Here is a 57671-nt window from a genome sequence, read left to right on the forward strand (position 1 = left end):
AAACAAACAATATCAAAATCATCTCAAGGAAAAAGGGTTGCAACAAAGTATGTCTAGAAAAGGAAATTGTTTAGATAATGCGGTTGCTGAGAACTTCTTCGGCATATTGAAGAGTGAGATGTACCACAACGAAACGTTTAAAGACGTGAATGAGCTTATTGAAAACATCAAAGAATATATCCACTATTACAACAACGAGCGTATTAAGCTGAAACTAAAAGGCCTGAGTCCGATACAGTATCGAAATCAGGCCTTGGCAGCCGCTTAAAAATGAGTCCAACTTTATGGGGTCACTTCACTCGTTGCGGTTTTTTTATGTCTGTGAATAATATCAATTCAAAATCATACTAATACCTATCTGCATTAATTCTTACTCATTTTGAGTGATTACACCAGTCGCTAGCTGCGTTAAAAATTTCTGATTTACGACTGCATGGATGCCGGAGGGAGAGTAATACCATTTTGCAAAAATATTTAATCATTTTGAGTGATTAAACCAGTCGCTACCTGCGTTAAAAATTTCTTATTTAGAACAACTAAATAACTAAATTTTTGCCTTGTTATCAACGCGGTTTTATTGCCTCAAAATAGACCTCTTAATTAAGCGCAGTGATATGAATGGGGATCATTGAATGAGCTGAAGGGGGAATAAAAAAACCGTGTTTGCGATGCTAAACACGGTTTTTCTATTTAGGTATAGCGAAGGCTATTTAAACTTTAAAGGCATCCACCGACAGTCGTAACTCTTCAGCTAATTTAGCGACTTCTGAGCTTGAAATGTTCGTCTGGTTAGCCCCTTCAGCTGTTTGTTCAGCAATAGCAACGATTGACTCTAAGCGCTCACTGATCTCTTGCGAGACTTGTTGTTGTTCGTGCGCAGCTGTCGATATTTCTTCACTTACGTTATGTGCTTGGGCAACGGCTGCGGTGATTGAGTCAAGTGCAGTGTTGGCTTGGTCTGATTGCTCAACACATGATTCAGCTTGTTGCTTACCTTTAGACATTGCGGCAACAGCGGCTTCAGCACCAATTTGCAGTGATTCAATCATTGCTTGGATTTCCTGCGTAGACTCTTGAGTTTTGCTCGCAAGAGAGCGTACTTCGTCTGCTACAACAGCAAAGCCACGGCCTTGTTCACCTGCGCGTGCTGCCTCAATAGCGGCATTAAGTGCAAGAAGATTTGTTTGCTCTGCAATGCCACGTATCACATCTAAGATACCGCCAATTGATGCACTGTCTTTATGCAGCTTATTAATGACTTGAGACGCGTCATCGACTTCACGAGCAAGCTGTTCAATCGTCGCTTTGTTTTGCGATGAGATACCTTTAACACGCTCGGCTTCTTTATCTGCGTTTTTAATTTCACTCAGCGCTTGTTGAGCACTGCTGCTAACCGCTTGAGAGGTACTGCTCATTTCTGTCGTCGCCGTTGCTGCTTGTTCTACTTGTGCTTGCTGGTTACGAATGGCTTGGCTTGACTCTTCGGTAATCGCCGATGTTTCCTCAGACGCAGCGGCAAGTTGCGTAGAACGAGAAATAATACCTTGGATTAGCGTACGTAAGCTTTCTATTAATGTATTACAGCTACGTGAAAGCTCACCAAATTCATCTTTTGCAGTGTCATCTAAACGTTGTGTCATATCACCACTGGCAACGATATCTAGAATACGGTTTACTTCAGAAAGTGGCTTAGTGATACGGTTTACAGTCATGGCTGCAACAACGATTGCAATGAGCGTTGCAATAATCATAGCGACCCAAGTCCAAAGTGTCGCTGTCGTCACGTTACCACTGACGTCTTGCTGTAAATCAAAGGCAAGCACTGTGGCATGATCAACGAGTTCACGCAGTTGTGTTAATGCTTCTGTTGTCGAGTTTTCGGCATTAGCAAGCTCCGCTTCAGTTTGAGCAATGGCATCAATTAAACGTTTTTTGTTGGCCGACAAGCTATTTGAACCTTTTACATTGTTGGCAAGTGTTTCAAAGTAGCCGTTTAAATCATTGTATAGGCTTGCATTCGACTCAATAACAGCGGGGCGAATTAAGCTTAAGCTGCGCTCAATTTCTTCAAGGTAATATATTTGCTCTTTTTTTATGATTTCTAGCGTATTCAGTGTTTTCACTGTGAGCATATCAGTGCTGTTAGTCACTAATGATTGAAAATGATTTTCTAAGTTATTTGCCGCTTGATAAGCACGTGAGTGATTCTCTTCTAAGCCATCAATATCAATAATATCGAGTACCACAGAGTTTGCATCTTCAGCGCTAAGCTCAATACTTTCAAGTTGAGTACTGAGAGTTTTGTTAAGTTCAAGCTGCGTTTTTTTATCTTTAAACAGGTTATCAACCGATTTAGCAAAACGTTTATAGGTTTGTTCTACTTGTTGACTACTTTGTTTTAGTTTTGGGTCATCACTAACCACGTTTTGTAAATCTTGATAAGAATTATCATAACGTTTTTTCTGTTCATTAAAGCCGCTACGTGTCGCTGCTAGCTCATCTTGTGATGCTGTGTAAAAGCTCGCTTGTGCGGATTTACTCATTAAGATGAATTCGACCTGTAGCTCATAGCTTTTATCGAGAGCAGGGAGTGACAGCTGATTAACTCGCTGTGTAGATTGATCAATATTGGTAATTCTGATCAATGAGTTACCACCAATAAATAGCAAGAGTAGGGTAATGACAATAAAGCCGCCCCAAATACGCTGTCTAACGGTCAAGTTCATATGTAATTCCACTAATAGTACTAATCAGTATTTATCGGCAGGGTTGCTGATAAGTTAAGTATTTAAATTAAATTGGCTTTTATTTAAATTTACTTTAATTGATATAAATCTAACAGATGTTCAGTTATTTTTCAGTTAATTTAGATAAAAGAGTGAGAACTTTCGACAAAACGCTCTTTTTTACTGAGTTCCATGAGAGTCATTTCTCCTCCCCACACACAGCCTGTATCAAGGCCATGTATATTTGCTCGTTGGGTTTTTCCTTCAATTGCCGCCCAGTGACCAAAAACAATCTGCTGCGTTAATTGCGTTATATTCGGGTGTTCAAACCACGGTATTGTTGAGCTATTTGCACTGGTACTGGTTTTGTTTGTGAGGTCTAAATGGGCCTCTTTGTCTACAAAACGCATGCGTGTGAAGTAATTTACAATGTAGCGAAACTTAGCTTCATTACTGAGTGTTGACTGCCATTTAGGCGGATGAGTATCGTACATATGGCTAAAAAAATGTCGAGCATCAGCACCTTGATAGCAATTCTTTGCAAAGCGAGCGCGTTTCAATGCTTTCTTAATCGACCAATTGGGGTTTAAACCGGCATGACTTATGAACATGTCATACTTTTCAAGCCATAGAGCAAGTGGTTGTTGCTGTAAAAATTGAATATAGTCAGTGAGTTTAGAGCTGCTAAAAACAGCACTGAGCTTATCTTTTGGGTTGTGTGGTTTATTTAAATGATAACACGCGATCATGTGCAGGTCATGATTGCCAAGCGTAATGCTGACACTGCCTTGCATTGCATAGAGTCGCTCAAGGCACCCAAGAGAATCTGGGCCTCGAGCAACTATGTCACCAACTAGGTATAGGTGGTCTTTGCTAGGATTAAAATTAACGCGCTTGAGTAGTGCGTCAAATTCACTGTAGCACCCTTGCAAATCCCCTATCGCGTAGTCAGCCATCGATACTTAATGCAGTATGTTAGGACGTGCTAGACGAAACACGTCTATCGGGGCTTCAAATTCAGTGCCGAATTCGTTACGCATGGTGTAATAACCTTGCATTGTCCCTACAGGGGTGTCGAGCACTGCGCCGCTGGTGTATTTATAACTTTCACCTGGGGCAATAGTGGGGGTTTCACCAACGACACCTTCGCCTTGAACTTCGACTTCCTTGCCATTGGCATCGGTAATTAACCAGTAGCGACTTAATAGCTTAGCACTGCACAAACTATGATTTTTAATCGTGATAGAGTAAGCAAAAACGTATTTATCTTGTTCAGGCTCCGATTGACCTTCAACGTAGAAGGTCTCAACAGAGACCTTAATTGGCGAACCTAAATTACTGCTTGTTGTCATAAATCCAATTAGCTATATCAATAAATTGTTGTAAAGACAGACTTTCTGCACGAAGTGTAATATCAATACCAATGCCTGTAAGCTCTTCAGCAGTCAGTAGGTTTGATAAACTGTTGCGCAGTGTTTTACGACGTTGGTTAAACGCTTCTAAGCACACAGTGTTTAAAAGCTTGGTACATTTAGCTGTACGTTGCTCAGGCTTCTTAGGGATCAAACGAATGACCGCTGAATCAACTTTAGGTGCAGGTTTAAAGCACTCTGGGGGCACATCAATCACTGGCATTGCATGGCAGTAATACTGTGTCATGACAGTTAAGCGGCCAAAAGCTTTGCTACCAGGGCTTGCTACCATGCGCTTAACAACCTCTTTTTGAAGCATAAAGTGCATATGCTCAACGTTGTCAGCAAATTCAAATAAATGAAACAGCAGAGGAGTCGAAACATTGTATGGCAAGTTACCAAAAATCTTTAGTTTTTCGTCTTCTTTAATCAGGGTGCTAAAATCAAACTTCATTGCATCACCTTGATGCACTGTTAGTTTTGGCCCTAAAAAAGGATGACTTACTAAACGCTCTGCTAAGTCTTTATCTAGCTCAACAACAGTTAGATGGCCACTTAAGTCTGCAACGGGTTCGGTGATAGCACCAAGACCAGGGCCGATTTCTACTAAATTGTCTTCGGGTTTAGGATCGATAGCCGTTACAATTTTATCGATGATCATGTCATCATTTAAAAAGTTTTGGCCAAAACGCTTTCTGGCGCGGTGTCCTAAATGTACTTTATCAGTCATTAATTTTGTGCTTTTTCATGGGCGAGCTTAATTGCTTCGCGGATCGCTAATTCAAAACTACCCACATCGGCGGTTCCTGTACCGGCTAAATCAAGTGCCGTACCGTGATCCACTGATGTGCGAATAAATGGCAAGCCAAGGGTGATGTTCACCGAGTTGCCGAAACCTTTGTATTTTAGCACAGGTAATCCCTGATCGTGATACATAGCAAGCACGGCGTCGGCCTGTGACAGGTATTTATCTTGAAATAATGTATCAGCGGGCAGCGGACCAATTAAATTCATACCCTGATTATTTAATAATTCGAGGGTGGGGGCTATCGTATCTATTTCTTCGCGGCCTAAATGACCATCTTCACCAGCATGTGGGTTTAAACCACACACCAAAATACGGGGTTTTTCGATACCAAATTTAGTCTGTAGATCGTGGTTTAAAATCGTTGCCACCTTGCTTAGGCGCTCAACGGTGATAGCACGTGACACATAAGCTAATGGAATATGTGTAGTGACAAGGGCAACACGTAATCCCTCGGTTGCAAGCAGCATCACTACATCTGCTGTATTAGATTGCTGCGCAAAGTACTCGGTATGACCGCTAAACGAAATACCCGCTTTGTTGATAATGCCTTTGTGCACAGGGCCTGTGACTACTGCCGCAAAGGTGCCATCCATATTTTTTTCACTGGCGATACGAAGCGTATCTAAGACATATTGACCGTTTGCATCATTTAAGACACCCACTTCAACTTCTTCAGCTAGGTCAACCTGATGCAAATAGACACTGCCTGCCGGTGCAATTGCTGGAGCTTGGTCTTCATCAAATTTGATCAGGTCGATGTTTAAACCAAGCTGTTTGGCGCGTTGTTTTAATAACGCACCATCAGCAATTACGACAAGTTGGGCATCCCACGCGTGTTGCGCTAACTTAATTAATAAATCAGGGCCTATACCTGCGGGTTCACCTGGGGTGATTGCTACTCTTATTGTCATAATGATTATTCTACAGGGAAGATATCAACATGAGCTTGCTCACGCATTTCTTGCTGCCAGTTGAAGCTTTCTTCTTTAAACTTACGATTAAACAGCAGTTGATGCGCACGGTTACGTTTAGCAAGTTCAGTCTTATCTGCGACACGTTTATCAAGCAACTGCACAATATGCCAGCCAAATTGCGTTCTGAATGGCTCACTGATCTCGTTTTTATCAAGTGACAACAAGGTGTTTTTGAACTCAGGCACATAGGTGCTTGGGTCTGTCCAATCGTATTCGCCGCCTTTTAGCGCAGAACCTGGATCTTCAGAGTACTCTTTTGCAAGTTCAGCAAAGTCGGCGTTACCTTCACGCAAGTCTTTCGCAAAGCCTTTAAGCATCTCGCGCGCTTTTTCTTCGCTTAAAATGATAGACGGTTTAATAAGGATGTGACGAGAGCGAACTTCTGTGGTTTCAACTACTTGGCGACCACGTACATCTTGTACTTTAATAATGTGGAAACCTGCGCCTGAGCGAAGTGGACCAACGATATCGTCTTTTTTCTGACCTTTTACAGCCTCTGCAAAGAGTGAAGGCATTTCATTAATACCCATCCAGCCTAACTGACCACCTTCAAGCGCTTTTGAGCCACTTGATGATGAAATTGCAATGCGCTTGAACTCTTTACCTTCTTTTAAAAATTCAATGACTTTGTCAGCACGTGTTTTAGCGCTGGCAATTTCGTCGGGTGTTGCATCACTTGGAATATCAATCAAGATATGGCCGATATTGTACTCTTCGGCATTTTTACCTTGTGTTTCCATTATTTTTAAAAGGTTATCAATTTCTTGTGGGCTGATGTAAATACGGCGATCGACGTTAGCACGTGTAACTTGCTGGGTGGTGATCTCTTTACGTATTTCTTCGCGGTAAGCGGGAAAACTTTCACCAGCCGCTTCAATCGTGCGACGCAAATCAGCAATCGTACCACCTTGCTCGCGCGCCATGTTTTCTAGCGTTTGGTCAAGCTGTGAATCCGAAATCTCAAGGCCCATACGCTCTGCAAGTTGCATCATAAGAGTTTGGCTTACAAGTCGTTCAATCGCTTGAATGCGCAACGTATCATCCGATGGGAGCTCTTGGCCTTGCTCGGCTGCTTGTGCTTTTACGCGATTAATAATTGTGTCGACTTCGCTTTGTAAAATAACACCTTGGTTAACGATGCCGACGACTTTGTCTATTTCGACAGGTTTTGCGAAAACGCTTTGGCATAAGCCAACTGTTAATAATGCTGATGCAAATAATTTTTTTAAATTCATACTTTTTCTAATACTCTTGCTAATAGTACTGCGGTACTAGTTATTAAGAAAATACGGTCTACGATAGCCAAAAATACCTTGTTGTAATAATTTTTGTGCATCATAACGGCTTTTACTACCAAGTCCTTTTAACACGATATTGAAGCCAATACTGGTATCAAAAGTGGCTTGCTCTTGGCCAATCGCTTGATTCAAATCGGTTTCGATTTGACGACGGCCAGTGATTTGAAACGCCCAGCAGCACGATTCATACTGCAGGCCGCTGAAAACCTCAATGCTACGACCACTTTCTAAATCGCGGTGATAGCTGCCAACAAACTGCCAATCATGTGTTAGCGGAATGCTGGTAAATAGACCAACTTGCTCGATTGTATTGCCTGAGACATCATTTGCATAGCGATGGTTCAATTGTACGAGCTGTTTATCGTCACCTTTATAATCTAAAGTGATATTTGACTGGATTATTTCTTTCCCATCGGTGTCATATTGAATTCCCCCAGATAAATACCAGCGACGGTGCCAATGTAACATGGTTTGCGCGGCAAACAAGGCATTGTAGTTTGTATCAGACTGAATCCCTTGCGAAGTCGGTTTGGCATCATCGCTTAAATAAAAGATTTGCCCAGCACTGAAATTAAACACTTCTTCATTGTCGCTGCTAAATAAGCGCGTTGTTGCACCTAAAGTAAATTGGTTTGCGGTTGCTATGCGGTCGATGCTCGAAAAGCGACGATCTCTAAACAAACCAAAAAAGTCATCTTGTAACTTGGTGGTATCGTAAAGGCCAATATTCGACTGGTCTTTATTGGGTGTATACAAATACTGAATTTGAGGTTCTAACGTTTGAATGCCTTCTTTGAAGAAAAAAGCGGTTTCACGTTCAAAGTTTAGTTGGCTGTATAAACGTACTTTTGGCAGTGTACGTGTGACTTTTTCTGCAAAGTCAGTGCCCGTTAGATCACCGTGTTGATTATAAGTGGTGTGTAATAGGCTTACTTCAGATAAAAAAGACCACGCATACTCTTGATACCCCAAACTGGCTTTTGGTTCAATGTGAAGGCGGCTTGCTTCATCAATCACTGCATTGTTATTGGTAAAGTAGCTAAGTTCACCGTCGAGTGTTAAATCGACACCATAAAAGTCGTATGGGTTAGTTTGTGAAAAACTAATTTGTGGTAATGCTGCATAAGATTCACGGTGATCACCGAGCACTTCAAAGCTTTGAAGTTTGATGTCGGTACGCCACGTATCACCTAAATGCGTTAGTGAGCCTGTACGATATAACTGGGTATCTGTGCGAGTGGCATAATTCGAGTTTAAATCGGTTAAGTAGTTATCATCACTCACATTGGTAATATCAATGTTGCCGCGCCAGTTCTCACCAAAATAACTTTGCTGTTGCCAGTGAAATAAATAGCGCGAGTCAACACTTGGCTCTTCGTCGTCTTTATCAAGGTACTCTACAGCGATTAAACCGTTATTTTGCTCTGTTAAATAACGAAACTCACCAATCATTTGTAAGCCACGCTTAGACATATAGCGTGGCGTAATTGTTGCGTCGTAATTTGGCGCTATATTCCAATAATACGGCGTGATAGTTTCAAGACCGTAGCGACCAGAGCTTGAGAAATTAGGTGTTAATAATCCTGACTTACGGCGGTCATCTAATGGAAAAGTGAAATAAGGGATATACAACACGGGCGTATCGAATACGCGTAATACGGTATTGTGAGTTTCACCCCAGCCATCTTCACTCGATAAATCAATTTCATCTGCTTCAATTGCCCATACCGGTGTTTCGCCCGGACAGGTAGTAAAGCTTGCGTTCATGAGGTTTAGGCCAGACTCATTGACTGTCAGTTTTTCTGCGCCACCATGACCGAGCTGGTCGGTGAGCTTGTAGTCAGCGCCAAGTAGGCTTAATTCAGAGTTATTTAAATCTGCGTTGAGCCCAGAGCTATTAATTTGGCTAACTTTATCGCGATAAACGATAGGGCCGGTTGCATTAAGTAGACCACGTTGTTTGTCAATCAGTGCACTTTGTGCGGACAAATTCATCGTTAGGGTGTTAATATCTACATTACCGGTAAATTCTGCGCTTTGGGTACCCAATAGTTCAATATCATCGGATTTGATATCGATCATATTAAGTTCAAGGCCAGGGAGCGGTTGCCAAGCTCTGGTTTGCATTGAAGTGCCACAAAAGTTGTGTGCCAGTTCAGTTTCGGCGAACGATGGTGCGCTAAGTACGCTTAGCATCATTATGCCCCAGGTTTTGCTCATTTAATGACCTTAATGCTCTTTGGTTGGATATAAGCTAGACATAATAAAGGAAAACAATGGCAAATACAGTAATTGACTTAGTGAAAAATAGATATCTTACTAAATGAATCGTTATAAAAGTTTACAGCAGTTTTTAAATCCTCATTTTAAGGAGGATGAATATCAATTAGCAGCCATCACTGGCGATGCGAGTTTTCGTCGGTATTTTCGTATTAATACCGCAGAACAAAGCTTCATTGTGATGGATTCTGATCCTGATAAATTAGATAACACGCCCTATATCGAACTAAACAAAGTGTTCTCTAAACATGGTTTTAAATTACCAAAAATTCTTCAGGCTGATGAAAAGCAAGGCTTCTTTTTACTGAGTGATTTAGGCAATACACATTTAGCTGACTTACTTGGCGATGAAGACCGCACGCTACATTATAAGCATCTCATAAAGCTCAGTGCACAATGGGCGCAAACACCGCCTGCTCAATATATGAAAGTGTTTGATGATGACTTTTTGCAATTTGAATTGAGCATTTTTAGCGAATGGCTTGTCGATGCGTTTATTGATTGTTCGTTGTCGGATGAGCAAACACAGATGTGGCAAGATGCCTGTCAACTGCTGGTCAATAATGCGCTGGCGCAACCTATAGTGACCGTACACCGTGATTTTCATAGTAGAAATATTATGCGTACAGGACAGCAGTGGGCGATTATTGACTACCAAGATGCAGTGCAAGGGCCAGTGTGTTATGACTTAGTGTCGTTACTTCGAGATTGCTACTTTCAACTTCCTGAACATGAACTCGACTATTTACTGCATTTTGCCTATGACGAATTTACCAAGCAGCAGTTAATTCACGGTATTACGTTTGAGGTGTTCAAACGGTGGTTTGATTTAACAGGAATACAGCGTCACTTGAAAGCGGCCGGTATTTTTTGTCGTTTAAAATTACGCGATGGAAAATCTGGCTATTTAAATAATGTGCTGCCAACGCTTCAGTATATTAGTAATGTAAGTAAAGATTACCCAGAGTTAAGTGCACTCAGTGAGTGGATTGAACACACTATCATTGTGCAGACTAAAAAGCGGTTAGACAAAGAGATTAAATGAAAGCAATGATTTTAGCGGCAGGCCGTGGAAAACGCATGATGCCGTTGACTAGTACGCAGCCTAAACCGATGTTAAAAGTGGCAGGTAAACCATTATTAGCACACCACATTATTAACTTACGCCAAGCAGGCATTGTTGATATTGTCATAAACCTTGCATGGCAAGGAGATAAAATAAAGCAGTATTTTGGCAATGGCGAAGCGTTTGGTGTCACCATACAGTACAGCCAAGAGTGCGAAGGTGGGCTTGAAACAGCCGGTGGCATACTTCACGCTTTGCCTTTGCTTGGCGAGCACTTTGTGGTGATTAACGGGGATGTATTTACTGATTACGATATGACGTCACTCACACAACTGCATTTAGAACCCGGCGAAGCGCACCTTGTTTTGGTTGAAAACCCGGCTCACAATCCTGACGGTGATTTTGCGTTACGCCATTTAGGTCCCGATAGTCAAAAGTACACGTTTTCAGGTATCAGCCGTTTTCATGCTGACTTTTTTAAAGGCCTAACACCGGGTGTGCTTGCACTAGGGCCTATCCTGCGTGAGAAGCTGGCAGAGTATCAAGTATCCACTGAGCTGTACCTTGGTCAGTGGGACGACATAGGCACACCAGCTAGACTCGACGAACTAAACCAGCGCTTAGCTGTAAAATAACAACGAGGGTTTATCATTATGTGGGGAAAAGTACTGGGATTCTGTTTTGGCTTTATGTTTGGCCGGTTTGTTGGCGCTTTGCTGGGGTTGTACCTTGGTCACATGTTTGATCGCAGCTTAAAACAAGACTTTGATAAAGCGGGCGGTTTCTCCGGCCTGTTTAAAGGTGATGATATTAATGAACGTCAAGCGCTGTTTTTTTCAAGCTGCTTTGCGGTTATGGGTCATATTGCCAAATCAAATGGTCGAGTCAGTGAAACGCACATTAAAGCTGCGAGTGTCTTCATGAATGAAATGGGCTTGTCGGGTGATGAGCGCCGTGAAGCACAAGATGCATTTCGAAGCGGTAAAGAAGCCGATTTTTCACTAAAAGAAACGGTTCATGATTTTAAAGAACGTTTTGCCCGTCGTCATGACTTGCTGCAATTGTTTCTAGAAATTCAAATTCAAATGGCATTCTCTGATGGTCATCTCGCAGAACAAGAAAAACAATTATTGCACGAGGTGAGTAAACAGTTAGGAATTTCGCGCACACAATTTTCATTCTTACTAAAACGTTACCAAGCTGAATTTGCATTTCGTCAGCAGCAACAGCGCTTTTATGAGCAACAAAACCAACAACACAGTACTCATAATGAGCAACATGGTCATCGAGTCCCGCCAAATAATAGCATGAACCGTGCTCAGGCACTTGCGTTACTGGGCTTAAGTAAGGATGCGTCTGCGCGTGATATTAAAGTAGCTTATCGTAAGCTCATGGCACAGCATCACCCTGATAAGCTGGTATCGCAAGGGCTACCTAAGCACATGATGGAAGTCGCGGTGAAGAAAAGCCAAGATATTCAAGCCGCTTATGAATATTTAAAGAAGGCGGCGTAAAAAGCCGTCGACTTCTTTGAGCAACCGCTCGTGTTGCTCAGGTTCTGTGGGGGTTCCGAACAATTCTCGTTGTCGATAATCATATTTAGCGTTGCGCCTAACCCAGCGTTTTCTATCGTTGACGCTTTGAAGTGTGTCTGGGTTACCTTCACTGTAGAAAATATCTAACAGTGGTGGGCTAATGGTCGACAACGTGGCATTGAGATGCTGGTTTCGAATACTGTTTGGAAGGTAGCTTCCTAAACTAATAAAGGCATTCAACTCGTTATTGGGAAAGCTTGCATAGTGCTCAATAAGTAGCCCAGCACTGGCACCCTGCGCCAGTACTATAATGTTGCCACCTTCATCCATCGCGCTGTTATACAAAGCATTGAATCTAGCAATTAACTTTAGTTTGTAATCATCAAGCACTGCTTCACTAATATTTGGTTTACCAGTTACAAAGTGAGGCGCTTGTTGTGTTTGGGCTGGTGGAGCTGAGTCAGCTTGCTGGTTATTTTGCGTTGTTGACTCAGTTTCAGAGTTATCACTGGGCTCAGGCATCGCCATATCGGCAGGGTGCCAGTCAATATCAGGCATTGTCATAGCGAGTGTCGCATAGCCAATATCATTTAATTGCTTACGTAAAAAGTTGATCCCCGCATTATTGGTAGGCACGTCTTGCCAGTCTGGAATAATTAACACGATGCCACGTTGTGTTGGCGCCATAGATTGACGATATAGGCTTATAAACTCATCGTCACCGGCTAGTAAAGTACGGACTTCATCGCTGGGTAAAAAGTGTTGAATATCGTTAGTGACCAAACTTGACCAAGGGGTGGGTTTAATAAAATCAGCCCCATTCACTGTGCTAACTAGCGCAAAACTGGCTGCGAAAAGTAACGTCTGTAAAGGGGATAAAGTCATGCCGATATCACTTAATTAAGGTCTAGGTATGTATCGGCAAGTCGGCGTAAATATTTAGTTTAAAATTCTGGAGCAGCTTCAAACACCATTTTTTCATCACTGGCAGGGTGAGTTAAACTCAGCATTTCTGCATGAAGTTGCAAACGAGGAGCCAGCGCTAATGCTTCTGAGTGGGCATACAGTCTATCCCCTAAAATTGGGTGACCTAAAGACAGCATGTGCACACGTAGTTGGTGAGAGCGCCCTGTAATTGGGGTCAGCTCAACGCGCGTTGCCTGAGCTTCATGCTCAAGTACTTTAAAGTGTGTTAATGAAGGCTTGCCTTTGTCGTGATCAACCATTTGTTTAGGGCGGTTAGGCCAATCACAAATAAGCGGTAAATCGACGGAACCTGTTTGCTGTTCAAGCTTACCAAATACACGCGCAACATAGCGTTTGGCGGTTTTTCTATCTTGAAACTGAATACTTAGATTGCGATGTGCTTCTTTATGCATCGCTAAACAAATAATCCCTGAGGTTGCCATATCTAAGCGATGAACAATTTTAGCGTTAGGAAATACGCGGTTAACGCGTGCAATGAGGCAATCGGCATGTTTTGGGTCCTTACCCGGCACCGTAAGTAAACCACTTGGTTTATTGACGATCAGTAAATCATCATCTTGATAAACAATGCTCAAATAGGGGGTCATTGGGGGATTATAATTGAGTAACACAGCCAGCCTCGATGATATGCAAGGGCGTTATTTTAAAGGAGTATCAATGCTTACACAATGCTAGGAGTGGTTTTGAATTGTTATCCGATATACAGTTGCTTACTTAGCGAATTTGCAAAACAGGAGTCATTGAATGTTTTTTTTGGGCCGTATTCGCAGTAAGCCTTGCACACGATGCGGATTACACGTTAACGACCGCGAGCCTGAGTGTTGGCACTGCAAAGACCTTACTGACTTACAAGCTGTGTATTTAAAAAAAGCTTACACAGAAGATGTTATTAAGAAAAATAAAGGCTTAGCTGCTCTATTTTGCAAATTAGCCGCCGTCGCGTTGGTGATAAGCCTCGCTGCGTTTTTAATATAAAAAACGCGATGTGGGATGACATCGCGTTGCTTATTTAAACGTTTTACGTCACTCGCTCTAGTGCGACACAACAATCAAACGAATCGCATCTAATTTAACTTGGGCTTTTTCAATATAGGTCGTCAGGTCACTGCGTTGTTTATCAAAGAAGCTAAGCTCTTCATCACGAATATTCGGATTAATTTGTTTAAGCGCGGTTAAACGGGCTTGCTCTTCACCTAATGCGGTATGCATTTTTTCTAATGACTCAACACGCAATGCGTCGAGTTTTGTTTGGGCTAACCCCTGAGCGCTGGTGATCATTGGGTGAATGGCACTTTGTAGCGCACTGGCTAACTTACTTGCCGTTTGACGACCAACCGCAGAAAGCTGTTGGTTAAAGGCATCAAAGGCAACATTATCGGCTAAGTTATTGCTGCTTTTATCAAGTAAAACTCGAATAGGAGTCGGCGGTAAGAAACGACCTACCTGTAATGACTTCGGTGCCATGGCTTCTGCAATGAAGATAAGCTCAACAAAAAATGTACCCGCAGGGAGTTTTTTGTTTTTCAGCAGGGCAACCGATGCTGTGCCAAAGTCATCATCGCAAATCATGTCTAAACTGCCTTGCACCATCGGGTGATCCCAGCTGATAAAATGCGCATCTTCTTGCGATAGTGCAGTTGCACGGTCAAAGGTCACGGTAATACCGTCATCTTTTAAGCAAGGGAAAGAGGGATTCAACATATGCTCGGTTGGTTTTAAGATAATGGTATTTTCACCTTTATCTTCTTGGCTTACACCAAAAGTGTCGAACACATTGATCATGTAACTTGGCAATGTAAACTGGTCATCTAGCTCTTCGATATCAGCGACTAAGCTTTCAGCACGGCCTTGACCACTTGAGTGCAGCTCTAATAAACGGTCACGACCACTTTCCATTTGTTTGCGCAGTTTTGCATTTTGGCTAGCAACTTGTTCTAGTAGTGGGTCTAGCTCTTCTTCATCACAATTATGTGTACCAATGAATTCAAGCAGCTCTTCACCGAATTCTTTATACAACATTTGCCCTGTGGTTGATGTTGTTTCAAACGCATCTAGGCCTTCGTTATACCAGCGTAGCAAGACTTCTTGTGCTGTATTTTCAAAGTAAGGCACATGAATGTTTACATCTTGCGTTTGACCAATGCGGTCAAGGCGACCAATACGTTGCTCTAACAAATCAGGGTTCAAAGGTAAATCAAAGAGCACTAAATGATGTGAGAACTGGAAGTTACGGCCTTCTGAACCAATCTCTGAACACAGAAGGATTTGTGCGCTGTCGTATTCATCAGCAAAAAATGCCGCAGCACGGTCACGCTCAACAATCGACATACCTTCATGGAACACAGATGCTTTAATGGCTTCGCGCTCTCGTAAAATTTGTTCAAGGCTAATCGCTGTTTCAGCTTTAGCACAAATTAGCAGGACTTTTTCGTGTTTTAGTGTTTTTAATGTTTCAATTAACCAGTCAACACGTGGGTCGAAGGCGCCCCAACTGGTGTTTTCACCTTCAAATTCTTGAAATATTTTTTCTGGGAATAACGCGCGCAGGGCGCTTAGTTCAGCACTTTGAATGCCGCCTATATTCCCTAAGACCGACATTGCGGTTTTATATTGCTTTGGCATCGCCATTGGGTAAGCGTGGAGTTTACGGCTTGGGTAACCATCAATACCGCTGCGGCTATTTCTGAACAAAATACGGCCGGTACCATGGCGGTCCAGTAGCATTGATAAAATTTCGTTGCGCGCGGTTTCATCACCTTGCTCAGCTTTAGCAAGCACCTCAGTGATATCGGTTTCTTTTAATAAGGCTTTTAATGTCTCGCGAGCCGTGTCATCTAAGCGTTGCTCACTGAGTAGTTGATTAGCAGCTTCTGCGACATCTTTGTAGTTACTTTCTTCTTCAACAAAAGCATCGTAATCATAAAAACGATCAGGGTCGAGTAATTGCAAACGCGCAAAGTGGCTGCGGTGGCCTAATTGATCGGGTGTAGCTGTTAGTAAAATAAGGCCTGGAATATCTTGGCTAAGTTCAGCCATGCGTTGATATTCTGTGCTTGGTTTACCATTTGTAATACTCAAATGGTGCGCTTCATCAACCACGAGTAAATCCCAATCGGCTAATGTTGCTTGTTCAAACCAGCGTTTTTTCTTGCTTAAAAATTCAAGGCTAGTAAGTACTAACTGTTCTGTTTCGAATACATTCGGTGAGTCTGCGAATGCTTCATCACAACGTTCCTCATCAAAAATAGAGAAACGTAAATTAAAGCGACGAAGCATCTCAACGAGCCATTGGTGTTGCAGGTTTTCAGGCACCACAATTAATACGCGGCTAGCTCGGCCACTAATGATTTGTTGATGTAAAATCATCCCCGCTTCAATGGTTTTACCAAGGCCCACTTCATCTGACAATAAAACACGCGGCGCGAAACGTTTACCCACTTCTTGTGCAATATAAAGCTGGTGAGGTATTAGGTTGGCACGTTGACCAATTAAGCCTTTTAAAGGTGATTGCTGACGCTCGAACTGGTGCTGCCAAGTTTGATAGCGAAGGGTGTAACGATCAAAACGGTCTACTTGGCCTGCAAATAAGCGGTCTTGCGGTTTATTAAATTTAATAAAGTGATCTAAAAAGGTCTCTTTTAACTGAACTTTTTCACCGTTATCAACGCGTGTACCGTGGTAGCATAAAAGCTCACCTTGTTCTTCAACTGACTCTACTTCAAGTTCCCACTCTTCAACGCTGCGAATAACATCGCCTGGATTAAATGCGACACGAGTAACAGGTGCTTCTGTTAAAGAATAAACTCTGTTTTCACCACTGGCTGGAAATAAAATGCTGACCTGACGGCCTTCAAGGGCAACTACGGTGCCTAATCCTAAATCTGACTCAGTATCACTGATCCAACGCTGACCTAAGGAAAAATTCATGTATGTCTCGTCTATGAAGAAAAAGGCGGCTATGTTACCTGTAACATCAGGCTACTTCAAGGCAGTAAACTCGCCGCACACAATTAAATTTAGTCAACCTTTTTAAGTCAATATTACAGGTAAATTTTGTATGTATTTTAACCACTTAAATAATTGTAATTTTGGCTGTCATAAAAAGGACTTTTGCTGCAAATAGACTAAACTGAGTATATACCTAACAAATAAATAACCGCTTTAATCGCTGCTTGTTTAGTTAATTGGGTATAGCATAAAAATCATAAAACGTAAGGAAAGTGCTATGGAAAAAGCTTCGAACCTTGATAGTAAAATGTATGTGCTCGATACCAATGTCTTACTCCACGAACCCCTCGCTTATTTATCTTTTCAAGAACACGATGTTGTTGTCCCGATGACCGTATTAGAAGAGCTCGATCATATAAAGGATAGAAAACATGATGTTAGCCGTGATGCTCGTGTTGCAATTCGTGGTTTGGATGAAATACTCAAAGACGCCTCACCAGAGCAAATGTTGCAAGGTGTCGCGTTGCCAAGTAATAAAAAGGCGAAAACAGAGTCTCGCGGTCGTTTAATTATTGTCAATGACCATTTATTTGCCGATAGCATTTCAGGGTTACCAGGCAACGAAAATGATCACCGCATAATTAACTGCGCGGTACATTTACAAAAACAGCACAGTGATAGCAAAGTTGTGCTAGTTACCAAAGACATCAACATGCGCCTTAAAGCGAAAGGAGCAGGGCTGAAGTTTGTTGAAGACTATCGCACAGACCAATTAATTGATGATATTGCGCTATTAACCAGCGGCTACAAAAAAATAGAAGGTGATTTTTGGCAACATGTCGGTGAGTGTGAAACTGAGCAACAAGGACGCGACACTTACCATCATATAGCAAAGAGTACCATAAGTGATGTGTTTTATAACGAGTATATACTTGATAGCAGCGACCATTTTGCGGCACGAGTAAAAAGCTACGACGATAAAACCATTACTTTAAAAGACATTAGTGTCGAACGTCTAATGAACCAAACTGCGTGGGGCGTTAAGCCAAAAAATGTGTACCAAGGCATGGCGCTTGATGCTTTACTAGACCCAACTATTGAACTGGTTATTTTAACCGGCCCTGCAGGCTGTGGTAAAACTCTACTTGCCCTTGCCAGCGCACTTGAAATGATTATTGAAAAAGGCATTTACGATAAAGTTATCGTAACCCGAAATACCCCCGAAATAGCTGAATCAATAGGCTTTTTACCTGGTACCGAAGAAGAGAAAATGGCCCCTTGGCTTGCTGCCATAACCGATACCCTAGAAGTGTTACACAAAGGCGATGAAAACCCGGTATCTAGTCGCAACTACATTATGGAAAAAGCCAACATGCAGTTTAAGTCGGTTAACTTTATGCGAGGAAGAAGTATTCAAAATGCCGTGGTGATATTACAACCCCGAATTGGGGGTATTTTAAAGTTTTTACCCCCTTGTTTTTATTGGCCTGTAGAAAAAGTAAAAAGAATTTCCAAAAAAATTGATTACCTTAGCTACTCTGAGCAGTCTCTCAACAATAAACCTTTACTCAAAATTTGTAATTTACAAGAAAAGTACAACACAAAGCCTAGCAACGATTCAATCTTTTGGGAGGCTGCGTAATGAAAAGCTCTATTGATAATCGAAATCCTCGTGTACTAGACACATCTGCATTAGTACATGATCCAAAATCTATTTTTAGCTACAAAGATGATATTTACATCTGTCTAACTGTCCTTGAAGAGCTTGATAACCTGAAAGAAAGAACTAATAAATCGGTAAGTGCCGATGCCCGTATGTGCATTAGAATGCTTGAAGACATTATAAATGGACATACAGCCGAGGAAATGGAAATAGGTATTCCTTTACCATCTACCGAAACAGCCCAGAGAGGAAAGCTTTTCATTGGAATTGACACTCAATTGGATCTGGCTAAGGAGTTAAAGCACGGGATAGGAAGTGATGCTGATAACAGAATAATTAATTATGCTTTATATCTTCAAAAAGAACTCAATAAAGACGTAACAATTGTTAGCCGTGATATTAATATGCGATTGAAAGCTCGAACAGTTGGGGTTAGGGCTGAGGACGTTGCCGTAGATAATCAAATATCAGATATTGATCTTTTATACACAGGAGTACAGGCTTTTGAAGGCGATCTTTTTGATCGAATTGAATCAGATAAAGATTTCAAAGTCTCAGGAGAGGTTTATACATTCCCAATAAGCTTGTTCAACGATGAAGTTCAGCCAAACATGTATTGGTACGATGAAGCCGGACACATTGGCCGGATTTCAGAAGTAACAGATACTGAGGTATACACAAAATTATTGCCGCGTAAGCAAGAAAAGATATGGGGCATATTGCCTAAAAACCAGCGTCAGGCGGTAGCTTTAAGCCAATTAACAGACACTTACTATGATTTAAATATCATCCTTGGTCCTGCTGGCTCCGGAAAAACTTTTTTGGCAGTTGCTTCGGCGCTGCATCAAGTATTGGAGTTGAAAAAGTACAAAAAAATCGTTGTGGTGCGCTCCAGAGACTTTATGGACGACGATCCGGGATTCTTACCGGGGGATTTAACTGAAAAATCAATGCCTCTTCTGGCAGGTATTACTGACGCATTAATTTCGATGCACTCGGATGATAATCATGAAGGAAATATTCACGCTACAGTTGAACATGTGATCGAAAGAGCTAATATAGAATTTACCAGTATGGCTTATTTTCGTGGCCGTTCAATAGACGATGCTGTTTTAATAATTGATGAAGCACAAAATATGACCCGTGCTCAAATTAAAGGAATGCTTAGTCGCGGTGGCAAAAATTGTCGGACAATCGTATTGGGCAACCTAGCCCAGATTGACGATAAGTTTGTAACACCTGCTTCTTCTGGTGCAAGTGCGGCTGTTAATGTGTTTCGTCATTATGAAAAAGGATCAGTGCTGATTTTTGATGAAGTAGAGCGTAGTAGCTTGGCTGAATTCACTGAAAAGAATATGTAGGCATCAAACTACCATTCACATTTCCTTATAATATTGCGACAATGGCCACTGCTTTTTGCAGTGGCTTTTCAGAGAAGCCCGTTCCCACGAAAACAGGACGAAATGGATTTACTCTGAACTAAAAGATTAAATATTCACATAAAAACTGAGTGACATAGGTGCGTGGCCTAGCGTTGCCGTTTTTTGGTGTATTGATGTCTTTTAAAAAAGAAGACCTGCTAGTAAATATAAAAAGGCAGGCAAAACGATTATCTAAATTATTAACTATTCCCCTTGGACAAGCCCAAGAAGGGGCAGCTATTTGTCTATATGGCTGTGACAGTTACAGCGATTTACTAGTAAAAATAAAAGCTGAATCCTTTGACAACCCATTGATAGCACTGTCTGCACTCTCACCAAACTCGGAAATATTTTTAGTAAAAATATTAGCTAGCCACCTAGATAGCATTATTGGAAATTTTGAAAAAAAATTTCCCGGCTCCAATATAAATGAAGAGATGGTCGTATCCTTGTTTGGGCTTAGCTTTTCAGAGTTCAAACTCAAAATATCTACCTAAAGTTGTACAAATACGTAAGTTGTCATTTTGTTTTTTGGCGATATTATAATAAGAAGGCTGAACGGACAGCCTACGCCTACACATGTTTTTCGCCTTGAAAAACGTGAACAGTGAAGCGGAGCATCCGTAAAAATTTGGTTATTTGAACAATAAATAAAGCAATGTGTTGGTAGGCCATTGTTTATTAGAAAGTTGTTTGGAGAACTAAATGATCTCACTTTATCAATTAAAGAATAAACTCAATAAACAAGCAAAAGAGTTTGCTGAGTTATTAGAGTTTCCTGATCTTTACGCCCAAGGCCTGTGGGCTAGAGGTGTTTATAACTGCCCTCATTTTTCTGATACCCATAATAGCCTCACTGAAGCATTTGAACAGAAAAAACTGGATTCAATTCTAAAGCACGATTCCCTGAAATACTTAATGATCAATGAATACGATGATCAAGAAATTATTGAATCGCTTCATAAAGAAATTGAGTCAATGGCAAACCGTATTGAAAGCCTGATGCTGGTAGATATCGAAACATTAGAGTTAGTTTCAGTGATATACCAAGTATTAGGGTTGCCAGAAGATGCCAAGTTTATTGTAAACACTGGTGCTGACTTTAGGCTGGAGTGGCGACCATATTTCGATGCTTTTGATGATCCGTTGATAGTTCAATATGCAGATTTAAAAGTTCATGGTTGTTATTTCAGGCTCATAGCTTCAAAGTTTCCGGTTGAAAAGCTTTCCTTGAATGACATTAAAAAATACATGTACATCAATCATGTAAACCATGATAGTGAGTTCGAAGGCTGTATTTCTGAAGGAAATACATTTTCTAAGCATGAGCACTGGCTGGTGTTGACACTTGAATTATTCCGTAGCGGCAAAGTAAATAAGGCTCAGTTCAATCCAACAACCTTCAAAATCGAAGGTATGCGCTATTTGGTATATGGCTTCCCACTGATTCCTTCCTTTGTATCTGATTGGCACAAACCTGATTTATGTCTACAGGTTAAAAATCTAGATGGTGATCAAAAGTTCATTGTTCGTATCGATCAGCAAGCTCTTGTTTTCCATGCACGACGTGTCGATACCAATTTTTTTAACACCATCGATTATGAAAAATATATTTCGTTGTATCAGTCTAGCGTTCTGTCACATTTTGATGCTGACAACAATTTACTAAAAGTTAATGGAGTTAAGTACCTTAGTTTTTTCCGCCCGTTTTGCCTAGAAGATAAGAAGGAAGCAAAAGCATGAGACCAAGAGTAAAACTAACTAACGCAACACTTATCTCAATTAAATCTGACTTAGAAGATAAGGTTGAACAGGTGCTTTACGCTACTTTTGCTGAGGATAGTAAGAACGGTAAAAAAGGTGAGGCTTTGTTTTCCACGAAAGTCATGGAAGTAAACGGTCCTGAATATAGAACTTTTGGTGCTGACTTTTATATCTTAGATGCAGAACCCCAAAAGTTTGATGTAGATGTATTTGAGTTCAATTTAATGCATGAGTGTATGTACTCTCCAAATGAGCTATTAGAGTTGCGAGAAATGCTCCCTGCTGGCTATTAGTAGGGAGTAACAAATGGACAAAACATATTTAAAGGATGCTTACATACTCTCGGTCTATGACTATAAAGACTTTGAAAAATCATTTCTTGGGGAGTTTTTGTCAGGGGTTGTTATTGACGATGAAACATTCAGATTTCGGCCATTTGAGCAAATGGTAACTTCAAAGATTGTTAGCAAATCTGCTGATGAGGATAAGTTAGAAATATACACACATAGTGAGAGTTGTTATGTGATTGATGCTGACCATAAGTTAATTGATATTTCGTTTGTTGAACTGGTTGTTATGAGGGCGGGAGCTTATTCGGTAGATCGAGTTTTAGAAATGAGAGAGCAACTTAAGTCTCAAAATAAAAGCCATTGAATAACGAAGATAAGAAGTCTGATGAGATTATTATTTGTCACTTACCTCTTTGAAAAAGTTGACGTTAGTCAAATATTCATAAATGTTTACATGACATCAATTTACTTATTCGAAAATTTGTATTAGCATAGACATGTATATTTTTATGAGAATTTTATGTCTAAAGCATTTTCAAAAGTCTTAGTGATAACGCTTATGCTGTTTGCCTTTGTAGGGCAAGCATTTGCGTATTCTGCTATGCCTTGCGAAATGTCATCAGGTTCTCATGAATCACACATGAACATGAACATGGATCATGGTGATATGAATAAAAGCAGTAATGGTCAATCAGAAGATTGTTGTGACGTTGAATGTATTTGTCCTGCAAATGCTTGCTCATCTACGACAGTCCTAAATTCCAGTGTTGACTCGACAGATATTCAAATATTGAGTGAATCTGTAGCTGCTATGCAATCTAAACAACCTCATTCAATTTCCACTTCCCTTTATCGTCCACCAATTTTTGCCTAATACAGGATTAGTGCGTCCAAATTTCGCACACATGTAATTAATTTTTCTGTTAGTCAATATAGCGTCGTAGCGCTATAGCTATTTTCCAGCGACGTCTGGGGGCAAAAATGATCAATAAGTATTTAAAAATAGCAGTTGTAATGCTGCTTTCACCTGCGTTTGCAAACGCTAATGAACATAAGCATGCACACAATAACGACGTAACACCTTTGGAGTTAATCGTTTATAAAACCCCAACTTGTGGGTGTTGTAAAAAATGGATAACTCATATTGAAGACAAAGGGATCGTTGCGCATTCCAAAGATTTCCGAAACATCGGCAACATCAAAACTAAGTATGGTATCAAACCTAATTACCGTTCATGCCACACGGCAGTGAGTAGAAATGGGTTTGCCTTTGAAGGTCATGTACCGGCTAAGTTTATTCAGCAGTTCTTGTCAGAAGAGCACCCCAATGCGATTGGATTATCTGTCCCAGCAATGCCTGTTGGCTCTCCGGGTATGGAAGTCGGCGACCGCTTTATGTCATATAACGTATTAATTTTATTTAAAGATGGAACGAGTAAAGTATATGCAGAAGTTAAGGCTTATGAGGAGCAATTCTAATGAGATTAAATGTTTCAAGCCTTACTCTACTTTCAACTTCGCTAATGCTCGGCTTGTCTGTATTCTCAGCTCAAGCTGAGAAAGTAGTGTCACTTGAACAAGCTATCACCTTGGCTCAGCAAAATGATCCTTGGCTTCATGGGAGTCGGTTAAAACAAAGCGCGGTTGAAAATAGAAGTATCGCTTCAGGTACTTTGCCTGACCCCAAAGTATCACTAGGGATAATGAATTTACCAACAGATACTTGGGACTTAGATCAGGAAGGAATGACTCAACTAAAGGTTGGTGTTTCTCAAATGTTTCCTAGAGGTGATAGTTTAAAGATTAAACAAGAGCAATTAAAAATTGAGTCAACGAAATTTCCACTGCTACGAGAGGATCGTAAGGCTAAACTGATAAGCCAAGTATCACAGTTATGGTTAGATGCTTACTTAGCCCAACAAACCATTAAATTGATTGAAGCGGATTGGGCGCTCTTTGAGCAGATGGCGGAAGTTACTAAAGCTAGCTACTCAAATGTTGTTGGTAAAACCAGACAACAAGATGTTATTCGTGCTCAATTGGAAATCGTGCAGTTAGATGACCGATTAACTTCGCAAAAGCAGAAACTAGAAACAACAATCGCTCGCCTTAATGAGTGGCTTCATATCTACGATGCTGCTGGCTTGAATGAATCATTCAACTTTGATACGCAACCATTAGAGTTTAGGGTTTCTAAAAAGTTGCCTACAATTCATTTGAACAATTCAACAGTCCTAAAAGCATCTAATTACTCAAGAAATCTATTGGCTCAGGAGCTTTCGAATCACCCAGCCATACTTGCAATTGATATAAAACGCAAAGCTTCAGAAAAAGCAGTTGAGTTAGCTAAACAGCAATATGAGCCGCAATGGGGTGTTAATGCTAGTTATGCCTATCGTGACAATATGCCCTCTGGTGATAGCCGAGCTGATTTATTTTCTGTTGGAGTAACGTTTGATTTACCCTTGTTCACCGAGAACAGACAAGATAAGCAAGTTGCAGCTTCTATTGCAGATTCAGAGACTATTAAAACCGAGAAACTATTACTGACAAAGCAAATGATCAGTATGGTGGAAAAGGAGCTTAGACAGCTTAAGCGTTTATCTGATAGGCAATCTATCTATCAAGAACAACTCCTTAAACAAACTCATGACCAAGCAGAAGCGTCATTGACAGCTTACACAAATGATGATGGCGATTTTGCCGAAGTTGTTCGAGCAAGAATCGCAGAATTAAATGCCAGAATATCAGCCTTAAGAATTGATGTTGACGCACTTAAAACAGTTGCTCGTATCAACTATTTCTTTGCGCATTCTCAATCTAACTCAAATGCTGAACATAAGTCGATGCAAACTTCACACAGAATGAATCAGCACTTATCCAATCAGCAATTTGGAGAAAAATAATGTCAACGAATACTAAAACACCAAATTTGAAACTAGTAGCCGCCATCATCATTGGTGCTGCACTAGGTGCTGGAGCATTAAGTTTATATCAAGGTACAGGTTCAAGCGGTAATGGCAATGAAGCTACATCAGGAGAGAAAAAACCGCTGTATTGGGTTGCACCGATGGATTCTAATTACCGTCGTGACAAGCCCGGTAAGTCGCCTATGGGTATGGATTTAATTCCTGTGTATGAAGAAGGATCATCTGGTGATGACTTTGGCCCCGGAGCCGTAAAAATCGCGCCTCATGTAGTGAATAATCTTGGGGTTCGCACTGCTCCTGTTGAGCTTAAAAATATGCATACTGAAATATCAACCGTAGGTTACGTTCAATATGATGAAGATAAGCTAATTCACATCCATCCACGTGTAGATGGTTGGATAGAAAAGCTCTACGTCAAAGCCGCAGGTAATCCTGTTGAGAAAGGGCAGCCTCTATATACACTATATTCTCCTCAGCTAGTTAACGCGCAAGAAGAACTATTAATAGCTATAAAGCGCAATAATAGTTCCTTAATTGCGGCGGCCAAAGATCGGCTTAAAGCGTTACAGCTTTCAGCAGACTTTATTCAAAAGCTAGAAAAGACACGAAAGGTTCAGCAAAACATCACCTTTTACTCCCCTCAGGCAGGTGTTGTTGATGGTTTGAAGATTAGAGAGGGTTTTTATGTAAAGCCGGGAAACACCATATTAAGCATTGGTCAGCTAGATCAAGTTTGGGTTGAAGCAGAAGTGTTTGAACGTGACGCAGCCTTAATTAAAGAGGGACTTCCTGTATCAATGACACTTGACTATTTACCCGGTGAGGACTGGGCTGGTGTCGTTGATTATGTCTATCCAACCTTGAACAGTAAAACACGCACACTCAGAGTGAGGTTGAAGTTTGACAACCCTGACTATCAATTAAAACCAAACATGTTCGCACAAGTCTCTATTCACGCTAATCAAGCTGATAGCACCATACTTGTGCCTAAAGAAGCTGTTATTCGAACAGGTAAACAAGACAGAGTTGTACTTGCGTTAGGGGATGGCCAGTTTAAATCTATTGAAGTGACTATTGGCCGTGTTGATATCGATAGTATCGAAATCTTAGAGGGCCTTAATGAAGATGATGTTGTGGTGACATCAGCTCAATTCTTGATTGATTCTGAATCAAGTAAAAGCTCTGACTTTAAACGAATGACTCACGATGAAGTGCCCAACTCTGTTTGGATGCAAGGAGATGTTAATAGTGTTATGACTGGGCATCGCATGGTTAATATCAGTCACGGCCCCGCTGAAGCTTGGGATTGGCCTGAGATGGTTATGGATTTTACTGTGGCTGAAAAAGTTGATATTGACTCATTAAAGTCTGGTCAATCTTTGCACTTTGAGGTGAGTAAAACCGAAGATGGTGGATATGAAATTACTGGAATTCATATCATGAGTGAGTCTGCTGATATGAGTGAAGAAGTATCTTTTGCAACAGTATCAGGTCTAATCAATGCGATTAATGTTGATACGCGTATTCTAAATATTAGCCGAGGCCCAATAGAGAAATGGGATAGACCTGCTGCGACGATGGATTTTATAGTCGCGGACAATATAGAAATAGTTGATTTCAATGTTGGTGATAACGTCACTTTCACTTTTGAGGTGAGAAATAATTTGGTTATCACTGAAATCTATCTTGAATCAAATGAGCAACTAAAGCATGAACCTAAAAGTGCTGTTGACCATTCAAATCATTAAGTTAGGAGATAAATAATGATTGAATCAATTATTAGGTGGTCGATAGGTAATCGCTTTTTTGTCATCTTAGCTACCTTAATTTTGATTGGTGGTGGGTTATTCTCAATTAAAAATACACCAGTTGATGCATTACCAGATCTTTCTGATGTTCAAGTGATAATTAAAACGAATTATCCCGGTCAGGCACCACAAGTAGTGCAAGATCAAGTTACTTACCCTTTAACAACAGCAATGCTGTCAGTTCCGGGGGCTATTACAGTTCGGGGGTATTCATTTTTTGGAGACTCCTTTGTTTATGTCATCTTTGATGAAGACACCGATTTATATTGGGCAAGGAGCAGAGTACTTGAATATTTAAGTCAAGTAGCCCCTTCGCTACCTGCTACCGCACGCCCACAACTAGGACCTGACGCCACAGGCGTTGGCTGGGTTTATTTATATTCCCTTGTAGACAAAACGGGCAGCTTAGATATTAGCCAATTGCGTAGTATTCAAGATTGGTTCTTAAAATATGAATTGCAAACTGTACCGGGAGTTTCTGAGGTTGCTGCTGTTGGTGGCATGGTTAAACAATATCAAATACAAGTCGATCCCGATAAATTAAGAGCCTACGGTATACCACTTAGTCACATTCAAATGGCACTTAAACGTGGTAACCAAGAAACAGGTGCCTCAGTTGTTGAAATGGCGGAAGCAGAGTACATGGTTACCGCAACTGGCTATATCAAAAGTATTTCCGACATAGAGTTGATCCCTCTTGGTGTTAACGCACAAGGAACCCCGCTTACCATTGGCGATGTGGCGGAAGTCAACCTAGGTCCACAAATGAGACGAGGCATTGCTGAACTAAATGGTGAAGGAGAAGTCGTTGGTGGTGTTGTTGTTATGCGCTTTGGTGAAAACGCACAAAAAACTATTGATGGAGTAAAAGCCAAATTAGAAGAGTTAAAAAAAGGTTTACCCGAAGGAGTTGAAATAGTTACGGTTTATGATCGCTCTGGCTTAATAGGAGAGGCGGTAGAAAACCTATGGAGTAAATTGCTCGAAGAGCTTGCTGTCGTCGCGATTGTATGTGTTGCATTTCTGTTTCATTTGCGATCTTCGATTGTTGCAGTTGTCACTCTACCTATTGGCATCTTAGCTTCATTTATCATCATGCATATGCAAGGTATCAATGCGAATATTATGTCATTAGGTGGTATCGCTATTGCAATTGGTGCGATGACAGATGGCGCAATAGTGATGATTGAAAATATGCATAAGCATATGGAAAAGACACCGCTAACGGATGAAAATCGTTGGCAAATAGTCTCGAAAGCTGCAAGTGAAGTCGGTCCAGCACTATTTTTTAGTTTGCTCATCATTACAGTCTCATTCTTGCCAGTATTTATTTTGGAAGCGCAAGAAGGAAGAATGTTTTCTCCACTTGCTTACACAAAAACATATGCAATGGCCGCATCAGCAGGCTTAGCGATAACATTAGTTCCTGTTTTAATGGGGTATTTTATTCGAGGAAAAATTGTTTCAGAAAAGAAAAACCCTTTAAACAGACTGCTTATTGCTATCTACATGCCTGTTTTAAAGCAAGTTATGAAGTTTCCTAAATCGACAATAGTAGCAGCAATATTAGTGACGATTGTTGGTTTTTGGCCTGTCGATAAAATTGGTAGTGAATTTATTCCTCCTTTAGACGAAGGCGATCTTATGTATATGCCGACTACCTATCCGGGAATTTCCATTGGTAAGGCAAGAGAAATTCTACAGCAGACAGACAAGCTAATTAAAACAGTGCCAGAAGTTGAAACAGTATTTGGTAAAGTAGGAAGAGCTGAAACTGCAACTGATCCCGCGCCTCTAACTATGATTGAGACCTTCATTCAGTTGAAGCCTCAAGAAGAGTGGCGTGAGGGAGTTACAACAGAATCTCTAAAAGCTGAGTTTGATAAGTTGGTTAAGTTTCCGGGCTTGACGAATGCTTGGGTTATGCCAATCAAAACTCGTATTGATATGTTGGCAACAGGTATTAAAACGCCAGTAGGTATTAAAGTAGCAGGAGCTGATTTAAATACGATTCAAGAGATAGGGCAACAAATAGAGCAATTGTTACCAGAGGTGACAGGAACCGCTTCAGTTTATTCTGAACGAGTTGCAGGTGGACGATATATCAAAGTTGATATTTCTCGTGAGAAAGCAAGTCGTTTTGGATTAAACATCGATGACGTACAACAAGTAGTTTCAACTGCTATTGGTGGGATGAATGTCACTCAAACAATAGAAGGTCAAGAGCGTTATCCTGTCAACTTGCGATACCCACAAGATTATCGTGACTCTCCAGAGCAGTTGTCGCGCTTGCCTGTTGTCACTCCAAATGGACAACGCATCGCACTAGGTGACGTAGCTGAAATAAAAGTAGAAGTAGGCCCTCCGGGGATCAAGAGTGAAAATGCACGTATTAATGGTTGGACGTTCATTGATATAGAGGGCGTTGACGTAGGTACTTATGTTGAAAGTGCAAAAGAGCATTTAGCTAAAAATCTTATATTACCAGCAGGTTATTCGATTACTTGGGCCGGACAATACGAATATATGGAAAGAGCCAAAGCCAAGCTTACTTACGTTGTTCCATTGACGCTCGCCATTATTGTTATTTTGCTTTATTTGAACTTCAGAGCGTTTAGCGAAGTTGCGATCATCATTGTGACTTTACCGATGGCAATGATCGGTGGGTTATGGTTGATGTATTTAGAAGGGTTCAACTTCTCTGTAGCAGTTGGTGTAGGCTTTATTGCTCTGGCTGGAGTAGCTGTTGAGATTGGCGTAATAATGTTGGTATATCTCAATCAGGCGCTCGCTGAACTTAAGGAAAAAGCGAAAGAGCGAGCAGAACTCATCTCAGAAGATGAATATCAAGATGCCTTATTGCACGGTGCTGGATTACGTGTTCGTCCTGTAATGATGACAGTAGCGACAATCATTATCGGCCTAATGCCTATTTTATATGGTACAGGAACAGGCTCTGAGGTAATGAGTCGTATTGCTGCACCAATGGTAGGTGGGATGACAAGTGCAGTCCTGCTAACTCTAATTGTTTTACCCGCGATTTATTCAATCGTTAAAAAGCCCGAAGTAAACGCCTTTAACAAGGAACTTTCTAACTCGGAGCTAAAAAACAATGCTTAGAAAAGCTAGGAAGTACCATAAATGGCTAATGGCATTTGTAGGGATACAATTCCTTTTCTGGTCGATTACTGGTGTGTATATGGTGACTATGGATATTCACTATATACACGGCGAAACCTTGGCTAAGAGTGAGGAAGCCAAAATAGATTTAGCAAGTATGGATTACTCCATTGTAAAGCTAGCTGCGGATTATCCTAAAGCTAGCCAAGTTACACTTACTCAAAGTATGGGCCGTCCTTTGTATTCTTTTATTAATGGAGAAAATGGAAAAGTAGCAATAGATGCTAAAACTGGAGCTGTTCAGGCCCTTGTAGATGAAACCAAGGCTAAAGAAATCGCACAATACCATTATGTGCTGAATCATCAAATCGACAGCATAAGGTTGATTAAGTCAGCGACAAACTTGCCTGCTGAGTTGTCCCCAAGGCATTTACCTGTTTGGAGAGTGACGTTTGAGCAATTCTCCACACCGACATTTTATATAAGTCAACAAACAGGATCACTTGTTGCCAAGCGTCATGATTACTGGCGATTGTTTGATTGGATGTGGCGGTTCCACATTATGGATTACTATGATGGAGAAAACGTATCTAACTGGTTTTTGTTCTTGGTCGCAACTCTAGGTCTAATGGGAGCAATTACTGGCGCAGTATTGACTTATTACCGAGTGCTTTCCCCAAATAAAAAGAGAGTCATTTGATGCGACTATTTAAGTTAAATACAACGATACACAAGTGGCTTTCTTTATTTGTTGGTTTACAACTGCTTATTTGGTTGGGAACGGGCCTTTACTTCAATTTGATGGATCACAGTAAAGCCAGTGGTAATGAACTTAGAGTTCATTCTCATCATGAAGGTAGCATTACAGGCTTTGACCTATTCCCTATTAAAGACATTACTAGTAATGCTCCGCAGGAAGTAAACCTTATATGGGTTTTACATCAGCCTTACTATCATTTTGTGTTCGATAAGGGGCAGCATAGCTATCAAGAACGCCACTCAAAGCTATTTGATGCTGTAACAGGAAAGCCATTTAATTTGTCTGAAGAACAAGTACTAACTTTGGCAAAAAACTCCTACTCAGGACAGGGTAAGTTAACTACTCCAGTGTTATCTCAACCTCCGTTTTCTGATCACGTAAGGCAGCAAAATCCTATGTGGCAAGTTGCCGTTGAGGATGAGAACAATACAACTATTTATTTAGATAGTATTACAGGTCAAGTACTTCGCCATGCCAATGATGATTTCAGATTGAAAGATCTGATGATGAAGCTTCACTTTATGGACTATGGCAATTCTGGAGGATTTAACCATTGGTTGATCATTGCATTTGCTTTTGCAACGCTATTCCTTTCAATTACTGGTGTTACTTGGCTGATACAACAGTATCGAAGTGGTTTACTGAAGCTAGGTTGGGGCACTAACAGGCAAAAAGTGGCAGTGACGTTTTCCAATGAAAATACTATTACTGACATCTCAGCAGTTGGTCGCTCAACTGTATTAGAAGGGCTAGCTAGTTCACATGTATACCTTCCTTCAGGTTGCGGTGGTGGCGGTACTTGTGGCAAATGCGTGTTCTTAAGTTCAACTAAATTACCTATCACACTATCTGAACAGGAACATTTATCTCAGGAGCAACTTAAGGAAGGTTATCGGCTTGGATGTCAGCATAGGTTTTCTGAAATTAGTTCGATTGAAGTTAATACTGATCGCAATATTGAAAATCATGAGCTAGTTGTGGTTGCGACTAATTTCATTACTCCTTTTATCAAGGAAGTGAAATTTAAGCTGAAATCAGGCAAACAGTTGGCATTTAAAGCTGGTGCATATATGCAATTTGATGTGCCAGCAGGGATGAATAGCTTACGTCCAGATGATATGCCAGAGTGCTATGAAAAATACTGGGATAGCTACTATCATGGAAAATTTTCTCATAACGGTGTAACTCGCCACTACTCATTAGTTAACTTTGACGAGGAGTCTGATGAGTTAATGTTTAATATCCGTTGGCAGACCGCAAAGAATGGTTTTAAAGCAGGAATAGGTTCAAGTTATTTAGGTTCACTCCAAGTAGGTGAAACGATAACTGCAAGAGGCCCTTTTTCTGATTTTTATGCCACTTCAAATAAAAAAGTTAGTCGCGTGTTTATAGGTGCGGGTTCAGGACTTGCACCACTGAGGTCTATTATTTTTGAACAGTTGAAAAAGCATAAAGATAAAAGTGGTTTGACTCTTATCTATGGTGCGCGAACTGAAGATGACTTGCTATACCATAATGAATTGAAGTCACTGAGTGAGAAGCATAAAAACTTCTCTTATATTCCTACTCTTTCTAATCCTTCAGAAGAATGGCAAGGGCACTCAGGCTATGTTCAAAAAGTACTTCTGCCGTATATGAACCAAAAATCAGAACTACATTTGGCTGAGTTTTACTTATGCGGTCCAGAAGCAATGATGAGTGAAGTGGAAAAAATAATTATAGATGCTGGGATTCCAAGTAATCAAATTTTCAAAGATAAATTTAGTCGTTAATCCATTAAATAAATAGAGGTATATATGAAAACATTAATTAAACTTTTAACCATAATCAGTGTTGTTTTTAGTAGTGCAGTATTTGCACATGTGCATCTTGAAAAAAGCGTGCCTGCTGATAATGCAATGCTAATGAATACTCCAGAAAAATTGACATTGGGATTTAGCAAAGAGGTACGTGTAGTTAAAGTTACGTTGAAAAATAAAAAAGGTGAAAATATTAAATTTGACTTTAAACCATCAAAAGAAGCTTCCAGAGAGTTTTCATGGGAACTACCTAAATTAGCTCCAACAAACTATATCGTTGATGTGACCTATTTAGGTAAAGATGGACATAAAATGAAAGATAGCTTCGGCTTTATGGTTCATTAGTAAGGCTGTGTGATTGATATGGAAATGTATATCTGGAATACAGTCATTGTACTGTCAAAAATTGTATTTTACGTCGGCTTTGCCTGTATTGCCGGCTATACATTTTTCAGACAAATTTTTGAGCATAATGAATCTCATAGTAATGCTGTAATAGCGAATTTAACGTGGACAAGAACTTATATAGTTATGGCTTTGATCGCTAATATTACTTGGTTCTTTGCCAGTACTGGTGCAATGGCAGAAGAGGGAATTCAGGGGGCGATAGACGCTGATATATTGGCTATTATGTGGGACTCCTCTGTCGGCACTGGAGCTTTGCTTCGAGCGCTTGGGCTAGTTACCGCAATAATCGCTTTAGCTTTAAGGTTCAAATTCGCTGTGAACTCGTACTTAAAACAAAGCGCTTTAATGTTGAGTTTATTAATCCTTGCATACTCATTCACGTTACTGGGTCATATTTCTGAGTTAGGCACAATTGAAAAAGGCTTGCTTATTTTGCATGTGCTCGTTATGGCATGGTGGTTTGGGGCGTTATTGCCACTAAAACAGGCTTGCCATCAGCTAAGTTATGCAGAACTTCATTTGCTGATGGAAAGCTTTGGCAAACAAGCAAGTTTTACATTGAGCCTATTGTTGGTAGCAGGCCTCTGGCTCGTGATTCAATTGGTCGGAAGTCTTGATGCACTAATAAGCTCAAGTTACGGACAAACACTGTTGTTTAAATTGGCTCTTGTAGTGTCTATTTTGGCACTTGCTGCTAAACATAAACTAATACTCGTTCCACAACTTAAAAATAGTCAAGGCAGAGAGGCTTTATCTAAATCTATCTCGATAGAAATGGTAGTAGCTTTTGCCATTTTATCTGTAACGGCTGGGCTTACTAGTGTTGTTGGCCCTGCAAATTAAAACCTAAAAGAGAGAATGAAAATGAAAACAATAAATATATTACTCGTTTTATTAATGACGTTTAGTTTCGCAACAAACGCTCATGGTGATAAGAACAAAGACAAAGGTTTGTTTAAAGGTATAGATACCCCTGCCGCAAAAGTTGTTTTGGCATTTCATCAAGCACTTGAAACTGGCAATCAAAAACAGGCTAGAGCGCAGTTAGCGGATGATGTCACCATTTTCGAGGGAGGCCGCGTTGAAAGGAGCGCTGATGAATATGCTCATCATCATATGTTGTCGGATATGAAGTATTTAGCAGCGATGAAGAGCGACACACTTGAACATCAAGTGACGATACTTGGAAATACCGCTATCTCTGCGTCGCGCAGTCAAACTACAGGTACTCATAAAGGTGTTGAACGCGATTATCAAGGCATGGAAACGATGGTGCTGGAAAAACAAAATGGTGAATGGAAGATTAAGCACATTCATTGGTCACATTAATTTATTGGTCAAACAACGGAGAGTAAAATGAGAAACAACAATCCATTACATCAAGTTTCTACGCCACGTAGACGCTTTGTACAAGGATTAGCTGCTGGCGGTGTATTAGCTGCTTTTCCAAGTGTTCTTCATGCAGCTTCATCTTTGATTGCTGGAACTTCAACAGGTACTGCGCCCGAACTAAGTGGAGAAGTAATAGATTTAGTGATAGATGAGTCACCCGTAAACTTCACAGGTGTTGTAAGAATGGCTACAACAATCAATGGCTCAATACCAGCTCCTACCTTGCGCCTCAGAGAAGGTGATGACGTTACTATCAGGGTAACTAATAAATTATCAGTGCCGAGTTCAATTCATTGGCATGGGATCATTCTTCCGTATCAAATGGATGGCGTACCGGGTATTAGCTTTAAAGGTATAATGCCGGGTGAAACCTTTGTTTATAAATTTAAGCTGCAACAAAGCGGCACATATTGGTATCACTCACACAGTGGCTTTCAAGAAATGACAGGTATGTACGGCGCATTAATTATTGAGCCAAGAGAAAAGGATATTATTAGTGCTGACAATGAGCATGTCATTCAATTGTCTGATTGGACTGATGATGACCCAATGGATTTGTTTCGCAAGTTAAAAGTACAGAGCGATGTATTTAACTTTAATCAACCTACTGTTCCAGAGTTTTTTGATGACATTTCAAATAGCAGCGTTTCAAATGCGCTACAACGCCGGGAAATGTGGAATAAAATGAGAATGAACCCTACAGATCTTGCAGACTTATCAGCATCTGCAATGACTTTTTTAATGAATGGTTGTGCGCCTTTGACAAATTGGCGTGGAATGTTTAAAGCTGGCGAAAAGGTTAGGCTTAGATTTATTAACGGTTCTAGCAATACGTTTTTTGATGTAAGAATACCTGAGCTGAAGTTAACAGTTGTACAAGCTGATGGACAAAATGTTGAACCTGTGACAGTAGATGAATTTAGATTTGGTCCCGGTGAAACTTATGATGTACTTGTCGAGCCAAAAAATGATGCATATACGATTTTTGCACAAAGCATGGATCGCTCAGGTTATGCTAAAGGTACTTTATCAATGGCACCTAACGTTGATGCACCAGTACCTTCTTTAGACCCCGTTGAGTGGTTAACGATGACAGATATGATGGGCAATATGACCCATGATAGTGTGCATTCTACAATGGCTGATACGGCAGGTATGTCGGGCATGAATTCTAATAAAATGGATCATAGTGCAATGGGTCATGGAGCGATGGCAATGGATCATAGTAAACATGGAATGACTAAAAACCCATTAGCTGTTGCTAGCACTAAAGTGCGTCATGCAAAAACAGAGTATGGAGCTTCTGTTGATATGCGTGTTGATATGCCTAGAACAAACCTTGATGATCCCGGTATAGGTTTACGTAAAAATGGACGCCGTGTTTTAACACTTGCAGATTTACATTCTCTTGAGGGAATTACAAACCAGCAAGAGCCAGAGGCTGAAATTGAATTACATTTAACTGGAAACATGGAGCGTTATAGCTGGTCATTTGATGGTTTGGAATTTGGAAAAAGCACGCCAGTTCACATGAAGCATAATCAACGTTTAAGAGTTATTTTACAAAACGATACAATGATGACACATCCAATGCACCTGCATGGTATGTGGAGCGATTTGGAGAATGAAAAAGGTGATGTACAGGTTCGTCGCCATACTATCCCTGTACAACCAGCGCAAAGAATTAGTTTTTTAACAACACCTCATGACGTAGGTCGCTGGGCATGGCATTGCCATTTATTATTCCACATGGATGCAGGTATGTTTAGAGAGGTAGTTGTATCATGAGAAAATTAATACTAACCAATACGTTAAAACTATTATTAATAGGTTTGCCCCTTATAAGTGTATCTGTATCTGCAAAAGATGAGATGACTGAGATGGGTGATTCTAAAATGCAAGCACAAGGTGGAGATGCACCTAAAGATGCTAGAGACCCTCATGCTTATGCCGCAGGTACAACATTGACTGAAGGTCCTTATGCACTCAATAGCGACAAACGACTGACTTTGGCAGATGAGCATTCATTTTACGCGCTACTAGGGGATCGTCTTGAATATAATGAGCAAACAAACGCAGGTGTTTTTGACTTTCAGGCATGGTATGGCACTACTTTTGATAGATTAGTCATCAAAACTGAGGGAGATTTTAGCGAAGGTAATTTAGAGGAGAACCAAACAGATTTTCTATGGGGCCACGCAATATCTGCTTATTGGGATACACAAGTCGGTATTCGACTTGATTACAATAACGAAGGTGAAAACCGCAAATGGCTAGCTTTTGGTTTACAAGGTCTAGCCCCCTACTGGTTTGAAATTGATATGACTGCGTATTTAGGAGAGCAAGGTAATAGTGCATTTTCGATCGAAGCTGAGTATGAGCTATTACTTACTCAAAAGTTAATTGTTCAACCACGAGCAGAGTTGACGCTTTACGGTAAGGATGACGTCCAAAATAACCTTGGTAGTGGCTTATCTAGCAGTGCTATTGGTTTTCGGGTTCGTTATGAGTTTACCCGCCAGTTTGCTCCCTATGTTGGCGTTGAGTGGACAAATAAATTTGGTAATACAGCCGACTTTGCGAAGTTAAATGGGCAAAGTACGCGTGATACTGCTTTTGTTGCAGGTATCAAGTTCTGGCTCTGATGTGAAGAAATACTATATTGACTTGATGAGAGCTACCGCAACTATATTGATGGTAGCTTTCGTTTTTTGGGATTTAAACCATTTTAGTTATGTTAGAAAAGGCCTAGCTAATAGTTTTTTTGGAAAGAACTAAGAGCAGTAATAGTAAGCTACTTCTTGTTTTCAGTCGGTGCCAGTCTGGTGTATACCTATCAAGGTGGAATATCAGCTAAGAAGTAAAGTTGGCGAATGTTTAAGGTTAAAGAGTCAAGCCAAAAAACATCGCCATTGAAAGACGTACAATAGGCCATTTTATCACTTTTGATGAACGGGAATTGGGTGTGCTCGGGATAGAACCGATTGTTGCAAAGTACTGTGCTTAAAGCTGAACAATTGGAAAAATGATCCCTTACTCAATACCTAGTTATGAGCGTAGGGTTTTTATTTTTTTAATGGTGCTCATGCTTGGCTTCAATCTCATGAGTCTAAATTAGACACCCCTTTTATACTTGTTAAGTTTAAGCTGTTTAAAAAAGTAAAAAGTTTAGGTTTTAGTTCAAAGGTTGATCAAGATCATAAAATTATTTTTATAAAGTGGCTAATATTGTAGGAGCTAAAGAAGGAATGATAATGTTTGGACTTTTCAGGTGGTTTAAAATAGTGATAATAACTGTGTTGCTTACGCAGCATAGTTTTGCTACAGCTAAGCCAATGAATTGTGAAGAACATCAAAATGGATCTTCCGACACGCATATTATGCAACGAAGCAAAAATATTCACCATCAATCAATGAATGACAATAGTCACTATCACACTGTAAACTCGCAAGACTCTAAACACCGTCATGGTGATGAAGTCTGTGAAAAATGCAAAGCTAGTGATTGTGTTTGTTGTGAGGGGGGATTTTGTTCAAGCTTTCATTTAAATGCCTATCTTGTGCAAGCGCAAGAGGAAGGTATTTGCAATATTTACTCTGAGCTATTTCTACAGCGTACACCTCTACCAAAATCTGGTATCCATCTCTTACTTTATCGTCCACCAATTATTGGCTAATCACGGGATCAGTGCGTCTTTTTTTCGCCACTCCCATCAAAAATAGAATGACTTATTCATTGATTTAAATAATCAATTGTTTTGAACGATTAGTACGATATTTTGAAGGCACTATGAAAATTCTCAAACTATTGCCATTTACAGTACTTAATGCTGTCGATTTTGGCCGAGATTTCTCTTTTACCAAAAAATTAGTTTTTAGCTTATTCACTAGAATTAGTACTTGACCTGTGTCTTAGACACAGGTCTAAGCTGAAGATGAGAGTACAAACTTAGCTAAAAACTGAGGAGTGAATATGAAAGTTGCGGAGCTGGCAAAAAGCCTTGGAACGACTGCTGATACGGTGCGCTATTACACCAGATTAGGATTGTTAAAACCTGCTAAGTCAGTGAACGGCTACAAGTCATACTCGAATAAAGAAGTATCGAGACTTAAATTCATTTTAAGTGCCAGAAACCTTGGTTTTTCCGTTGCAGATATCAAGGAAATTATTAATGAATCTGAAGATGGTAAAAGTGCGTGCCCATTAGTCAGAAGCCTGATCAAAGAGCGGCTTGAAGAAACAGAAAAGCAGTTTCAAGCAATGTTGGCACTTCGAGGAAAAATGTCTTCTGCGCTTTCTCAGTGGGAAGAAATGGAAGACAAGGCACCGACTGCAAACATGGTTTGTCATCTCATCGAAAACTTTGAGCAAATTAAAAAAGCATAGGAGGAAAAAGGGTGGCTACTAACACAAATATAAAAACTGAATCAGGCTGTTGCTGTCAGGCAAAAGCTCAATCCTCTTCGTGTAAAACTAAGGAGAATACGTTGGAGAAAGTATCACATAACCAACAGCTTATCATTGAAGGCGCTGGGTGTGCTAGCTGTGTAGGCAAAATTGAAGGGGCGTTGAAGGCAACTCTTGGAGTCGTCAGTGCGGAAATGAATTTTGCTGATAGGACAGTAACAGTTTATGGGACAGCTAAAACAGAAGAATTGATCAAAGCTGTTGAGTCAGTGGGGTATAACGCGAAGCCAATTGATGATAGCTCAGCAACAGATGCGCTTGATGAGAAAGAGGCGGCGGATTGGGCATATTACAAAAAGCTAATGCGCGATACGTTTATTGCCCTTTCACTCGGCGTTCCTTTGATGATCTACAGCATTGTGGTTGGAGAAATGACGGTTGAAACAAACCTTGAACGCATGTCTTGGCTAGTTGTAGGCATTTTAACTTTTGGCGTTATGTATTTTTCAGGTAAGCATTTCTATGTAGGAGCATGGAAAAGCTTTAAAAACCACTCCGCTAATATGGACACTCTAATAGCTTTAGGAACAGGTACAGCTTGGGTGTATTCGATGGTTGTCGTGTTTGCACCTGACGCCGTTCCATTGATGGCACGACATGTCTATTTTGAAGCTACCGCCATGATCATTGGCTTAATTGATTTAGGTCTAGCATTAGAAATAAAAGCCAGAGGTAAAACCTCTGAGGCCATTAAACGTCTTATCGGCTTGCAGGCCAAAACGGCAACTGTAGTTCGTGATAATAAAGAGGTTCAGATAGGTATCGAACAGGTTTTGCTTCATGATGTTGTGAAAGTAAAGCCGGGTGAAAAAATTCCCGTGGATGGCGTTGTATTGGAAGGACACACCTCTATTGATGAGTCCATGCTGACAGGCGAACCTATGCCTGTTGAAAAAGCCGAAGAAGATGAGGTTGTCGCTGGTACTTTGAACAAATCAGGCATGATTTTATTTAGAGCGACACGCGTTGGTAAAGACACGGCGCTTGCACAGATCATCAATATGGTGAAACGAGCGCAAAATTCAAAACCGCCGATTGGCCGCTTGGCCGATGTTATTTCCGCCTATTTCGTTCCTGTAGTCATGATCATCTCGGTGTTAAGTGCGTTAGCATGGCTTAACTTTGGCCCTGAGCCAGCAATTGCTTTTGCTATCGTATCAGCAACTACTGTGCTTATTATTGCCTGCCCGTGTGCTTTAGGCTTGGCAACACCCATGTCTGTCATGGTCGGAGTAGGAAAAGCAGCAGAAGCCGGAGTACTTATTCGCAACGGTGAGGCACTGCAAACCGCCTCTAAAATCACTGCCATGATTTTAGATAAAACGGGCACTATTACTGAAGGGGCACCTAAGGTAACCGATATTGTTTTAGCAAAAGCTACTGACGAAAAAGACGTACTACAGCTTGCAGCAAGTTTAGAAAGCGGCTCAGAGCACCCTTTAGCGCAAGCGATTGTTGAAAGTGCTTTAGATAAGGATATTGAGTTACTAAAAATTGAATCGTTTAATGCTATTACGGGTTTTGGTGTAGAAGCAAACTGTAACAATAAAGTCCTGCTTTTTGGTAACGATAAACTAATGAAGTTAAAAGGCATAGACCTCACAGGCTTTGTTGGAAAAGCCCAGTCTTTAGCCAAAGAAGCCAAAACACCTATGTACTTTGCTGTAGATGGTGAACTTGCCGCAATCATTGCTGTCGCAGATCCCATTAAGTCAGACTCAATCTCTGCTATCAAACGGCTTCAGGCTAATGGTATACGCGTCATCATGTTAACAGGTGATAACAAGGAAACCGCTGCCGCTGTTGCCAAAAAAGCAGGTATTAGCGAATTTCTTGCTGAGGTGCTGCCAGAAGATAAAGCCAACAAGGTGAAAGAGCTACAAGGCAGTGGCGAAATTGTTGGTATGACAGGAGATGGCATCAACGATGCTCCTGCGCTAGCGTTAGCCGATGTTGGATTCGCCATAGGCACAGGGACTGATGTAGCTATCGAAAGTGCTGACATTACCCTAATGCGTGGTTCACTTCATGGCCTTGCCGATGCCATAGCGGTAAGCAAAGCTACTTTACGAAATATCAAACAAAACTTGTTTGGCGCGTTTGTCTATAACGTAGCCGGGATTCCTTTTGCTGCGGGGGTTCTATATCCCTTCTTTGGCATTCTGCTTAGCCCTGTAATTGCAGGTGCTGCAATGGCGTTTTCGTCATTGACTGTGGTGTCAAATGCAAATCGACTTCGCTTTTTTAAAGCAAAAGAGCATTAAGGAGAAGAGCGATGATGTTAATTAACTTATTAGGCTTAATGTTAATCGCGCTGATTGTTTGGTGGTTTTGGCTATATAAACCCAATAAAACAATCGTTCAAGGTAATGAAGTACTCATTGAAGTGAGGGATGGCGTGTATTCCCCATCCTCAATTCAGGTGTCTGCTAGCCAACCTGTTACCTTGAAGTTTATACGCAAAGATCAATCCCCCTGCGCTGAAACAATGCTTATTCCTTCATTGGATATAAGCGAACAGCTTAAGTTAAATGAAATTACTCAAATTACCTTATTAAACTTGTCACCGGGAGAGCATGAGTTTCACTGTCAGATGCAAATGTATCGCGGTGTCTTAAAAGTCGTTTAGGAGGGCAATATGAAAAATCAACACCCTAATTTTTGGTCAACACCTACAGGCTGGGCTGCACTGGCACTTATTGCCGCAGTGACCTACTTCTTAGTGCTTGAGCATGGTCAACATACGCTGCAATTTCTTCCCTACTTGATTTTATTGCTATGCCCCTTGATGCACGTATTTATGCATGGCAGTCATGGTAAACATGGTCACGATCATTCACATGCGCCTGATGAAAAAAAGGAAGAGAGCTTTCAAGAACTCACGGATAAAAATGCAGCCTATCGCGATGGCTACATACAAGGCTTAGAAAAGGCACGTAAGGAATCACATAAAAAGGAGAGCAGTGATGAATGAAACATATGATTATGGCTTATGGTCAATGGTGATACTGAACTCAGCAATTTTTATCTTTTTTGCCTTTAGTTTTGTCAAACCAAAAACATCAACTGATTGGAGAAGTCTAAGCGCGTTCTCTGCCTTTATTGTTGCCCTATTTACTGAAATGTATGGCTTTCCTTTAACTATCTATTTTCTGTCGGGGTGGCTGACGGAGACCTATCCAGAAGTAAATTTCTTTGCGCATGAAAATGGGCATTTATTACATACTTTCTTTGGATTTCAAGGTGATGCCCATTGGGACCCATTTCATATAGTGAGTATGGTGTTTATTGTTGCAGGTTTCTTTATGTTGTCTTCAGCATGGAATGTATTGCATCACGCGCAAAAACATCATCAATTGGCTACAACTGGATGGTATGCAAGATGTCGCCACCCACAGTATGTAGCTTTCATTCTAATCATGTTCGGCTTTTTATTGCAGTGGCCGACAATCCCAACACTTGCGATGTTTCCGATCTTAGTCGTTGTTTACGTCAAGCTAGCGAAACGCGAAGAAGCACAGGCGATTGCTGAATTTGGTTCGGAGTACCACAGGTATATGGAATCGACACCAAGTTGGATCCCAAGTTTTAATAAAAGTGTAGAAGGTAAAAATCATGAAAACGTTAATTAAATCAATTTTATTTATTGGTTCACTACTGATAACCACTAGCTTATTTGCCCAAAACAATGAGCATAAACATGAAGGTGCGAACAAAGCTGGTATGCATCAAGGCATGACAATACCACATGAGAACATGGGAGAAATGCATAAAAAGATGATGGAAATGAAAAAGGAAGTCCATGCCATTAAAACTGAAAAAGATCCTGACAAGCAACAGCAGATGATGGTTGAACATCACCGTTCAATGATGAAGATGATGCAATCCATGCACAAAAACATGGAAGAAATGCCAATGCATCAACAAATCAAGATGACTGAACATCATTTAGAAATGATGGAGAACATGATGCCGCAGATGAACCGGAAAATGGAAGAAATGAAAGATAGCAATCAACAGCATTCACACAAACATTAGGAGAAAAATTATGAGCGATTTAGATCATAGAGTTGGCGTTAGAGAGCAAAATTTAGTTGTTCGAAATCTAAAGCTTAGCCATGTCACAGAAGAAAGCTGTGACGAGTTAGTAAAAGAAATAGATCAGCTTTTTGGTATAGATGAAGTTAGTTACAACATCAAAGAAGGTGAAATACACCTTGCCTATGATGCCGCAAACGTAAGCCTTGATGGGATTGAGGAGGTAATCCGTAAGTATGGCGCAGATGTTCATGATGATTGGTGGACACATACTAAAGAAAGTTACTATAAATTTGTTGATCAGAACATCAAAGATAACTCTGTTCATAAGCCTTGGAGTTGTCATCAAGCACCTTCGGGGGCTGGCCGGAAAAACAAATGAATTCATAAAAAAGTGTATAGATAATTAGTTAGTCAAATGAGGTAACAGTGATGAAAACACCCTATATAAAAGCTCTTTTATTGCTTACATTCGGTTTATATTTAGTGGGTTGTTCCAATACCACTTTTTATCATAAATACATGATGAGAGGTCAGGTAGTAGAAAGTTCTGATAATCGAACTCTAATCTGTATTGGTGCTAAGCATGGCGCAGAGGTTGGGCAAAAATACAGTGTTATTAGATTCCATGAAAGAATAGTATTGAGTGAAGGTGAAGATCCCTACACTATCGAAAAGGTAGGAACGGTACAAATTACTAAAATTGTGAATGATCATTTCGCAACTGTAAAGCTAGTGTCTGGTGACATTGCAGCGAAAGATATGGTGGAACTTGAAAACTAATAAAGTGGTGGCGAAAGCCACCACAAGAGCATAACAATAAAACTTAATGAAAAAGCTTTAGTGTTATTTTGTACAACCTTTGAGATTGTTTGCTCAGTTCTGGTTATCTTGATGCCAGTACGACAGAAAAAAATGTTACATATGGATTAGAAAGGTGTGGGCTGGCATCCTAGGTCTAATCTTAACAGTTAAGGGGCCGCCGAATAGAGCTATACCTTTACATCAGCAGCATAATCAATGCTCCCGCGATCATAAATAAGTTTTCAGATAGCGATACAAATCCAAGTGGCACACTGCTATCGCCGCCTACACAGGCACACTTTAACTGGCGTTTGTCAATGTAAACGGCTTTGAAAACTGAAATTGCTCCAACTGTGCCGATAAACAATGAAAATGGTGCCACTGCGAGAGGCTGTAGTTGGGCAACCATACCAATACCTGCATATGCTTCAATGAAGGGATAAATATAACCATATCTTATCCATCTCATCGCTAGTAAATCATAAGTAATAAACGAATTTGTGAAACTGTATAGGTCTTTCAGTTTTTGCACCGCTAAGAGCGTCATTGAAAAAGCTATAAATAGCATCAGTGTTCTGATGGAGATAAATGAGCCGGAAGCAAAATGTTGAGATGCGACAGCAAGAAGTGCAGCTATCGAGAAAATGGCTACAACTGGCGTGTAGGTTGTGCCAGTTTGACCTGCTTCATCTTTACCAAAATACTCTCTTAAGTCATCGTATCCTCCGACACGCTTTCCTTCAATAAAGGTTTGTGGCGTAGTTTTGACATCATGCTTATCTTTGAAGTCATCAGCTTGTTGTCTTGACGTGAGCTTATGATCTTCTACATCATACCCTTGCCTCTCCAGCAAATCTTTCGACCTTAAACCATAGGGGCAGATATGTTCGTCAGTGACCATTCTGTACAGGGTAGCTGTCTTAGTCATCTTAGCCTCCTTTGTTCAGTGTGCCTTCAAACTTTGGGAGCGGTCGTTGCTCAGCCTGAGCTTGTGAGCTGACCTTTCCATTTTCAGAAATATCCTTAATCAGCCATTCCATTTCTTTTATTTCTTTTCGTTGGGCTTTAATAATACCATTTGCCAATTCACGCACGCGTACATCCTCCAAAGTTGAATGCTCACTAGTAAGAATAGCAATGGAGTGATGAGGAATCATCGCTTTCATGTAGGCAGTGTCAGAAATTGTGCTTTGAGAGCGAACAAGATAAAGACATATGGCGAACAGTATTGTCGCCAATAGAAAAATAGCCATGTTGAGCTTCTTGTTACTGTACATGCCAAGCATAAAGGCCAGCATGATCATTGCCATACCTGCTCCCATATACAACGACATATAGATACGCGTTTCACTAAACCATATATGTGATACTGCGTAAGTGTTGAGATACATCATGACAAACATAGCAATGGTTGAGGTGATGATCATTGCAGCAAATCTTGAGTATTTCATAAGTAATCCTTACATTGATAGTGTAAATATTTCCCACTGTTAGCCTATTATTCTCTACATGTGGTCATGTTCTCGAAAAATTGCAAGTAATGAGCCAGTATCAATAAGAGTATTTGTAATACGATTGACTCAATTTCAGCGCAATTATTGTGAATCAGTACTAATCTACACATTTCGGTGTAAGAGTTTATGGGCAAAAAATCTTCTTTGAAGGAGATCAAATCAGCTTATATTTAGAGTTTGAGTTTTGAACTTGTGATAGACACAGGCGGAATTGGCTTTAGTTAACAATCTAATGTGGGAACTCAAAGTACTACAAGCTGAGCTTCAACAAATGTAAGCTCGTGTACAAGTGAAGACACAGTTAAAGCATGTGGAAGAATTAATCTTGATAGTTAGAGTTGTCATTTATTTCACTTTTTAAATGAACGAATATTGATCTTTTATCTCGTTCATGTTCGAAAGCTAAAAGTTTCCTACACATGAAAGTGGTTTTGCAAGAGTATCTACTAGAGAACAAGATTTGAATGCTCAACTGTTCAGTTGGGCTATTATGGTTGTAAAAAAATATTATAAGGCAATGTGTCTGGTACTTCGGTTAGAAATGAAAAAAGTTAAAGAAGCTAATCGATTTCATCAGGTAGGGTGATGAGGTAATAGTTACTCGCCTTGATCGGCTAGGCCGATCATTAAAGTCTATTCTTGAGGACATTGAAAGTACTCACAAACGGGGCGATTGTTCAAAGATTATTAATGGTTCTGTCAGTACAAAAAATGATAATCCGTTTACCAGTTTCATTCATAATCTGCGCAATTAGCAATAATGACGTGCGTTCATAACGGTCATAAAGAGCAATCCCCCTGCGCTGAAATAATGCTTATTCCTTCATTGGATATAAGCGAACAGCTTAAGTTAAATGAAATTACTCAAATTACCTTATTAAACTTGTCACAGGGAGAGCATGAGTTTCATTGTCAGATACAAATGTATCGCGGCGTCTTAAAAGTAATTTAGTTTTAAATAGGTCTTTTTACACACCTGAACGAGCAAAAGTAACTTAACAAAAGGCTTCTCGAAAACATTACGAGAAGCCTCTAAATTAAAGTTAAGATTTGTATTTACTGTAAACAATTCTATATAGAACAGGCAAAACAACTAAAGTAAGTAAAGTAGAGGAAATAATCCCTCCAATTACCACCGTTGCTAATGGCCTCTGAACTTCAGCCCCAGTTCCGACGTTTAATGCCATAGGAATGAAACCTAAGCTAGCAACCAAAGCGGTCATTAATACAGGGCGAAGCCTGATAGTTGCACCTTCGATAATTGAGTTTATTAGCTCTCCTGTTTCAAGTAATCGCTGTTTAATGAATGACAGCATCACCAGTCCATTTAATACAGCTATCCCTGAAAGAGCGATAAATCCAACAGCAGCAGAAATTGAAAGAGGCATGTCTCTTAACCACAAAGCCAATACGCCGCCTGTAAGTGCTAAAGGCACACCACTAAATATGATCAGGGCATCTTTTATTGAACTAAATGCTATGACAAGCAGTGTCAAAATTACAAACAATGTGGCAGGTACTACGATGGATAATCTTTGCGTTGCACTCTCAAGTTGCTCAAATGTTCCGCCGTACTCAAGCCAATAACCAGCAGGCAATTCAACATTTTGTTGAATTTTTTGCTGTGCCTCTTGTACGAATGAGCCTAGATCTCGGTTTCTAACATTTGCTGTAATTACAATTCGTCGCTTACCATTTTCTCGGCTTATTTGACTTGGAACTGTCGTATAATTTAACTCTGCAACTTCGCTTACAGGTACAAACTCACCACTTTCTGTCGCGATTGGCAAATTACCTAGCTGATCAAGGTTGGCTCTCAACAGCTCAGGATATCTAACTACAATTTCAAATCGACGATCACCTTCGAATATTAACCCTGCGCCTTCACCTGACACGACTGTTTTTAACCAAGACTGTAAGTCGCTTGCATCCAACCCGTATAGCGCTAATGCTTCAGGCTTGGGGTTAACGGTAAAGATAGGCACGTCATCAACTTGTTCGAGCCGCGCATCAGCAACACCTGAAATTGTATTGAGTGTAGCCAAAACTTCTTGTGCAGAAATGACAAGTTGGGATAGATCATCACCGTAGAGCTTAATCCCTAAATCAGCTCTTACTCCGCTAATTAATTCGTTAAATCGCATCTGAATTGGTTGAGTAAACTCATAATTATTGCCGGGAATAGAGCTGAGATCTTTTTCCAGCCTTTCAACAAAATCCTCTTTCGTTAAATTAGGGTCGGGCCATTGCTCTCTCGGCTTTAATATCAGAAAAGTATCAGTCACATTTGGCGGCATCGCGTCTGTCGCAACTTCTGCTGTGCCCGTTTTTGAAAACACCGTAACAACTTCATCATATTTCATAATTTGTTGTTCAAGTACCTTCTGCATTTCTACAGCTTGGTCAATACCCGTGCCCGGAATACGCATCGCGTGCAGTGCAATGTCACCTTCATTAAGTTGAGGAACAAATTCAGATCCTAATTTACTACCAAGTAATATGCTAAATGTCACAAGTAAAGCAGCGCCGCAAACAACTAGCCAACGTAGTTTTAAAGCCCACTTCAAAACAGGACTATAAACTGACTTAGCGCCGACAATTACTGGACTTTCTTTTTCGCTGATTTTGCCTTTCAAGAATAAAGCAACCGCAGCGGGGACTAGCGTGAAGGTAAATACCATTGCAGACAATAGAGCGATTATCACCGTTGCGGCCATCGGATGAAACATTTTGCCCTCGACACCCGATAAGGTAAACAAAGGTAAATAGACAATCGTTATGATCAATACGCCAAAAACACTAGGTCGTATAACCTCATTGGTAGCAGAATAAACAATGTCTAGGCGTTCTTTCAGGGAAATGACAGAACTATTTCGTTTTTGGCTTTCTGCTAACCGCCTAATGCAGTTCTCAACGATTATTACCGCGCCATCGACAATCAATCCAAAATCTAAGGCTCCCAGACTCATTAAATTCGCAGAGACTTTGCTTTGAACCATGCCCGTGATTGTTGCCAACATTGCCAAAGGAATTACTGCGGCGGTAATCAAAGCGGCGCGTATGTTACCCAGTAATAGGAACAATACGAAGATAACCAGTAATGCACCTTCAATAAGATTTTTCTGTACGGTGCTAATTGCTTTATCAACCAGAGTTGTCCTGTCATATAAGGGAACTATGGACACGCCTTGAGGTAAACTGTTTTGGATTTCACTAAGCTTGTCACCAACAGCCAATGCCACCGAGCGTGAATTTTCTCCTACCAGCATCATTGCGGTGCCAATCACACTTTCCTTGCCTTCCAGTGATGCAGCTCCTGTCCTTAGCTCTTTTCCTATCGCAACTTCGGCGACATCTTTAACTTTTACAAGTGTGCCGTCGTCGCTTTTTATAATGACGTTTTGGATGTCTTGAATAGATTGCAACTGAGCTTGTGAACGAACAAGAATTTGCTGTCCGCTTCTTTCGATGAATCCAGCCCCTTGATTTGCATTATTTCGCATTATTGCATTTGATAGTGCTTCACTGGTAATACCGAAGTGCAACATCCTTAACGGATCGGGATTGATATGGTATTGCTTTTTATAGCCACCAATTGCATTGATTTCCGTAATCCCTTTAACCAATGCAAGTTGTGGTTTCACTACCCAGTCATGGATCTCCCTTAACGCCATCGCATCATAGGGTAAGCCATTATTCTGCTTTGCACTTTCGTCGGCAGTTATACTGTACATGTATATTTCACCGAGGCCCGTAGCAATTGGTCCCATTTCTGGTTCAATGCCAAACGGTAGTTGCTCCTTAATTGCGCTAAGTCGCTCATTGATTAGGTTTCTGGCAAAATACAAATCTGTGCCTTCTTCAAACACAACAGTCACTTGCGACAGGCCATATCGAGAAAGTGAACGGGTATAATCCAGCTTAGGTAAACCCGCCAAGCCCGTTTCGACGATAAACGTAATCCGTTGCTCTGTTTCCAAAGGTGAATAACCTTGAGCCTGCGTGTTTATTTGTACCTGTACATTGGTTATATCTGGCACAGCGTCAATAGGTAGCTTCTGATAGTTCCATATTCCTAAAGCGATGATAAACAAGGCCATAAGCAACATAGTACCACGTCTACGGATAGATAATTCTAGTATCCAAGCGATCATATTTTCACCTCGATAATACTGAAGCCAATATGTAGAGGACAAAAAGGTCGGAGATTAGTGTTCATGTCCAGCCTCCGATTTTTTTAGATCAGCAACTAGCAGATAACTGTTCTTTACAACCACACTTTCGCCGACGTTCAAACCGTCGATGATAGCAATATTGATAGCGTCTGAAGCGCCAGTTTTTACGGCGCTAGGGTGGTATTCATTGCCTTCTTTAATAAAAACAACATCTTTGCCTTCAAACTCTTGAATGGCTCCTTTTGGCACAACAACTGGAGCAGAGTGTTGACTGGTCGTAACCGCACCTTTAATTACAGTGCCAAGCGGCCACTTGTTGGTTTTGTTATCCAATTTTACAAATGCCAATGAGTATGGCTTGTCGTTTAGTGATGGTGTTAAATAGCTAATTTGCGCACTTTGATTAAATTCAGTGCTATGAATTAGCACCTGCTGGTTAGCGTTAACCTTACTTAGCTGAGTAGGAAACACTGATAGTTGTGCCCAAACCACGTCAAAATTGGCTATTGTCAGCAAGTTTTCACCATTTGTAAGCTCGCCAATATTGGCTTGCCTAGCGACTATACGCCCAGACATTGGTGCTTTTATCGAATATTGATTTAAGCTCTCATTGGATTCAATCACTACCAACGTTTCACCTTTTTTGACCTCTTCGCCGAGATTGACTTTTACTTCCTTAATAACACCATCGAATCTAGCGTTAACGTGCGCAAGTGAGGCAGGATCGGCAACGATTTTTCCATATACAACTTCTTCGTTATGAATAACACCGCTAGTTGCTGCTACTGTTTCAATGCTGTTTTGTTTAGCCATCTCAACAGACATAGAGACTATTTCATCTTTGTGTTCTTCACTGGCTGAGGTCGTGATGGAGGTGAAACCAATTACAGCAACAAGCATTAATTTGAAAAGGCTGATTGGTGAATTTAATATATTTTTCTTTTTCATGATTAATTCTCAATAAAGCTTGAAAGTTGGCTTTCTGTATTGCCGGAAGAAATTAATGGAATGCCTGATAAGGACTCAATGGAGGCGCTTTGTTTGTGAACCTCACTTGCGGCAAAAATAAGCGCATATTGCATCTCAATAAGCTCTTTTTGAACTGAAACTAGCTCTAAATAACTAAAGCGCCCGTCCGAATAGGCTTTTTGCACTAATGACAAAGCACTTTCTTGAGGCGGAATAATACTGGTTTGTAAGGTTTCAACCGTAAGGCGAGCCTCTTCCTGAGCCGCATAAAATGTCGCTAATTGGCTGTAAATTGCTCGCTCACTGGCTTTCCGTTGCTGCTCAACTTCATCGAGTTTTGCTTTTTGAGATTGATAGCTGCCTCTATTTCTATCACTCGTAAACAGAGGGACGCTAATTCCTGCAACCAACGCAGTCTCATTGCTACCTTCAAGTCTTTTCACACCTGCGCTCCACGTTATATTAGCGTGGCTTTGTGCGTTGATTGATTGTAATTGAGCTTGCTGAATTCTCGATTGCTCTGCATAAGCTAATATATGAGGACTTTGAGAAAGTTGAGCCATGATGTATTCGAGTGATATTGTTTTGGGAAGTGCAAATAAATCGCCTGATACACGAGAGAATTGCGGTGATTGTTCTCCCCACATAATAGCTAACTTACGAACACTGGCCTCTAACTGCTTGGAAATGGTTAGCGTCTTTAGTCGAGCTGTTGCTAAAGCTGCATCAGCTCGTTTTTGCTCTGATGACGGTGCCGAACCAACACGAACTTTTTTGGAGACAGTTTGATAGGTTTCTCGTGCTAGCTTTTCTGCATTTTCATTGACGAGCATGATTTGCTGTAACGTCAAAACATCGATATAGCGAGCTGCTACTTCACCCAAAATATCGAGTGTTTGTATTCTTTTTTCAACAGCTATTGCTTGCTGTTGGGCATTAACATAAAGCTTTCTGCTATTTACCTTATCTCCCAATTCCACCACGGAAGATATTGATAAGGTAAGTTCAGCGTCGCTGAATCCAGATACATCACCTGTACCTGCAAAGTTTTCCAATTCAGCGCTGACGTTATATTCAGGTTTTAACCCTGCGGTAGCTAACTCGCCGTCTAAACGCTTTTGTTTGTATTTAAAAGCTGTTAGCTGTGGGTTGTTTGCAAGTGTTCGTTGTATTGCCTCTGACAATGAAACTGAATCAACAGTTAAGTCATTTGCAAATACATTATTAGTTGTCACTAAAAACGACAACAGAAGCAACCGTTTTACTTTCTTCCAAGCAAGTACGGGGGCCTTAAAATAAGACATATTCATATTTTGTCCTGTTTATTTTATGAAACGAGCGTTGGCTTCACCGCCTAACGCGCCAATTAAATAAAAGGACTAACTTTTGGGAGGTCGAAGTAATCTGGAAGGGGGAGCTTCAATGACTACTTTTAAATAATCAAATACCTGACTTGATTTGAAATCAATGTCTCTACTGATGTAAACATGCGTAGCAAACTGTACATGCGAGCCATTGCAGTGTCCGCAATGATGACAATCAGCGGGGTTGTGTTGGTCATTATCTGCTGATGATTGTATTAATTTTTCAGAAGAAATGTGGTCATCTAAAGCATGAACATGCTCGGTTTTTATATGCTCGGAATCAACAATATGAACATCAGCAACTTTTGCCACAGCAGAAAATGACTGAAGTAATATCAGCACTATCATGATGTATGCAGGGAATTGTTTAATATTCATTTCGTTTCAACTATCTCTTAGTTATGCCAATGTTAACACTATCGTTTAGCTTGCGTCACGACATTGCTCGTCTATGAACTCTATTTCAATTGTTGTATGAGCAAAATCAAACTCTTTAAGCTCCTGTCGCAACTCTAGCTTGTACGATTTCAGCTCTTCGTTAGATATTTCAGTGTTTAAAACAATATGGGCGGTTAAAACGTTGTGTTCACCATCAAGTGACCAGATGTGTAAGTGATGTACTTCACCCACAATGGCTTTAGAAACTATTTTCGATTTAATATTTTCAATAAGATCAATATCTGGTGTCGCTTGCAAGAAGAGCATAAGTGTCGTTTTCAGTGTTCTTACAACATTAAATAAAATAAAAAGGGTAAACCCAATTGATAAAATAGGATCGAGTATGGGCCATTCAACAAACATCAATACGATTGATACAATAAATATAGCTATCCAACCTAAAACGTCTTCAAGCAAGTGCCAGTTTAAAACTCGTTCATTTAAGGTCTTTCCATGACTTAGCTTATAGGCAGCGTAACCGTTTACCACCATGCCAAAAATAGCTAATAAAAGCATTCCTTCGACTTGAGGCATTTCGGGGTTAGCTAATCTTGGTATGGCCTCAATTAGTATAAAAACAGAACCAACAGTTAATACCAAACCGTTAATCAATGCGCCAAGCAATGAAAAGCGCTTGTAACCATATGAAAACTGGCTAGAGGCAGGCTTGTTACTGAGCTTATTTAATCCCCATGCGGTGCCTATGGAGATGCTATCTCCTAAATCATGGATAGCATCTGCCATGATTGCCGTACTATTGGTTAACCAACCTCCGATAAATTCGATGATGGTAAACGTGAGGTTTAGAAAAAAAGCCCAGCCAATGCGTCTCGAAGCGTCCTCATCATTGTGAGGGTGATCATGACCGTGAGAGTGGTTATGCATGTTGAGCCTCGGCGGTTACATTTTTTCTTCTAAGCCTTTGTACATTCCAATTAATGATATGACGGATAAAGTTTTGGTACGCCCAACGTTTAATACCCGTTAGATTGGTTCCCTGCTCAGCATAGAATTCATCGGGTGAGTCATAAAAGCCAAAGTCGTCGTGTATGCCTTCTTTTTGAATATAAGTATCTTTACCAACCCAGTTCGTCTCTGGGTTACTTATGCAGGTAGTAGCTATTCCATAACCACAAAAATTATCTTTAGCTTGACTGAATTTGGATTGAATTGAACTTAGGTAAGCTTCGTCGAGAATGAAGCCTTCTAAATTGATCCACTTACCTTCATAGAGCACTTCTACCCAGCTATGGATAATGGATTTTGGGGCAAGCCAAAATACATAAGAAGGAATAGCGCCTTTCTGAAGCTGTTGGTCAATCGTGAAACCATGAAATCGGCACTGAATACCAAGCGCTCGGAATAGAGCCATTAACAAGTTTCCCTTGGTATTGCACTGTCCATAGCCATCCGCTAAAACTTCACTCGCAGATATATCATCGCTGCGGTTGTAACCAAACTGAATCTCATCTTTAACAAAGGTGTAAGCAGCTCCTATTGTGTTGTATTCATCCATTGTATTCCAATTCCGATCTGCTATTAGAGATTGGATGCTGTGATCATCTAAGTCTAATATTTGTGTTTTCTCTAAATAATTAGCACTCATTATCCATCTCCTTTAAGAACATGATTTTGATTTACTTCCACTACAGCTATTGTTTTCGCTTGTTAACTCTGCGTTGCTCAGCTCTTTCTTCGCATCAGTAATAATCAGGTAAGCCCCTCTTAAAATTAGGGTTGCAATCACACTACCAATCACAATGTCAGGCCAGCGAGAATCAAGTAGCATCACTAAAACACCAGCAGCAATGACCCCCAAGTTTGCGATCACATCGTTGGCTGAAAATATCCAGCTTGCACGCATATGGACTTCACCATTGCTTTGCATTCTGATTAAAACTAAACAAATGACGTTTGCTATTAATGCTACAAAACCAAAGCCGATCATGAACCAAGAGTGAGGCTCACCTTCTCCGAGTCTTCTTACTATGTCAAAGATTACCAGTATTCCGAGTGTCAGCTGAAAGTAACCGCTGATAAGGGCTGCATTGGCTTTATGCTTTAAAGATCGGCTCACGGCATATAGAGCAATACCATAGACAATTGCGTCAGCCAGCATATCCATTGAATCTGCTATCAAAGCCGTTGAGTTTGCATATAGGCCCACAGTAATCTCAACGCAGAACATAACCGCATTAATACCTAGCAACCAATACAGCACATGTTTTTGTTTCGCATCTTTTAGTTCGACTTCGCAACCACAACCACTCATTGCACGGCCTTAGTTATTTGCTTGATAACTTAACTATAAAGTCTATAGTGACTATAGAGTCAAGATTTAGGACTAAAGTTTTATGAAGATAGGTGAACTTTCAAAAACGACAGGGTGTTCGATACAAACAATTCGGTATTACGAGAAAGAAGGGTTGCTTTCAACTCCTGAACGTACTGAAGGGAATTACAGGTTATACGGTGAACGGGCTTTAAAAGAATTAGAGTTTATAAAGCATTGCCGAAGTTTGGATATCCCTCTAACAGATGTTAAACGCCTTATGGAACTGAAAAATAAGCCAGAAGAAAGCTGTGCAAGTGTTAATAAGCTCATTGCTCAACAATTGGCCTTAGTTAACAATCGAATGAGAGAACTCAAAGCACTAAAAGCTGAGCTTCAACAAATGGCAAGTTTGTGTACAACTGAAAACACCATTGAAGCGTGTGGAATAATTAAGTCACTTGATAGTTAGAATTGTCATTCATTTTCTATCCGTGTTGTGTACGAATAACTATATTTTATTACGTTCATGTACGAAATTTATTTAATGTACTTTCGTTCACTTGATTGTTAAGATGTACGAAAGTTACAGGTTTCGTACATATGAAAGTTGGTTTTGCAAGAGTCTCAACTAAAGAGCAAGATTTAAATATTCAACTGTCCAAGTTGGACGCTCATGGCTGTGAAAAAATATTTCAAGGAAAACAGTCAGGTGCTTCCATTAGAAATGAAGAAAAGCTAAAGGAACTCATCGATTTTATCAGGGAGGGTGATGAGGTAATTGTTACTCGCCTTGATCGGCTAGGCCGATCATTAAAGTCTATTCTTGAGGCTATTGAAAGTATCCACAAAAAGGGGGCTTGTTTAAATATTATCGACGGCTCTCTCAATACTAAAAATGATAATCCGTTTGCCACCGCCATGATCAACCTATGTGGAGTATTCGCTCAACTTGAGCGGGATCTTATAAAAGCCAGAACCGCAGAAGGTCGCGAAGAAGCGAAGGCTAAAGGCAAACATATGGGTAGGTTGCCTGCTTTATCAGACAAACAAGCGAAAGAATTATATAAAGATAAATTAAATGGTGAATCGATCTCTGCATTAGCGAAGAAATATTCTGTTAGCCGCCCGACGGTTCATCGAACTATTGAAAGAATGGAACAAAAAAATAATAAATAAAAGGAGATGTTATGTGGTCTGATAAAGAGTCAAAAATTGACTTCTTAAACTTTAATGAAACGGCTGAGTCGATTAAAGATCTTATCACTGAAAAGGAATTAATGCCTATTAGTATAGGTGTCTTTGGTGATTGGGGCGCTGGAAAATCCACGATTCTTGAACTTACCAAAGCATCTTTGGAAACTGATGAACAAGAATATATACAAGTGCATTTCGATGCATGGACTTTCCAAGGATACGATGACGCTAAAGCAGCGCTATTAGAAACAATTGCATCTACTTTAGTAAAAAAAGCAGCAGACGATAAAAATCTAAGTGCAAAAGCAATAGAGTTTGCTGGACGAATAGATAAGATCAGACTGATGGGACTGCTAATGGATGGTGGTGCAGCATTAGCTGGTATACCGACTATGGGTGGTATACAGAAGATCATGGGACTATTCAGTGGTGGTGACGATGGTGAACTTGATGTTGATGATGTAAAAGGTGCTGTCGATGGCGCTAAGGATGTTGCGAAGAAAAACAAAGGTTTGATCAAAGATAAGAAATCATTCTCACCTCCTAAAGAAATTAAAGAATTCCGAAAAGCATATTCTGATCTGTTAAAGGAGTTTGATAAGCCACTTATTGTCTATGTCGATAATTTAGATCGCTGCTCTCCATTTAATGCCATTTCAACACTTGAGGCGATCAGATTATTTCTATTTTTACCAAATACCGCATTTGTCATTGCCGCCGATGAAGACATGATCCGTTTGGCAGTACCTGAATATCACAAAGGTGCATCTCAACGACATCAAACTGATTATTTAGACAAGCTTATTCAAATTCCTGTGCATGTACCAAGGCCCGGTGTTCTTGAGATAAGGGCATATTTAATGATGCTCACCGCTCAAGACCACGGAGTGACAGATGCTCAGTTAGAAGCGATAAGATGTGCCCTTGAAGAATCATTAAGGCTTTCTTGGAAACAACCACAAATTACCGTTGATGAGCTTCTTCAGGATCACGATATCGAAAAGCATTCAGGACTCAGAAGCAAATTTGTAGTTGCTGAACAGTTAGCTCCACTATTAGCTGAATCCACAAACATTAACGGTAACCCTCGCATAGTTAAGCGATTACTCAATCAAGTTAAGATGAGAAAGAAAACGGCTCACCGTCGAGGAATGCAGCTTGACGAGAAAACTATCACTAAGCTGGTAATTTTTGAGAGGTGCTTAGGCACTCAGGCTACTAACAAGCTTTATGAATTAATTGATAAGGAAAACGGATATCCAAAAGTTTTAGCGGATCTCGAAAATTCAGAAGTTGAATTTGATGAAATAAAGTTACCTGAAGAGTGGAAACTCGACCTAGCTTTTATTGATAAATGGTCAAAATTACCTCCAATGTTTACTGAGATGGATTTGACTCCAGCGGCGTATCTGAGTCGAGAAAGCATTCCAATGGGCGCTGTTAATGCGGTAATGTCAGGAGCCGCTCAAAAACTTGTAGAAGACTTAATGAAGCAAAAGGTAAGGGTCAGTGGCGTTAACTCTACTGCGATTACCACAACTCCTAAGGAAGAATACATGTCAGTCATGGATGGTTTGATTGAAAACTTTAAGTTGATTGGTGATTGGACTGAAAGACCTACAGGCATTTATGGAGCAGTGCTACTTGCCAAGCAGGATGATAAATGTTGTTTAAGTCTTCTTACATTCTTAAAAAGCTTGCCCCGACAAAGGTGGCTTAATCCAATTTTAAAAGAACTAGAGGGAACTAAGTAAAATGGGTACGTCCGCATCGTCAACAGGACCGAATAACAAGAGTCCGCTAATTCCATCGTGGGCAGAGCAAGGAGACCCCGTCACGATAGAACCTGCATCAGGTACTGATGGGGATGATCAAACAGGCTTTGACAGTGGTCAAGCAGATGATCAGAATGACAATAGTAACGATATTGACAATGACAAGGTTCAACAAGAAATCGGCGGTTCACCAACAGCAACACCGCCTCCAAATAGGTTTGCTAGTGCAAGAAGAGCATTTGGTAAGTACGCTCAAACAGGTGGATCA

57 protein-coding genes (1 of these 57 running past the window's edge) are annotated in these 57671 nt (G+C 40.5%); 38 read left to right on the forward strand and 19 right to left on the reverse strand.

Translation table 11 applies throughout. The features are described 5' to 3' along the window. The coding region (locus BWD47_RS11325; RefSeq protein ID WP_143474491.1) for an IS3 family transposase at positions 1-268 on the forward strand (268 nt) is incomplete at its 5' end. A 442-nt stretch (positions 269-710) separates the two neighbouring features. Here the strand turns inward: BWD47_RS11325 and BWD47_RS11330 are convergent. From BWD47_RS11330 to lptD, 7 genes are all read right to left on the reverse strand, one after another. Further along, a complete protein-coding gene (locus tag BWD47_RS11330) occupies positions 711-2726 on the reverse strand; it encodes a methyl-accepting chemotaxis protein (protein WP_075594011.1) in 2016 nt (671 codons plus the stop codon). Between the two features lie 140 nt (positions 2727-2866). Then, positions 2867-3682 carry a symmetrical bis(5'-nucleosyl)-tetraphosphatase gene (locus tag BWD47_RS11335; protein WP_036965970.1) on the reverse strand — a complete coding sequence of 272 codons (816 nt, stop codon included), beginning with the start codon at positions 3680-3682 and terminating at the stop codon, positions 2867-2869. A gap of 6 nt (positions 3683-3688) precedes the next feature. Further along, a complete protein-coding gene (apaG, locus tag BWD47_RS11340; protein WP_036965974.1) occupies positions 3689-4078 on the reverse strand; it encodes a Co2+/Mg2+ efflux protein ApaG in 390 nt (129 codons plus the stop codon). Continuing rightward, a complete protein-coding gene (gene rsmA / locus BWD47_RS11345) occupies positions 4062-4868 on the reverse strand; it encodes a 16S rRNA (adenine(1518)-N(6)/adenine(1519)-N(6))-dimethyltransferase RsmA (protein WP_065979654.1) in 807 nt (268 codons plus the stop codon). Before rsmA ends, apaG begins: the two co-directional genes overlap by 17 nt. Then, positions 4868-5857: a 4-hydroxythreonine-4-phosphate dehydrogenase PdxA gene (gene pdxA / locus BWD47_RS11350; RefSeq protein ID WP_065979655.1), complete on the reverse strand. Its 990-nt coding sequence runs from the start codon at positions 5855-5857 to the stop codon at positions 4868-4870. The genes rsmA and pdxA overlap by 1 nt, the downstream gene beginning before the upstream one ends. A gap of 5 nt (positions 5858-5862) precedes the next feature. After that, a complete protein-coding gene (surA, locus tag BWD47_RS11355; protein ID WP_036965983.1) occupies positions 5863-7155 on the reverse strand; it encodes a peptidylprolyl isomerase SurA in 1293 nt (430 codons plus the stop codon). Between the two features lie 36 nt (positions 7156-7191). After that, the gene (lptD, locus tag BWD47_RS11360; RefSeq protein ID WP_075594012.1) at positions 7192-9438 is read right to left on the reverse strand and encodes an LPS assembly protein LptD; all 2247 of its coding nucleotides are present in this window, start codon (positions 9436-9438) and stop codon (positions 7192-7194) included. Between the two features lie 103 nt (positions 9439-9541). Here lptD and BWD47_RS11365 point away from each other — a divergent pair, with 103 nt between their 5' ends. The 3 genes from BWD47_RS11365 to djlA are packed head-to-tail and all read left to right on the forward strand — an operon-like array spanning position 9542 to position 12078. After that, positions 9542-10543 (forward strand): aminoglycoside phosphotransferase family protein, encoded by a 1002-nt coding sequence (locus tag BWD47_RS11365; protein ID WP_036965989.1) that lies wholly within the window; start codon positions 9542-9544, stop codon positions 10541-10543. After that, a complete protein-coding gene (murU, locus tag BWD47_RS11370) occupies positions 10540-11199 on the forward strand; it encodes an N-acetylmuramate alpha-1-phosphate uridylyltransferase MurU (protein ID WP_075594013.1) in 660 nt (219 codons plus the stop codon). The genes BWD47_RS11365 and murU overlap by 4 nt, the downstream gene beginning before the upstream one ends. A gap of 18 nt (positions 11200-11217) precedes the next feature. Next, the gene (gene djlA / locus BWD47_RS11375) at positions 11218-12078 is read left to right on the forward strand and encodes a co-chaperone DjlA (protein ID WP_065979659.1); all 861 of its coding nucleotides are present in this window, start codon (positions 11218-11220) and stop codon (positions 12076-12078) included. Here the strand turns inward: djlA and BWD47_RS11380 are convergent. Together BWD47_RS11380 and rluA are read right to left on the reverse strand one after the other, a co-directional pair. Then, positions 12061-12984: a DUF3530 family protein gene (locus BWD47_RS11380; RefSeq protein WP_074988944.1), complete on the reverse strand. Its 924-nt coding sequence runs from the start codon at positions 12982-12984 to the stop codon at positions 12061-12063. The two genes, djlA and BWD47_RS11380, sit on opposite strands and share 18 nt — an antisense overlap. 59 nt (positions 12985-13043) lie before the next feature. Further along, on the reverse strand, positions 13044-13697 hold the full coding sequence (gene rluA / locus BWD47_RS11385; protein WP_074988943.1) for a bifunctional tRNA pseudouridine(32) synthase/23S rRNA pseudouridine(746) synthase RluA: 654 nt from the start codon (positions 13695-13697) through the stop codon (positions 13044-13046). Positions 13698-13830: 133 nt separating this feature from the next. On the opposite strand from rluA, the gene BWD47_RS11390 reads away from it, so the two are divergent. Then, positions 13831-14061 carry a hypothetical protein gene (locus BWD47_RS11390; RefSeq protein ID WP_036966004.1) on the forward strand — a complete coding sequence of 77 codons (231 nt, stop codon included), beginning with the start codon at positions 13831-13833 and terminating at the stop codon, positions 14059-14061. 57 nt (positions 14062-14118) lie between these two features. On the opposite strand, the gene rapA is transcribed toward BWD47_RS11390, so the two are convergent. Beyond that, positions 14119-17013 carry an RNA polymerase-associated protein RapA gene (gene rapA / locus BWD47_RS11395; RefSeq protein WP_075594014.1) on the reverse strand — a complete coding sequence of 965 codons (2895 nt, stop codon included), beginning with the start codon at positions 17011-17013 and terminating at the stop codon, positions 14119-14121. A 298-nt stretch (positions 17014-17311) separates the two neighbouring features. Between rapA and BWD47_RS11400 the strand changes: the two genes are divergently transcribed. From BWD47_RS11400 to BWD47_RS11535, 27 genes are all read left to right on the forward strand, one after another. Further along, complete coding sequence (locus BWD47_RS11400) at positions 17312-18676, forward strand: PhoH family protein (RefSeq protein ID WP_074988941.1); 1365 nt, start codon at positions 17312-17314, stop codon at positions 18674-18676. Further along, positions 18676-20058: a PhoH family protein gene (locus tag BWD47_RS11405; protein ID WP_016708262.1), complete on the forward strand. Its 1383-nt coding sequence runs from the start codon at positions 18676-18678 to the stop codon at positions 20056-20058. Before BWD47_RS11400 ends, BWD47_RS11405 begins: the two co-directional genes overlap by 1 nt. 194 nt (positions 20059-20252) lie before the next feature. Beyond that, positions 20253-20615, forward strand: coding sequence for a hypothetical protein (locus tag BWD47_RS11410; protein ID WP_016708261.1), 363 nt, complete (start codon positions 20253-20255; stop codon positions 20613-20615). 208 nt (positions 20616-20823) lie between these two features. Then, entirely contained in the window at positions 20824-21861 is a 1038-nt protein-coding gene (locus BWD47_RS11415) for a hypothetical protein (RefSeq protein ID WP_016708260.1), read from the forward strand. Further along, positions 21858-22175, forward strand: coding sequence for a hypothetical protein (locus tag BWD47_RS11420; RefSeq protein ID WP_016708259.1), 318 nt, complete (start codon positions 21858-21860; stop codon positions 22173-22175). The genes BWD47_RS11415 and BWD47_RS11420 overlap by 4 nt, the downstream gene beginning before the upstream one ends. Before the next feature lie 13 nt (positions 22176-22188). Beyond that, positions 22189-22536 carry a hypothetical protein gene (locus tag BWD47_RS11425; RefSeq protein ID WP_045979609.1) on the forward strand — a complete coding sequence of 116 codons (348 nt, stop codon included), beginning with the start codon at positions 22189-22191 and terminating at the stop codon, positions 22534-22536. Positions 22537-22692: 156 nt separating this feature from the next. Then, positions 22693-23046 (forward strand): hypothetical protein, encoded by a 354-nt coding sequence (locus BWD47_RS11430; RefSeq protein WP_074988940.1) that lies wholly within the window; start codon positions 22693-22695, stop codon positions 23044-23046. Between the two features lie 107 nt (positions 23047-23153). After that, entirely contained in the window at positions 23154-23651 is a 498-nt protein-coding gene (locus BWD47_RS11435) for a DUF411 domain-containing protein (protein WP_016708256.1), read from the forward strand. Continuing rightward, complete coding sequence (locus BWD47_RS11440; protein WP_075594015.1) at positions 23651-25078, forward strand: TolC family protein; 1428 nt, start codon at positions 23651-23653, stop codon at positions 25076-25078. Before BWD47_RS11435 ends, BWD47_RS11440 begins: the two co-directional genes overlap by 1 nt. After that, positions 25078-26850: an efflux RND transporter periplasmic adaptor subunit gene (locus BWD47_RS11445; protein ID WP_075594016.1), complete on the forward strand. Its 1773-nt coding sequence runs from the start codon at positions 25078-25080 to the stop codon at positions 26848-26850. Before BWD47_RS11440 ends, BWD47_RS11445 begins: the two co-directional genes overlap by 1 nt. A gap of 15 nt (positions 26851-26865) precedes the next feature. Beyond that, entirely contained in the window at positions 26866-30030 is a 3165-nt protein-coding gene (locus tag BWD47_RS11450; RefSeq protein WP_016708253.1) for an efflux RND transporter permease subunit, read from the forward strand. After that, positions 30023-30730 carry a hypothetical protein gene (locus BWD47_RS11455; RefSeq protein WP_008109638.1) on the forward strand — a complete coding sequence of 236 codons (708 nt, stop codon included), beginning with the start codon at positions 30023-30025 and terminating at the stop codon, positions 30728-30730. The genes BWD47_RS11450 and BWD47_RS11455 overlap by 8 nt, the downstream gene beginning before the upstream one ends. Next, positions 30730-32562: a 2Fe-2S iron-sulfur cluster-binding protein gene (locus BWD47_RS11460; protein WP_016708252.1), complete on the forward strand. Its 1833-nt coding sequence runs from the start codon at positions 30730-30732 to the stop codon at positions 32560-32562. The genes BWD47_RS11455 and BWD47_RS11460 overlap by 1 nt, the downstream gene beginning before the upstream one ends. A gap of 24 nt (positions 32563-32586) precedes the next feature. Further along, positions 32587-32934, forward strand: a complete 348-nt coding sequence (locus BWD47_RS11465) for a copper resistance CopC family protein (protein WP_016708251.1) — start codon at positions 32587-32589, stop codon at positions 32932-32934. Positions 32935-32952: 18 nt separating this feature from the next. Next, complete coding sequence (locus BWD47_RS11470; RefSeq protein WP_016708249.1) at positions 32953-33840, forward strand: copper resistance D family protein; 888 nt, start codon at positions 32953-32955, stop codon at positions 33838-33840. A gap of 15 nt (positions 33841-33855) precedes the next feature. Beyond that, positions 33856-34326, forward strand: a complete 471-nt coding sequence (locus BWD47_RS11475) for a DUF4440 domain-containing protein (RefSeq protein WP_016708248.1) — start codon at positions 33856-33858, stop codon at positions 34324-34326. Between the two features lie 27 nt (positions 34327-34353). Continuing rightward, complete coding sequence (locus tag BWD47_RS11480) at positions 34354-36177, forward strand: copper resistance system multicopper oxidase (RefSeq protein ID WP_016708247.1); 1824 nt, start codon at positions 34354-34356, stop codon at positions 36175-36177. Next, on the forward strand, positions 36174-37034 hold the full coding sequence (locus BWD47_RS11485) for a copper resistance protein B (RefSeq protein WP_016708246.1): 861 nt from the start codon (positions 36174-36176) through the stop codon (positions 37032-37034). Before BWD47_RS11480 ends, BWD47_RS11485 begins: the two co-directional genes overlap by 4 nt. Positions 37035-37643: 609 nt before the next feature. Next, the gene (locus tag BWD47_RS11495) at positions 37644-38066 is read left to right on the forward strand and encodes a hypothetical protein (RefSeq protein WP_016708245.1); all 423 of its coding nucleotides are present in this window, start codon (positions 37644-37646) and stop codon (positions 38064-38066) included. 296 nt (positions 38067-38362) lie between these two features. Further along, complete coding sequence (locus BWD47_RS11500; RefSeq protein WP_016708244.1) at positions 38363-38776, forward strand: MerR family transcriptional regulator; 414 nt, start codon at positions 38363-38365, stop codon at positions 38774-38776. Positions 38777-38877: 101 nt separating this feature from the next. After that, positions 38878-41121: a heavy metal translocating P-type ATPase gene (locus BWD47_RS11505; RefSeq protein ID WP_016708243.1), complete on the forward strand. Its 2244-nt coding sequence runs from the start codon at positions 38878-38880 to the stop codon at positions 41119-41121. 11 nt (positions 41122-41132) lie between these two features. Beyond that, entirely contained in the window at positions 41133-41486 is a 354-nt protein-coding gene (locus BWD47_RS11510) for a cupredoxin domain-containing protein (protein ID WP_045979597.1), read from the forward strand. A 9-nt stretch (positions 41487-41495) separates the two neighbouring features. Beyond that, positions 41496-41831 carry a DUF2933 domain-containing protein gene (locus tag BWD47_RS11515; protein ID WP_016708242.1) on the forward strand — a complete coding sequence of 112 codons (336 nt, stop codon included), beginning with the start codon at positions 41496-41498 and terminating at the stop codon, positions 41829-41831. Continuing rightward, positions 41824-42489, forward strand: a complete 666-nt coding sequence (locus BWD47_RS11520; protein ID WP_016708241.1) for an isoprenylcysteine carboxylmethyltransferase family protein — start codon at positions 41824-41826, stop codon at positions 42487-42489. Before BWD47_RS11515 ends, BWD47_RS11520 begins: the two co-directional genes overlap by 8 nt. After that, on the forward strand, positions 42473-42895 hold the full coding sequence (locus BWD47_RS11525; RefSeq protein ID WP_016708240.1) for a hypothetical protein: 423 nt from the start codon (positions 42473-42475) through the stop codon (positions 42893-42895). The genes BWD47_RS11520 and BWD47_RS11525 overlap by 17 nt, the downstream gene beginning before the upstream one ends. Before the next feature lie 10 nt (positions 42896-42905). Continuing rightward, positions 42906-43277, forward strand: coding sequence for a hypothetical protein (locus BWD47_RS11530; protein WP_016708239.1), 372 nt, complete (start codon positions 42906-42908; stop codon positions 43275-43277). Positions 43278-43327: 50 nt separating this feature from the next. Next, on the forward strand, positions 43328-43678 hold the full coding sequence (locus tag BWD47_RS11535; RefSeq protein WP_004589646.1) for a hypothetical protein: 351 nt from the start codon (positions 43328-43330) through the stop codon (positions 43676-43678). 217 nt (positions 43679-43895) lie between these two features. On the opposite strand, the gene BWD47_RS11540 is transcribed toward BWD47_RS11535, so the two are convergent. Both BWD47_RS11540 and BWD47_RS11545 read right to left on the reverse strand, forming a co-directional pair. Continuing rightward, positions 43896-44627 carry a MauE/DoxX family redox-associated membrane protein gene (locus BWD47_RS11540; protein ID WP_016708238.1) on the reverse strand — a complete coding sequence of 244 codons (732 nt, stop codon included), beginning with the start codon at positions 44625-44627 and terminating at the stop codon, positions 43896-43898. Between the two features lies 1 nt (position 44628). Continuing rightward, the gene (locus BWD47_RS11545) at positions 44629-45150 is read right to left on the reverse strand and encodes a DUF305 domain-containing protein (RefSeq protein ID WP_016708237.1); all 522 of its coding nucleotides are present in this window, start codon (positions 45148-45150) and stop codon (positions 44629-44631) included. A gap of 698 nt (positions 45151-45848) precedes the next feature. Here BWD47_RS11545 and BWD47_RS20360 point away from each other — a divergent pair. Both BWD47_RS20360 and BWD47_RS11550 read left to right on the forward strand, forming a co-directional pair. Then, the gene (locus tag BWD47_RS20360; RefSeq protein ID WP_353683143.1) at positions 45849-45968 is read left to right on the forward strand and encodes a hypothetical protein; all 120 of its coding nucleotides are present in this window, start codon (positions 45849-45851) and stop codon (positions 45966-45968) included. A 56-nt stretch (positions 45969-46024) separates the two neighbouring features. Continuing rightward, positions 46025-46165, forward strand: coding sequence for a cupredoxin domain-containing protein (locus tag BWD47_RS11550; RefSeq protein ID WP_229677580.1), 141 nt, complete (start codon positions 46025-46027; stop codon positions 46163-46165). A gap of 91 nt (positions 46166-46256) precedes the next feature. Here BWD47_RS11550 and BWD47_RS11555 read toward each other — a convergent pair whose 3' ends face one another. The 7 genes from BWD47_RS11555 to BWD47_RS11585 all read right to left on the reverse strand — a co-directional run bounded on the left by BWD47_RS11555 (position 46257) and on the right by BWD47_RS11585 (position 54431). Then, on the reverse strand, positions 46257-49367 hold the full coding sequence (locus BWD47_RS11555; protein ID WP_016708236.1) for an efflux RND transporter permease subunit: 3111 nt from the start codon (positions 49365-49367) through the stop codon (positions 46257-46259). Positions 49368-49421: 54 nt separating this feature from the next. Then, positions 49422-50336 (reverse strand): efflux RND transporter periplasmic adaptor subunit, encoded by a 915-nt coding sequence (locus tag BWD47_RS11560; protein ID WP_016708235.1) that lies wholly within the window; start codon positions 50334-50336, stop codon positions 49422-49424. Positions 50337-50338: 2 nt separating this feature from the next. Then, positions 50339-51667 (reverse strand): TolC family protein, encoded by a 1329-nt coding sequence (locus BWD47_RS11565; RefSeq protein WP_029216105.1) that lies wholly within the window; start codon positions 51665-51667, stop codon positions 50339-50341. Between the two features lie 69 nt (positions 51668-51736). Then, positions 51737-52099: a hypothetical protein gene (locus tag BWD47_RS11570; protein ID WP_016708233.1), complete on the reverse strand. Its 363-nt coding sequence runs from the start codon at positions 52097-52099 to the stop codon at positions 51737-51739. A 45-nt stretch (positions 52100-52144) separates the two neighbouring features. Then, positions 52145-53044 carry a cation diffusion facilitator family transporter gene (locus BWD47_RS11575; RefSeq protein WP_016708232.1) on the reverse strand — a complete coding sequence of 300 codons (900 nt, stop codon included), beginning with the start codon at positions 53042-53044 and terminating at the stop codon, positions 52145-52147. Continuing rightward, positions 53037-53765 (reverse strand): transglutaminase family protein, encoded by a 729-nt coding sequence (locus tag BWD47_RS11580; RefSeq protein WP_016708231.1) that lies wholly within the window; start codon positions 53763-53765, stop codon positions 53037-53039. Before BWD47_RS11580 ends, BWD47_RS11575 begins: the two co-directional genes overlap by 8 nt. 12 nt (positions 53766-53777) lie before the next feature. Then, positions 53778-54431 carry a cation transporter gene (locus tag BWD47_RS11585; RefSeq protein ID WP_016708230.1) on the reverse strand — a complete coding sequence of 218 codons (654 nt, stop codon included), beginning with the start codon at positions 54429-54431 and terminating at the stop codon, positions 53778-53780. Positions 54432-54513: 82 nt separating this feature from the next. On the opposite strand from BWD47_RS11585, the gene cadR reads away from it, so the two are divergent. The 4 genes from cadR to BWD47_RS11605 all read left to right on the forward strand — a co-directional run. After that, the gene (cadR, locus tag BWD47_RS11590) at positions 54514-54903 is read left to right on the forward strand and encodes a Cd(II)/Pb(II)-responsive transcriptional regulator (RefSeq protein WP_016708229.1); all 390 of its coding nucleotides are present in this window, start codon (positions 54514-54516) and stop codon (positions 54901-54903) included. A 131-nt stretch (positions 54904-55034) separates the two neighbouring features. Next, positions 55035-55610, forward strand: a complete 576-nt coding sequence (locus tag BWD47_RS11595) for a recombinase family protein (protein WP_062566150.1) — start codon at positions 55035-55037, stop codon at positions 55608-55610. Positions 55611-55621: 11 nt separating this feature from the next. Further along, positions 55622-57382: a P-loop NTPase fold protein gene (locus BWD47_RS11600; protein ID WP_075594017.1), complete on the forward strand. Its 1761-nt coding sequence runs from the start codon at positions 55622-55624 to the stop codon at positions 57380-57382. Position 57383: 1 nt separating this feature from the next. Next, positions 57384-57671, forward strand: partial view of a hypothetical protein gene (locus tag BWD47_RS11605; RefSeq protein WP_075594018.1) — the beginning only. Its footprint extends 600 nt past the window's final position; 288 of the gene's 888 nt are visible here — the first part of the coding sequence; it begins with the start codon at positions 57384-57386; its stop codon lies off the right edge, out of view.

This window comes from Pseudoalteromonas sp. PAB 2.2 (assembly GCF_001938575.1).
Taxonomy (GTDB): Bacteria; Pseudomonadota; Gammaproteobacteria; order Enterobacterales; family Alteromonadaceae; genus Pseudoalteromonas; species Pseudoalteromonas lipolytica.

What these genes read in the sequence shown, in the direction of transcription:
- BWD47_RS11330 (WP_075594011.1), bottom strand. Translation starts at nt 2,726, where the DNA reads ATGAACTTGACCGTTAGACAGCGTATTTGGGGCGGCTTTATTGTCATT.
- BWD47_RS11335 (WP_036965970.1), bottom strand. Translation starts at nt 3,682, where the DNA reads ATGGCTGACTACGCGATAGGGGATTTGCAAGGGTGCTACAGTGAATTT.
- apaG (WP_036965974.1), bottom strand. Translation starts at nt 4,078, where the DNA reads ATGACAACAAGCAGTAATTTAGGTTCGCCAATTAAGGTCTCTGTTGAG.
- rsmA (WP_065979654.1), bottom strand. Translation starts at nt 4,868, where the DNA reads ATGACTGATAAAGTACATTTAGGACACCGCGCCAGAAAGCGTTTTGGC.
- pdxA (WP_065979655.1), bottom strand. Translation starts at nt 5,857, where the DNA reads ATGACAATAAGAGTAGCAATCACCCCAGGTGAACCCGCAGGTATAGGC.
- surA (WP_036965983.1), bottom strand. Translation starts at nt 7,155, where the DNA reads ATGAATTTAAAAAAATTATTTGCATCAGCATTATTAACAGTTGGCTTA.
- lptD (WP_075594012.1), bottom strand. Translation starts at nt 9,438, where the DNA reads ATGAGCAAAACCTGGGGCATAATGATGCTAAGCGTACTTAGCGCACCA.
- BWD47_RS11365 (WP_036965989.1), top strand. Translation starts at nt 9,542, where the DNA reads ATGAATCGTTATAAAAGTTTACAGCAGTTTTTAAATCCTCATTTTAAG.
- murU (WP_075594013.1), top strand. Translation starts at nt 10,540, where the DNA reads ATGAAAGCAATGATTTTAGCGGCAGGCCGTGGAAAACGCATGATGCCG.
- djlA (WP_065979659.1), top strand. Translation starts at nt 11,218, where the DNA reads ATGTGGGGAAAAGTACTGGGATTCTGTTTTGGCTTTATGTTTGGCCGG.
- BWD47_RS11380 (WP_074988944.1), bottom strand. Translation starts at nt 12,984, where the DNA reads ATGACTTTATCCCCTTTACAGACGTTACTTTTCGCAGCCAGTTTTGCG.
- BWD47_RS11390 (WP_036966004.1), top strand. Translation starts at nt 13,831, where the DNA reads ATGTTTTTTTTGGGCCGTATTCGCAGTAAGCCTTGCACACGATGCGGA.
- rapA (WP_075594014.1), bottom strand. Translation starts at nt 17,013, where the DNA reads ATGAATTTTTCCTTAGGTCAGCGTTGGATCAGTGATACTGAGTCAGAT.
- BWD47_RS11400 (WP_074988941.1), top strand. Translation starts at nt 17,312, where the DNA reads ATGGAAAAAGCTTCGAACCTTGATAGTAAAATGTATGTGCTCGATACC.
- BWD47_RS11405 (WP_016708262.1), top strand. Translation starts at nt 18,676, where the DNA reads ATGAAAAGCTCTATTGATAATCGAAATCCTCGTGTACTAGACACATCT.
- BWD47_RS11410 (WP_016708261.1), top strand. Translation starts at nt 20,253, where the DNA reads ATGTCTTTTAAAAAAGAAGACCTGCTAGTAAATATAAAAAGGCAGGCA.
- BWD47_RS11415 (WP_016708260.1), top strand. Translation starts at nt 20,824, where the DNA reads ATGATCTCACTTTATCAATTAAAGAATAAACTCAATAAACAAGCAAAA.
- BWD47_RS11420 (WP_016708259.1), top strand. Translation starts at nt 21,858, where the DNA reads ATGAGACCAAGAGTAAAACTAACTAACGCAACACTTATCTCAATTAAA.
- BWD47_RS11425 (WP_045979609.1), top strand. Translation starts at nt 22,189, where the DNA reads ATGGACAAAACATATTTAAAGGATGCTTACATACTCTCGGTCTATGAC.
- BWD47_RS11430 (WP_074988940.1), top strand. Translation starts at nt 22,693, where the DNA reads ATGTCTAAAGCATTTTCAAAAGTCTTAGTGATAACGCTTATGCTGTTT.
- BWD47_RS11435 (WP_016708256.1), top strand. Translation starts at nt 23,154, where the DNA reads ATGATCAATAAGTATTTAAAAATAGCAGTTGTAATGCTGCTTTCACCT.
- BWD47_RS11440 (WP_075594015.1), top strand. Translation starts at nt 23,651, where the DNA reads ATGAGATTAAATGTTTCAAGCCTTACTCTACTTTCAACTTCGCTAATG.
- BWD47_RS11445 (WP_075594016.1), top strand. Translation starts at nt 25,078, where the DNA reads ATGTCAACGAATACTAAAACACCAAATTTGAAACTAGTAGCCGCCATC.
- BWD47_RS11450 (WP_016708253.1), top strand. Translation starts at nt 26,866, where the DNA reads ATGATTGAATCAATTATTAGGTGGTCGATAGGTAATCGCTTTTTTGTC.
- BWD47_RS11455 (WP_008109638.1), top strand. Translation starts at nt 30,023, where the DNA reads ATGCTTAGAAAAGCTAGGAAGTACCATAAATGGCTAATGGCATTTGTA.
- BWD47_RS11460 (WP_016708252.1), top strand. Translation starts at nt 30,730, where the DNA reads ATGCGACTATTTAAGTTAAATACAACGATACACAAGTGGCTTTCTTTA.
- BWD47_RS11465 (WP_016708251.1), top strand. Translation starts at nt 32,587, where the DNA reads ATGAAAACATTAATTAAACTTTTAACCATAATCAGTGTTGTTTTTAGT.
- BWD47_RS11470 (WP_016708249.1), top strand. Translation starts at nt 32,953, where the DNA reads ATGGAAATGTATATCTGGAATACAGTCATTGTACTGTCAAAAATTGTA.
- BWD47_RS11475 (WP_016708248.1), top strand. Translation starts at nt 33,856, where the DNA reads ATGAAAATGAAAACAATAAATATATTACTCGTTTTATTAATGACGTTT.
- BWD47_RS11480 (WP_016708247.1), top strand. Translation starts at nt 34,354, where the DNA reads ATGAGAAACAACAATCCATTACATCAAGTTTCTACGCCACGTAGACGC.
- BWD47_RS11485 (WP_016708246.1), top strand. Translation starts at nt 36,174, where the DNA reads ATGAGAAAATTAATACTAACCAATACGTTAAAACTATTATTAATAGGT.
- BWD47_RS11495 (WP_016708245.1), top strand. Translation starts at nt 37,644, where the DNA reads ATGTTTGGACTTTTCAGGTGGTTTAAAATAGTGATAATAACTGTGTTG.
- BWD47_RS11500 (WP_016708244.1), top strand. Translation starts at nt 38,363, where the DNA reads ATGAAAGTTGCGGAGCTGGCAAAAAGCCTTGGAACGACTGCTGATACG.
- BWD47_RS11510 (WP_045979597.1), top strand. Translation starts at nt 41,133, where the DNA reads ATGATGTTAATTAACTTATTAGGCTTAATGTTAATCGCGCTGATTGTT.
- BWD47_RS11515 (WP_016708242.1), top strand. Translation starts at nt 41,496, where the DNA reads ATGAAAAATCAACACCCTAATTTTTGGTCAACACCTACAGGCTGGGCT.
- BWD47_RS11520 (WP_016708241.1), top strand. Translation starts at nt 41,824, where the DNA reads ATGAATGAAACATATGATTATGGCTTATGGTCAATGGTGATACTGAAC.
- BWD47_RS11525 (WP_016708240.1), top strand. Translation starts at nt 42,473, where the DNA reads ATGAAAACGTTAATTAAATCAATTTTATTTATTGGTTCACTACTGATA.
- BWD47_RS11530 (WP_016708239.1), top strand. Translation starts at nt 42,906, where the DNA reads ATGAGCGATTTAGATCATAGAGTTGGCGTTAGAGAGCAAAATTTAGTT.
- BWD47_RS11535 (WP_004589646.1), top strand. Translation starts at nt 43,328, where the DNA reads ATGAAAACACCCTATATAAAAGCTCTTTTATTGCTTACATTCGGTTTA.
- BWD47_RS11540 (WP_016708238.1), bottom strand. Translation starts at nt 44,627, where the DNA reads ATGACTAAGACAGCTACCCTGTACAGAATGGTCACTGACGAACATATC.
- BWD47_RS11545 (WP_016708237.1), bottom strand. Translation starts at nt 45,150, where the DNA reads ATGAAATACTCAAGATTTGCTGCAATGATCATCACCTCAACCATTGCT.
- BWD47_RS11550 (WP_229677580.1), top strand. Translation starts at nt 46,025, where the DNA reads ATGCTTATTCCTTCATTGGATATAAGCGAACAGCTTAAGTTAAATGAA.
- BWD47_RS11555 (WP_016708236.1), bottom strand. Translation starts at nt 49,367, where the DNA reads ATGATCGCTTGGATACTAGAATTATCTATCCGTAGACGTGGTACTATG.
- BWD47_RS11560 (WP_016708235.1), bottom strand. Translation starts at nt 50,336, where the DNA reads ATGAAAAAGAAAAATATATTAAATTCACCAATCAGCCTTTTCAAATTA.
- BWD47_RS11565 (WP_029216105.1), bottom strand. Translation starts at nt 51,667, where the DNA reads ATGAATATGTCTTATTTTAAGGCCCCCGTACTTGCTTGGAAGAAAGTA.
- BWD47_RS11570 (WP_016708233.1), bottom strand. Translation starts at nt 52,099, where the DNA reads ATGAATATTAAACAATTCCCTGCATACATCATGATAGTGCTGATATTA.
- BWD47_RS11575 (WP_016708232.1), bottom strand. Translation starts at nt 53,044, where the DNA reads ATGCATAACCACTCTCACGGTCATGATCACCCTCACAATGATGAGGAC.
- BWD47_RS11580 (WP_016708231.1), bottom strand. Translation starts at nt 53,765, where the DNA reads ATGAGTGCTAATTATTTAGAGAAAACACAAATATTAGACTTAGATGAT.
- BWD47_RS11585 (WP_016708230.1), bottom strand. Translation starts at nt 54,431, where the DNA reads ATGAGTGGTTGTGGTTGCGAAGTCGAACTAAAAGATGCGAAACAAAAA.
- cadR (WP_016708229.1), top strand. Translation starts at nt 54,514, where the DNA reads ATGAAGATAGGTGAACTTTCAAAAACGACAGGGTGTTCGATACAAACA.
- BWD47_RS11595 (WP_062566150.1), top strand. Translation starts at nt 55,035, where the DNA reads ATGAAAGTTGGTTTTGCAAGAGTCTCAACTAAAGAGCAAGATTTAAAT.
- BWD47_RS11600 (WP_075594017.1), top strand. Translation starts at nt 55,622, where the DNA reads ATGTGGTCTGATAAAGAGTCAAAAATTGACTTCTTAAACTTTAATGAA.